50 protein-coding genes and 2 riboswitches are annotated in these 53613 nt (G+C 44.2%); of the genes, 7 read left to right on the top strand and 43 right to left on the bottom strand.

Going from position 1 to position 53613, the window contains the following annotated elements; genetic code table 11:
* On the top strand, positions 1-212 hold a 212-nt coding region (locus tag ACKA06_RS18885; protein WP_411160384.1), incomplete at its 5' end, for a hypothetical protein.
* A gap of 200 nt (positions 213-412) precedes the next feature.
* Here ACKA06_RS18885 and ptsG read toward each other — a convergent pair.
* The 11 genes from ptsG to ACKA06_RS18830 all read right to left on the bottom strand — a co-directional run bounded on the left by ptsG (position 413) and on the right by ACKA06_RS18830 (position 16782).
* Complete coding sequence (ptsG, locus tag ACKA06_RS18880; protein WP_032085377.1) at positions 413-2494, bottom strand: glucose-specific PTS transporter subunit IIBC; 2082 nt, start codon at positions 2492-2494, stop codon at positions 413-415.
* A 304-nt stretch (positions 2495-2798) separates the two neighbouring features.
* Complete coding sequence (glcT, locus tag ACKA06_RS18875) at positions 2799-3641, bottom strand: glucose PTS transporter transcription antiterminator GlcT (RefSeq protein WP_032085378.1); 843 nt, start codon at positions 3639-3641, stop codon at positions 2799-2801.
* Between the two features lie 184 nt (positions 3642-3825).
* The gene (locus ACKA06_RS18870) at positions 3826-5160 is read right to left on the bottom strand and encodes an NCS2 family permease (protein ID WP_032085379.1); all 1335 of its coding nucleotides are present in this window, start codon (positions 5158-5160) and stop codon (positions 3826-3828) included.
* Between the two features lie 117 nt (positions 5161-5277).
* A riboswitch (purine riboswitch) is annotated at positions 5278-5379 on the bottom strand.
* Between the two features lie 142 nt (positions 5380-5521).
* Complete coding sequence (gene guaA / locus ACKA06_RS18865; protein ID WP_411160383.1) at positions 5522-7075, bottom strand: glutamine-hydrolyzing GMP synthase; 1554 nt, start codon at positions 7073-7075, stop codon at positions 5522-5524.
* Positions 7076-7669: 594 nt separating this feature from the next.
* Entirely contained in the window at positions 7670-8953 is a 1284-nt protein-coding gene (locus ACKA06_RS18860) for an IS110 family RNA-guided transposase (RefSeq protein WP_411160382.1), read from the bottom strand.
* A gap of 509 nt (positions 8954-9462) precedes the next feature.
* Positions 9463-9564: riboswitch (purine riboswitch) on the bottom strand.
* Positions 9565-9604: 40 nt separating this feature from the next.
* Positions 9605-11812 (bottom strand): transglutaminase TgpA family protein, encoded by a 2208-nt coding sequence (locus ACKA06_RS18855; protein ID WP_411160381.1) that lies wholly within the window; start codon positions 11810-11812, stop codon positions 9605-9607.
* Positions 11809-13026: a DUF58 domain-containing protein gene (locus ACKA06_RS18850; protein WP_058300072.1), complete on the bottom strand. Its 1218-nt coding sequence runs from the start codon at positions 13024-13026 to the stop codon at positions 11809-11811. Before ACKA06_RS18850 ends, ACKA06_RS18855 begins: the two co-directional genes overlap by 4 nt.
* 1 nt (position 13027) lies before the next feature.
* Positions 13028-13984 (bottom strand): AAA family ATPase, encoded by a 957-nt coding sequence (locus ACKA06_RS18845; protein ID WP_058300071.1) that lies wholly within the window; start codon positions 13982-13984, stop codon positions 13028-13030.
* 38 nt (positions 13985-14022) lie between these two features.
* Positions 14023-14322: a hypothetical protein gene (locus ACKA06_RS18840; protein ID WP_197669957.1), complete on the bottom strand. Its 300-nt coding sequence runs from the start codon at positions 14320-14322 to the stop codon at positions 14023-14025.
* 96 nt (positions 14323-14418) lie between these two features.
* Positions 14419-15246, bottom strand: coding sequence for an ammonia-dependent NAD(+) synthetase (gene nadE / locus ACKA06_RS18835; RefSeq protein ID WP_197669956.1), 828 nt, complete (start codon positions 15244-15246; stop codon positions 14419-14421).
* Between the two features lie 66 nt (positions 15247-15312).
* Positions 15313-16782: a nicotinate phosphoribosyltransferase gene (locus ACKA06_RS18830; protein WP_064563595.1), complete on the bottom strand. Its 1470-nt coding sequence runs from the start codon at positions 16780-16782 to the stop codon at positions 15313-15315.
* A gap of 473 nt (positions 16783-17255) precedes the next feature.
* On the opposite strand from ACKA06_RS18830, the gene ACKA06_RS18825 reads away from it, so the two are divergent.
* Positions 17256-17942: a hypothetical protein gene (locus ACKA06_RS18825; RefSeq protein ID WP_058300068.1), complete on the top strand. Its 687-nt coding sequence runs from the start codon at positions 17256-17258 to the stop codon at positions 17940-17942.
* Positions 17943-18282: 340 nt separating this feature from the next.
* Here ACKA06_RS18825 and ACKA06_RS18820 read toward each other — a convergent pair whose 3' ends face one another.
* The 20 genes from ACKA06_RS18820 to ACKA06_RS18725 all read right to left on the bottom strand — a co-directional run bounded on the left by ACKA06_RS18820 (position 18283) and on the right by ACKA06_RS18725 (position 35966).
* Entirely contained in the window at positions 18283-19173 is an 891-nt protein-coding gene (locus ACKA06_RS18820) for a sporulation protein (RefSeq protein WP_411160380.1), read from the bottom strand.
* Between the two features lie 398 nt (positions 19174-19571).
* Positions 19572-20417 (bottom strand): hypothetical protein, encoded by an 846-nt coding sequence (locus tag ACKA06_RS18815; RefSeq protein WP_214872736.1) that lies wholly within the window; start codon positions 20415-20417, stop codon positions 19572-19574.
* Between the two features lie 75 nt (positions 20418-20492).
* Positions 20493-21296, bottom strand: coding sequence for a hypothetical protein (locus tag ACKA06_RS18810; RefSeq protein WP_411160379.1), 804 nt, complete (start codon positions 21294-21296; stop codon positions 20493-20495).
* Between the two features lie 670 nt (positions 21297-21966).
* Positions 21967-22092: a hypothetical protein gene (locus ACKA06_RS18805; RefSeq protein ID WP_318293622.1), complete on the bottom strand. Its 126-nt coding sequence runs from the start codon at positions 22090-22092 to the stop codon at positions 21967-21969.
* A gap of 437 nt (positions 22093-22529) precedes the next feature.
* A complete protein-coding gene (locus tag ACKA06_RS18800) occupies positions 22530-22730 on the bottom strand; it encodes a hypothetical protein (RefSeq protein ID WP_214872730.1) in 201 nt (66 codons plus the stop codon).
* A gap of 306 nt (positions 22731-23036) precedes the next feature.
* A complete protein-coding gene (locus ACKA06_RS18795; RefSeq protein ID WP_214872727.1) occupies positions 23037-23450 on the bottom strand; it encodes a hypothetical protein in 414 nt (137 codons plus the stop codon).
* A gap of 3 nt (positions 23451-23453) precedes the next feature.
* Positions 23454-23615: a hypothetical protein gene (locus ACKA06_RS18790; protein ID WP_411160378.1), complete on the bottom strand. Its 162-nt coding sequence runs from the start codon at positions 23613-23615 to the stop codon at positions 23454-23456.
* Positions 23616-23839: 224 nt separating this feature from the next.
* Positions 23840-25126 carry a hypothetical protein gene (locus ACKA06_RS18785; protein ID WP_411160377.1) on the bottom strand — a complete coding sequence of 429 codons (1287 nt, stop codon included), beginning with the start codon at positions 25124-25126 and terminating at the stop codon, positions 23840-23842.
* 253 nt (positions 25127-25379) lie between these two features.
* Positions 25380-25583 carry a hypothetical protein gene (locus tag ACKA06_RS18780; RefSeq protein ID WP_214872717.1) on the bottom strand — a complete coding sequence of 68 codons (204 nt, stop codon included), beginning with the start codon at positions 25581-25583 and terminating at the stop codon, positions 25380-25382.
* Positions 25584-25600: 17 nt separating this feature from the next.
* Positions 25601-26332, bottom strand: a complete 732-nt coding sequence (locus ACKA06_RS18775; RefSeq protein ID WP_411160376.1) for a pilus assembly protein TadG-related protein — start codon at positions 26330-26332, stop codon at positions 25601-25603.
* Complete coding sequence (locus ACKA06_RS18770) at positions 26325-26714, bottom strand: TadE/TadG family type IV pilus assembly protein (protein ID WP_411160375.1); 390 nt, start codon at positions 26712-26714, stop codon at positions 26325-26327. The genes ACKA06_RS18775 and ACKA06_RS18770 overlap by 8 nt, the downstream gene beginning before the upstream one ends.
* Positions 26715-26735: 21 nt before the next feature.
* Positions 26736-26957, bottom strand: a complete 222-nt coding sequence (locus tag ACKA06_RS18765) for a hypothetical protein (RefSeq protein ID WP_064563641.1) — start codon at positions 26955-26957, stop codon at positions 26736-26738.
* Positions 26958-26993: 36 nt separating this feature from the next.
* Positions 26994-27932, bottom strand: a complete 939-nt coding sequence (locus tag ACKA06_RS18760) for a type II secretion system F family protein (protein WP_411160374.1) — start codon at positions 27930-27932, stop codon at positions 26994-26996.
* Between the two features lie 3 nt (positions 27933-27935).
* The gene (locus ACKA06_RS18755) at positions 27936-28868 is read right to left on the bottom strand and encodes a type II secretion system F family protein (RefSeq protein ID WP_411160373.1); all 933 of its coding nucleotides are present in this window, start codon (positions 28866-28868) and stop codon (positions 27936-27938) included.
* Positions 28865-30193, bottom strand: coding sequence for a CpaF family protein (locus tag ACKA06_RS18750; protein ID WP_411160372.1), 1329 nt, complete (start codon positions 30191-30193; stop codon positions 28865-28867). The genes ACKA06_RS18755 and ACKA06_RS18750 overlap by 4 nt, the downstream gene beginning before the upstream one ends.
* 4 nt (positions 30194-30197) lie before the next feature.
* Positions 30198-31325 carry an AAA family ATPase gene (locus ACKA06_RS18745; RefSeq protein WP_411160371.1) on the bottom strand — a complete coding sequence of 376 codons (1128 nt, stop codon included), beginning with the start codon at positions 31323-31325 and terminating at the stop codon, positions 30198-30200.
* Positions 31326-31402: 77 nt separating this feature from the next.
* Complete coding sequence (locus tag ACKA06_RS18740) at positions 31403-32191, bottom strand: SAF domain-containing protein (protein WP_411160370.1); 789 nt, start codon at positions 32189-32191, stop codon at positions 31403-31405.
* 15 nt (positions 32192-32206) lie between these two features.
* The gene (locus ACKA06_RS18735; protein WP_411160369.1) at positions 32207-32902 is read right to left on the bottom strand and encodes a hypothetical protein; all 696 of its coding nucleotides are present in this window, start codon (positions 32900-32902) and stop codon (positions 32207-32209) included.
* Positions 32903-32920: 18 nt separating this feature from the next.
* Complete coding sequence (locus ACKA06_RS18730) at positions 32921-34240, bottom strand: VWA domain-containing protein (RefSeq protein WP_411160368.1); 1320 nt, start codon at positions 34238-34240, stop codon at positions 32921-32923.
* Positions 34241-34757: 517 nt separating this feature from the next.
* On the bottom strand, positions 34758-35966 hold the full coding sequence (locus ACKA06_RS18725; RefSeq protein WP_411160367.1) for an alanyl-tRNA editing protein: 1209 nt from the start codon (positions 35964-35966) through the stop codon (positions 34758-34760).
* Positions 35967-36114: 148 nt separating this feature from the next.
* Here ACKA06_RS18725 and ACKA06_RS18720 point away from each other — a divergent pair, with 148 nt between their 5' ends.
* A complete protein-coding gene (locus tag ACKA06_RS18720; RefSeq protein ID WP_411160366.1) occupies positions 36115-37299 on the top strand; it encodes a glycoside hydrolase domain-containing protein in 1185 nt (394 codons plus the stop codon).
* 43 nt (positions 37300-37342) lie between these two features.
* On the opposite strand, the gene ACKA06_RS18715 is transcribed toward ACKA06_RS18720, so the two are convergent.
* The 3 genes from ACKA06_RS18715 to ACKA06_RS18705 form a co-directional block, all read right to left on the bottom strand.
* On the bottom strand, positions 37343-38284 hold the full coding sequence (locus tag ACKA06_RS18715) for a nucleoside hydrolase (protein WP_411160365.1): 942 nt from the start codon (positions 38282-38284) through the stop codon (positions 37343-37345).
* A 17-nt stretch (positions 38285-38301) separates the two neighbouring features.
* Positions 38302-39999, bottom strand: a complete 1698-nt coding sequence (locus ACKA06_RS18710; RefSeq protein WP_411160364.1) for a transglutaminase domain-containing protein — start codon at positions 39997-39999, stop codon at positions 38302-38304.
* Between the two features lie 334 nt (positions 40000-40333).
* A complete protein-coding gene (locus ACKA06_RS18705) occupies positions 40334-41578 on the bottom strand; it encodes an MFS transporter (protein WP_411160363.1) in 1245 nt (414 codons plus the stop codon).
* Between the two features lie 161 nt (positions 41579-41739).
* Here ACKA06_RS18705 and ACKA06_RS18700 point away from each other — a divergent pair, with 161 nt between their 5' ends.
* Positions 41740-42165, top strand: coding sequence for a MarR family winged helix-turn-helix transcriptional regulator (locus ACKA06_RS18700; protein ID WP_058300045.1), 426 nt, complete (start codon positions 41740-41742; stop codon positions 42163-42165).
* Between the two features lie 469 nt (positions 42166-42634).
* On the opposite strand, the gene groL is transcribed toward ACKA06_RS18700, so the two are convergent.
* Together groL and groES are read right to left on the bottom strand one after the other, a co-directional pair.
* Positions 42635-44266, bottom strand: a complete 1632-nt coding sequence (groL, locus tag ACKA06_RS18695; RefSeq protein WP_032085421.1) for a chaperonin GroEL — start codon at positions 44264-44266, stop codon at positions 42635-42637.
* A gap of 54 nt (positions 44267-44320) precedes the next feature.
* Positions 44321-44608, bottom strand: a complete 288-nt coding sequence (gene groES, locus ACKA06_RS18690) for a co-chaperone GroES (RefSeq protein ID WP_032085422.1) — start codon at positions 44606-44608, stop codon at positions 44321-44323.
* 679 nt (positions 44609-45287) lie between these two features.
* Here groES and ACKA06_RS18685 point away from each other — a divergent pair.
* Both ACKA06_RS18685 and ACKA06_RS18680 read left to right on the top strand, forming a co-directional pair.
* Positions 45288-46031 carry a CPBP family intramembrane glutamic endopeptidase gene (locus tag ACKA06_RS18685; RefSeq protein ID WP_032085423.1) on the top strand — a complete coding sequence of 248 codons (744 nt, stop codon included), beginning with the start codon at positions 45288-45290 and terminating at the stop codon, positions 46029-46031.
* Entirely contained in the window at positions 46028-46234 is a 207-nt protein-coding gene (locus ACKA06_RS18680; protein ID WP_032085424.1) for a YdiK family protein, read from the top strand. Before ACKA06_RS18685 ends, ACKA06_RS18680 begins: the two co-directional genes overlap by 4 nt.
* A 19-nt stretch (positions 46235-46253) precedes the next feature.
* On the opposite strand, the gene tatC is transcribed toward ACKA06_RS18680, so the two are convergent.
* Genes tatC through ACKA06_RS18665 form a run of 3 tightly spaced genes read right to left on the bottom strand, consistent with a single transcriptional unit; the run spans position 46254 to position 47945 of the window.
* A complete protein-coding gene (tatC, locus tag ACKA06_RS18675) occupies positions 46254-47027 on the bottom strand; it encodes a twin-arginine translocase subunit TatC (protein WP_058300044.1) in 774 nt (257 codons plus the stop codon).
* 18 nt (positions 47028-47045) lie between these two features.
* Entirely contained in the window at positions 47046-47213 is a 168-nt protein-coding gene (locus ACKA06_RS18670; protein ID WP_032085426.1) for a twin-arginine translocase TatA/TatE family subunit, read from the bottom strand.
* 54 nt (positions 47214-47267) lie between these two features.
* On the bottom strand, positions 47268-47945 hold the full coding sequence (locus ACKA06_RS18665; RefSeq protein WP_032085427.1) for a redox-sensing transcriptional repressor Rex: 678 nt from the start codon (positions 47943-47945) through the stop codon (positions 47268-47270).
* 224 nt (positions 47946-48169) lie between these two features.
* Here ACKA06_RS18665 and ACKA06_RS18660 point away from each other — a divergent pair, with 224 nt between their 5' ends.
* The gene (locus ACKA06_RS18660; RefSeq protein ID WP_411160362.1) at positions 48170-50116 is read left to right on the top strand and encodes an ABC-F family ATP-binding cassette domain-containing protein; all 1947 of its coding nucleotides are present in this window, start codon (positions 48170-48172) and stop codon (positions 50114-50116) included.
* 285 nt (positions 50117-50401) lie between these two features.
* On the opposite strand, the gene tsaD is transcribed toward ACKA06_RS18660, so the two are convergent.
* From tsaD to tsaE, 4 genes are read right to left on the bottom strand one after another with little or no spacing between them, the layout of a single operon-like run.
* Entirely contained in the window at positions 50402-51418 is a 1017-nt protein-coding gene (tsaD, locus tag ACKA06_RS18655) for a tRNA (adenosine(37)-N6)-threonylcarbamoyltransferase complex transferase subunit TsaD (protein ID WP_064563669.1), read from the bottom strand.
* Positions 51415-51852 carry a ribosomal protein S18-alanine N-acetyltransferase gene (gene rimI, locus ACKA06_RS18650; RefSeq protein ID WP_232354014.1) on the bottom strand — a complete coding sequence of 146 codons (438 nt, stop codon included), beginning with the start codon at positions 51850-51852 and terminating at the stop codon, positions 51415-51417. The genes tsaD and rimI overlap by 4 nt, the downstream gene beginning before the upstream one ends.
* On the bottom strand, positions 51827-52558 hold the full coding sequence (tsaB, locus tag ACKA06_RS18645; protein ID WP_411160361.1) for a tRNA (adenosine(37)-N6)-threonylcarbamoyltransferase complex dimerization subunit type 1 TsaB: 732 nt from the start codon (positions 52556-52558) through the stop codon (positions 51827-51829). The genes rimI and tsaB overlap by 26 nt, the downstream gene beginning before the upstream one ends.
* On the bottom strand, positions 52555-53010 hold the full coding sequence (gene tsaE / locus ACKA06_RS18640) for a tRNA (adenosine(37)-N6)-threonylcarbamoyltransferase complex ATPase subunit type 1 TsaE (RefSeq protein ID WP_411160360.1): 456 nt from the start codon (positions 53008-53010) through the stop codon (positions 52555-52557). The genes tsaB and tsaE overlap by 4 nt, the downstream gene beginning before the upstream one ends.
* Positions 53011-53613 lie beyond the last annotated feature (603 nt).

Raw genomic sequence — 53613 nt, 5'->3', positions numbered from 1 at the left:
GATTAAATCGTTGCGGTAAATCTAGAATTAACGTTGACGTATTGTCTTGTTTTGTTCAGTTTTCAAGGTTCAATTTGTTGCTTGCTTCGTTTGAAGCGACTCAACCATCATACCAAGTTTCAAGCGGTTTTGTCAACAACTTTTTTAAAAAAGTTTTTTTGGCTTTTCTATTAAATGAAGTTGTTCCGCGTCTCACTTGCGACGGTTTTTAAAGTATATCAACCATTTCGAGTTGCGTCAACAGTTTTCGATAAATTAATTCAAAACTTTTTAATAGAGTTTCATACACCCTCTCAAATACGCTCCAACCAGGGGTTACAATGCCCTTCCCCACCTGTCCCGGCACCCTTTTCTTCTATATAAAATAAAAGCCCCTGCACCTTTCTAAGGCGGAGGGGCTTTTAATACAAAATCAATCGATCTTGATGATGTCCTCATCGTTGCGATTCACTTTGCCTGTCTTTTCAAGAGTCACTTGCTGACCCTCTTTCAGGTTCGTGAATACAATCGGAGTCATAATAGAAGGAGCGTTTTCTTTGATGAAGTCTAAGTCTACTTCAAGCAGCGGTTGACCTGCTTCTACTTGGTCTCCCTCTTTTACAAGTGCCTCAAAGCCTTTTCCTTCAAGTTTCACTGTATCGATACCAACGTGGATCAACACTTCGCGTCCGTTCTTGGATTCAAGGCCAAGGGCGTGTTTTGTCGGGAATACATTTACGACTTTACCGTCTACAGGAGAAACGATTGTTCCTTCTGTTGGAAGGATCGCAAAACCGTCTCCCATCATTTTGCCTGAGAATACTTGATCAGGCACTTCTGTGATATCTTTGATTTCACCTGTGATAGGCGCTACAAATCTTTCGTGCTTTTCTTCTTCAGTTGTTTGAAGAGCTTCTGGATTCACTTCTTCAATTTGCTGTTCTACTTCTTCACTTGCACTTGTTTTTGCTTTGCGTGGAGCTTTACCGCGCATAATATCCTGTATTTGTGATTTCAATGTATCAGATTTCGGACCAAAGATCGCTTGAATGCTGTTACCCACTTCAAGTACACCTGAGGCTCCCAATTTTTTAAGTCTTGGCTTATCAACGTTTTTCGCGTCATTAACGGATACACGGAGACGAGTGATACAAGCATCAAGATGAGCGATGTTTTCTTCGCCGCCAAGCGCTTCAAGAACATTATATGGAAGTTCGCCTGCTCCACCAGCTGCTGCTGTACCTTCTTCATCATCGTCTTCCACTTCTTCACGTCCAGGAGTCATAAGGTTCCACTTACGGATGGCGAAACGGAAACCGAAGTAGTAAATGACCGCAAAGACAAGACCTACAGGGATAACGATCCATGCATTAGTCTGCGGGTTGATCAGACCGAATAAGATGTAGTCGATCAGACCACCTGAGAATGTCATACCGATTTTTACGTCCAACAGGTGCATGGTCAAGAATGATAGACCTGCAAAGATTGTATGGATCCCGAATAATACAGGAGCTACGAATAAGAATGAGAATTCGATCGGCTCTGTGATACCAGTCAAGAATGATGTCAAGGCAGCAGATCCCATGATACCCGCTACTACCGCTTTACGCTCAGGGCGCGCTTCATGGTAGATCGCAAGGGCCGCAGCCGGAAGACCGAACATCATGAACGGGAATTTACCAGTCATGAAGGTACCGGCAGTAAGATCCTGCACACCATCTTGGATTTGTTTCATGAAGATTGCCTGGTCACCACGGATGATGTTGCCAGCTTCAGATGTATATGAACCAAATTCAAACCAGAATGGTGAGTAGAAAATGTGGTGAAGTCCGAATGGAATCAACGCACGTTCGATTACACCAAAGATGAATGCTGCAAATGCTCTGTTTTCACCAAGCATGAAGTTTGAGAATGAGTTCAAACCATTTTGGATCGGCGGCCAGATGACAAGCATCAATAGACCTAACACGACTGCAGATGCTGCAGTGGCAATTGGAACAAATCGTTTCCCAGCGAAGAAACCTAAATAAGATGGCAATTCAATCTGGAAGAATCGATTGTACATATACGCTGCCAGAATACCGACGATGATACCGCCGAACACACCGGTTTGAAGTGTCGGAATTCCGAGGACAAGTGCATATGCAGGGTCTACCCCTTCACCTGTAACATCAGGAATGCCGAGTCCTTCCACGGTTCCCATTGTTACGTTCATGATCAAGAAACCGACGATTGCTGCCAGCCCGGCAACACCTTCACCGCCGGCAAGTCCGATGGCTACACCGACTGCGAAGAGCAGCGCGAGGTTACCGAAGATGATTCCGCCGGCTTGTTCCATGACACTGGCAACCATTTCGACTCCACCGTTTGAAAGGAATGGAGCTATTTCTAATAGTGTTGGGTTCTGCAAAGCATTACCAAATGCAAGCAGCAGCCCGGCAGCCGGTAAGATCGCAACCGGAAGCATTAGTGCTTTACCGACTTTTTGTAAAACGCCAAAAGCCTTTTTAAACATATGAGTTTTCCTCCTTTTGATAATTGGTTTTATTCAGCAGATTGGATGATAGCAAACAAGAAAAGCGCAGGCGCCTCATTCAGCCCCGACCAACGCTCTTGGGCCGACCAGTGAAGTCGTTCTTTGACTTCATTGGGCGGTCCGAAACGTCTCGAGGGGCTAGGCGCCGGAGCTGGCCATGAAAAAAGGCATGAGAAAAGAGGATAATGAACGTATAGGGATAGACTGCCCCAATTTACACGTTTCAATTATCTTCTTTACTCATGCCTGATCGAATCAGTAACACGTAAGATAGATAAGTACATTATTTAACTTTAGTCTGTATGCGCTGCAGATGCATCGTCAGATACACCGCTTCTGCATCATAAACAGGTTTTCTTAATGTTTGCTGCATCATCTTGATCAGCTTCCAAGATAGATTATAGCAGAGAGGGTATTCCTCTTTCAACAGTTTTGCAATTTTTTCTGGTTCCTCCACCCGTTCTTCGCGGAGGACGCGTTCGATTGTGTATCGAATATGACGGACCAGCCTCATATAGTCTACACTCTCTTTGTTTATCTTCACGTCCAGCTGCTGTTCGATCATGGTCGTCAGCCTTGATATCAACTGGGAATGCTGGTTCACCTCGGAAAGATCTTTATTCATCATCGCACTATGAATATGGAGGGCGATGAACCCGACTTCCCCCTCGGGCAGATTCACGTCGGTCATATCGTTGATCATTTCCACTACTTCACGTGCGATTTCATATTCAAAAGGATAAAGAGTCCTTGTTTCCACCAGGAAAGGATTCCGGATTTCCATGCCCCTCATCAGCCTGTTGATGGCAAAGAGGATATGGTCGGTCAGGGCAATATGGATGTGTTCATTCAAGAACGAATTTGTCCTCTCCCTTATAAGTTCGATGGCAGAGATGGTTACATTGGACATGTTCTCATCAAGGAAAGGCAGAAGGTTTTTATACTGCTCCTGTTCTTTCTCTCCTTTAAGGACGAACATTTTTTCGGCTATATCGTTTTGAATCGGATCTCCTTTTTTCCGGTTAAACCCGATTCCCTTCCCGATCAGCACGACTTCTCCGTAACTCTCATGTTCGGCGATCAGAACATTGTTATTCAATGTTTTTTTAACACTCAAAGTAGACATATGAATTTCTCCCCATCATTTCGACCATTTTCGACAAGTATCCGATTTCATGATTTTAACGAAAATGAACACATTTATCAATAATATAACTTCCCTTTGAGTATTACATTCTCTCCGTTTCCGTCACATCCTCTTTTTAAATGAAAAAACTGACCTCAAAGAGAGATCAGTTTTAAAGAATATGTTAAGCAATAAAAATGAAATACAGTACAAAGATGACGAACAGTCCGTACATGATCGGGTGGATTTCTTTCGTGCGCCCTTTGATCATCATCGTGATCGGGTAGAAAATGAATCCGATTGCGATACCTGTGGCGATGCTGTAGGTAAGCGGCATAGCAACGATCGTCAGGAATGCAGGTACTGCGATTTCGAACTTCTTCCAGTCGATTTCACCAAGCGATGAAACCATCAGGACCCCTACGATGATCAATGCCGGTGCTGTGACCGGTGCAGTGATGACCGCTAGGAGCGGGAAGAAGAAGATTGACAGCAAGAATAGAATTCCGGTGACGACTGAAGCAAACCCTGTTCTTGCCCCTGCCGCAACCCCCGCGGAAGATTCGATGTATGACGTAGTGGTTGAAGTACCCAAAATAGCCCCTACCACTGTCGCACAAGAGTCCGCGAATAATGCTTTGCCGGCGCGCGGAAGTTTATTGTTTTTCATTAATCCTGCCTGGTTTGCAACGGCAACAAGTGTACCAGCCGTATCAAAGAAATCAACGAATAAGAATGTAAGAACGACAACGAGCATTTGGATGGTGAAAATGCTGCCCGCATCGTTGAACAGCGGATCAAGCGCAGCCCCGAATGTCGGCGACAGGCTCGGCGCCGCATCCACGATACCTTTCGGAGTATCGATGAGCCCGACGATCATCCCAACGATCGCAGTCGCGACCATCCCGATGAAAATCCCGCCTTTGACGCCTCTTGTCATCAGAATGACCGTAATGACAAGACCAAAAATCGCAAGCAGCGTGTTTCCGTGTGTCAGATCCCCGATCCCTACAAGAACAGCATCATTATTGACAATGATTCCTGCATTCTGAAAACCTACAAATGTAATGAACAGCCCGATTCCTGCTCCAACTGCAAACTTCAGTTCTGCAGGAATGGAATTGATGATTTTTTCACGTATTCCGGTAAGGGTCAAGGCAATGAAAATCAACCCTGAAATTAAAACGCCTGTTAGTGCGGATTGCCAGGAAACACCCATAGTCAGCACAACCGTGTAGGCGAAGAATGCGTTAAGGCCCATTCCCGGTGCAAGCGCAATTGGATACTTCGCGAGCAGCCCCATGATCAATGAACCGATTGCAGCCGCAAGCGCGGTTGCCACAAATACCGCTCCGGCATCCATACGCATGCTGTCCGGCAGGTCCGGTACTGATTGAAGGGTCAACGTTAACGGGTTGACCACCAAAATATAAGCCATCGAAAGGAATGTTGTCAGTCCCCCGATTATTTCTCTTTTGTAGTTGGTTCCAAGTTGTTCAAACTGAAAGAAATTCCTCATATCCTTACTCCTCCCTCGTGCCGTCGCAGATCTCAAAATAAAAAAGCTCTGAACTACCGAGAGTTCAGAGCTTTGACTGTAAGATAAAAAACAGAAGGGACTTGCAGTAATACGAAGTCCATCTATCAATTACCTCGTAGTCAAGCCATTTACGGTAGCTTGGTAGAAACGCTCGGGCCCTATTCCCGAAATTATACGACGTAACAATTACTATTAAGATTTATTAAGACATGACTATTGTACCAACGAACACAGCCGCGGTCAATAGAAAAACCGAACATTTTATAAAAATAATTCATAAAATGTTCGGTTTGAGACACAGCAACCTTCCGATGGAGCTGATTTTATTTAGTTAAGAAGCTTATTCCCACTCGATCGTAGCAGGCGGCTTGCTTGTTACATCATACACGACGCGGTTGATGTGATCGACTTCGTTTACGATACGGGTCGAGATTTTTTCAAGAACATCCCAAGGGATGCGTGCCCAGTCGGATGTCATGCCGTCAATCGACGTGACGGCGCGGATGCCGATTGTGTAATCATATGTTCTCGCATCACCCATGACACCGACACTGCGGATATTAGGAAGAACGGTGAAATACTGCCAGATATCGCGGTCAAGACCGGCCTTCTTGATCTCTTCACGAAGGATATAGTCGGATTCACGCACGATTTCAAGCTTCTCTTCAGAAATCGCTCCGAGTACGCGGATTCCAAGACCAGGACCAGGGAACGGCTGCCTCCAGACGATATCATCCGGAATGCCAAGCTCTGAGCCCAATGCGCGGACCTCATCTTTGAACAATGTATTTAAAGGTTCGATCAGTGTGAACTGCATATCTTCAGGCAGCCCGCCAACGTTGTGGTGGGACTTGATTGTCTGTGCAGTCGCTGTTCCACTTTCAATGATATCCGTATACAGGGTACCTTGAGCAAGATAATCGATACCTTCCAATTTTGTTGCCTCGTCATCAAAGACATAGATGAATTCGTTACCGATGATTTTACGCTTCTGTTCCGGATCGGATACACCTTTGAGCTTGTCCAGGAATCTGTCCTGAGCATCCACTTTGATCACGTTCATATTGAAGCCGTCAGCGAAAGTTTTCATGACACTGTCCGCTTCCCCTTTGCGAAGAAGGCCGTGATCCACGAAGATACAAGTCAATTGATCGCCGATCGCTTTATGAATCAGGACTGCTACGACAGAAGAATCCACTCCGCCGCTCAATGCGCACAGAACTTTTTTGTCTCCGACGACCTGGCGGATTTTATCCATTTCCATGTCGATGAAGCTTTCCATCGTCCAGTCGCCTTCACAGCCGCACACTTCGAATACGAAGTTCTTGAGCATTTCATTCCCGTGTACAGAATGGCGGACTTCCGGATGGAATTGTACAGCATACAGCCCCTGCTCTTCGTTACTCATTGAAGCAATCGGGCATGACGGGTTTGTTGCGTTCACTTCAAAACCTTCAGGGGCTTCTACAACAAGATCCCCGTGACTCATCCAGACAACCTGCTCATCTTCAAGGCCGGAGAAAAGCTTCGATGTTTTCTCGATATTGATGGCAGCCTTCCCGTATTCACGGTGCTTGGCGCGTTCTACTTTACCGCCGAAATGCATCGTCATCAGCTGCATGCCGTAGCAAATGCCGAGGATCGGGACATCAAGGTCGAAGATACGTTCATCACAACGGAACGAGTTTTCACCGTATACACTGTTCGGACCACCGGAGAAGATGATCCCTGTCGGATTCATTTCCTTGATTTCTTCAAGGGTGATGGTGTGCGGGTGCAGCTCGCTGTACACCCCGAATTCACGGATTCTTCGTGTGATCAACTGATTATATTGACTTCCAAAGTCTAAAACGACGATCATTTCCTGATTATGCAATTCCTCTTTACCTAGCATTCAGTTCACCTCATCCATTTATTTATCTCTCTTTTGTGTATGATTCCCTTACCATCCACAAATACATCCTTTTTGTTAGCAATTCCATAAAAAATTGTGTTCTGTGTCCAGCCCTAACCGAGACCGTTCCATTCCGCTGCAGGCACTTGCTTTCCGCGGGGAGGAAGTCGAGCCTCCCTCACGATAATGGTAGGTTACTTAAAATATCTTTGTTTTTCTCCGGATTTCTTAAGTGTTCAACAGAAGAGACACGGCATGGCCAAACAGATACATCCAAATTTAAATATATCTGGAAACACACGCGGCACTTTAATAAACCGGAAAGGATAATTTCCAATAATAGGTACTAAAATATGATTGCACCTTTGGATCTCCACAAGCGACATGGTGGTGGACCCTCCCATTTCTCTCGGCGTCTATGCGCGTAAATTCCTTCGTTCGACCTGACCATGTGTGGATGCCGGATATGCTCCTCGGGTGGGTCTATGCCCTAATGCTCGGAATGGTGACCGGCTTATCCGTGCTTCGTTTGACTTACTAAGAAAACGTTAAAAAAGACTAAAGTAGAATGTGTAACCAATAACCTATTACCTGTTAAGCAGCCTGCACTTCCGTAATGTGCGGGATATCCCGAAGCATGCGTTCTTCACTAAAGGCACACTTCCGTGTCCCCATCACAAATAGAATTTTAATCAGTTTACGACCTAAAGCGACATAAGACTGTTTCCCCTTTAGAGGATTGTTTCTTCGATGTTTGTAGTAATTGTGTAAGGCCTTGAACCCTTTATTATGAAAAGCTAGTGGGCGAGCGACTTGATATAAAATGGTGCGTAATCTCCGCCGCCCGCGTTTTGTGATGGTCGTTTGTCCTTTATGTTTGCCTGATTGGTTCATCATCAAGTTGAGTCCTGCTAATTTAATAATTTGTCGTGGATCTCTATAGTTTGAAAGGTCACCAATTTCGGCAAAAAAGCCAACGACTGTCATAGGCCCGACACCCTTTATAGCCATCATACTATCGGCGCCAGGAACCATTCGAACAAGCTCTTCGAGTTCTTCTTTAAGGGCTTCTAGACGAGAGTTTAGTAATTCATACTGATCCACAAGATAGCGAAGTTCTTCACGAGCCATCCGAAGACCAACGGTCAGTCCAATACTGGAGGCAGCTGCCTTTTTCAGTTGGCGCATACGCTCTATGCCAACATTTTTTGTTACTGATGTTTTCACTTCTTTCAGAAGTTCATCTTCTGCCTTATGTTGAAGATCTTGTGGGAGATATCCACACTTCAATAAATATAAAGCTGTTTTCCCATCCCACTTTTTAAAGACAGTTAAGAATTCAGGAAAATAGCGATCCAGTGCATTATGAATTTGAGCCTTTATGGATGACAAATCTTCTTGGATGATGTCAAAAAGTTTGACTCCTTCACGTAAATCGGCATACAACCCCTCAGGTAAGGTAGGCTCATGATAACGACCCGCTCGCATGACTTGAGCGATGACTTTCGCATCCTTTGTGTCATTTTTGGTGGGCGAATCATCATCCAGTTCTTTTGATTTTTTCACCTTCATCGGGTTTACCACAACGGGGCTTTCACCATGAGTTTTTAGAAAGTAGGCTAGATTCATCCAATAATGACCTGTAGGCTCCATACCGATCAACAAGTTGGGCCGGGATGTTTGTACGCTTAAATCCTTCGCCCACTCGAGTAACAGTTTGAATCCTTCTTTTGAGTTAGGGAATATCAGGCGCTTGGATAAATCAATTCCCCGATCATCAATCGCCCTGGCAACATGCTTATGTTTGGCGATATCAATTCCTATAATCAGCGTTTGTTCATTAATTTGCTTAAGTCGTTCATTTTGTGTAAAATCCATAATTGAAGTCTCCCTTCGGTACTTAATTCGAGGTCATGCATGACACTCTCTATCGTACCAGGGGGGCTTTTTTTATGCACATCGCAAAAACTTCGATATAAACGCAATTTACTTTATAACAGGAATGCTCCTCGGCGTTCCGCCTGTGGGGTCTCGACTTTTCCTCAATCTTCCGTCGGAGTCAAGTGCCTTCCGCTCCAATCCACTCTGAGGTAATATTTAGAGAATTTCTTCCAAAAACCTCCACATAGCTTGCTTGTTTTAATTGGAAGCCAACAGTTGTTATATCTTGTTCCAGCTGTTGATTGGAGTGCAAGACGAAGACTCCTGCGGGAGAAGTGACCAACGTGAGACCCCGGAGGCGATAGCCGAGGAGGCTCACGGGTCACCCGCGGAAAGCAAAGTCTTGCACGGAAATCAACAGCGGCAATTAATGGCCAAAAAAGCAAAAAAACTAGACTCCGCCTGTATAAAGGCAGGATTCTAGTTTTTGGGCATACGTTGATGTCTAAATAGAACACTGCCTTCATAGTCCAGTCATTTACGGTGACCGGGTAGAAACTTTCGAACCATATTATCGAGGATATACGAAGGATGCTAACGAACTCTATTATTAAGTTGACATCATTTTAAACCTTGTTGATGAAGCGGTCAACCAGTTGTCTTTTTAATTAAATTTTCCCATAATTCTCTCATCTTCATCCAATCTTCTTGATCTGGCTTATGACCATACAGCGTACGCTCATAACGGTTGGTCAGGCTCGTCATCTCATAGGTTCCGAAGAACGTATCAATGTAACGGGAATACCCGCGCAGGGTCTGGCCGTCCTGCATTTTTAATCCATATCTGCCTAATTGTTTCACAAGGGAGATATATGCTTCAGAATAGATATCTTCAGACTTTCTCCTTCTGTAATAAACAATCAGGTAATACGGGAGCCAGCGCCTTCTGAAAATATAGGCCAACACCGCTGCAAGCACCAGCAGTAAAAATCCGACCAGTATTTTACCCCAGTTCTCGGCGAAGAAGGTTTTGATCGTTTCCCAAAGATCCTTGAAAGAAAAACCTCCGCCTGCCGCTTCATCTTCAGTTTGCTCCAGCGGCTTTTTAGGTGTTTCTTCTTTTTCAGGAATCGGGGCCTGATCTTCATCTGTATCCGGTACATCGAGGTCATACTCATAGGCAATGTTATTGCTGAAGCCGACGGTCGGCTCAAACGGTACCCAGCCCACTTCGGGGAAGAATACTTCCACCCATGAATGGGCGTTGTTATTCGACACCTCGTAAAGCTTGTACTGAGAATCGATCTGCCGTCTGTATTCCCCTTCTGTATACCCCTTTACCCAGCGGGCCGGGATACCGAGGGACCTGACCATGACAACCATCGAAGTCGAGAAGTTGTCGCAATACCCCCTTTGAGTTTCAAACAGGAATTGATCGACATAGTCCTGATCTTCCTCAGGTACCGGGACGTCGAATTGATCGTACACAAATGCCTCTTTTTCAAAATACCCTTCAATGGCACGCACCTTGTCATACCAGTCTTTTTTATCCTGCGTGATCTCCGCAGCCAAGTCCTTTACACGCTGCGGAGTGGAAGCAGGGATTTGCGTATAGCGCTCGACAAATTCAGGAACCTGCATCGCTTCCTGTCCTTCGTTTGCCGCTCTCATCCCTTTTTGGGAATAAGACGGCTGGCGGTAAGTGAGTGCATATTCACTTAAGTTTACAGGTTCACCCTTTTCATCGAGACTTCTTATTTTCTCTTTTACCGGCAGGAATTCAAAATTGCCCTTTTCGTTGCCGATCACATTTTCAACCCCGTATGGATAAACCACATGAGAGTACCCTTTCTCGATTTTCACGTTTTCGGTTTCGAGGTCGCGCTCCTCATCTTCAGCCGTGAATGAGAACGGAAGCTCTTCACCAGAAGCGAACGGGACACCATCCTCTTCATCCAAGGATTGCTCCCATCCTTTTCCGGTATACATATCTTTGGTCTCGATCCTCCAATAATGTTCCCTGGTCACTTCGGACGTGAAGACAACGGTCGGATCGCCGATGAACGGTCCCCCGAGCTGGGAATCGTCAGTATCGTACCCGAGCCTGTTTACACCGCTCAAGCCTCCGGATCCTTCCGCAAATGATTGAATATAAGGTACCGGATCCGGCCACAGCGGATCGGCTTTAGGTGCGGCAAACGCCACAATCGAGCTGACCCCGAGCATCACGGTAAGCGGCACGATCCAGCGGTGCCTGTTCATATTCGCTGCCAGCCCATTCAGTTTCTCACCCTGGATCAACCGTTCAAGGGCGAGGAGCCCCATCAGCAGGAATCCAAATACAACGACCCGTATGATCGCGCTGTCCCCTTCATACTCCGTGAACGTATCGATGACGCTGATATAGGTGACCGTCATGATATAAAAAAGCAGGATCGCTTTCCTGACCGACAGCCAGTAATGAATCAGATACGTCATCAGCCATAGGAGAATGAAGAACAGCAGGCTGCGATACACAAATGATAAACCGGACCAGTCCCTGCCCAGCGTCAGGCCGAGGTTCCGCCACACATCCTTTACAAACTCACCCAGCCAGGCAAGTTCCAGCAAGGAACCTTGAAAATAAAGGGCATGCAGGGCGACCAGGATGAACACGGCTTTTACCGTACCCGACAGCAAGAAGTGGACGCGGAAATAAGAAAGTGTCAGAGCAAGCAGAATGAACATGATAAAGTACGATAAATCACCGGTATCGGTGACCACCTTTAGCGGTTTCAGCCATTCCCATAAAAGCAGGAATCCGAATAGATAGATCAATATGGAATAAAATCGATTGCTTGATGCTTTTCCCTTCATGCCCGCTTCACCTCCGCAAAGGCTGATGAGAAGTCCCCGTCATAGCAGGCCTTCAGCCAGATTCCTCGTGAGGCCGCATAAGCTTTCAACGCTTTTTCCTCATCAGTATAGGACTCGCCCTTTGCCTTCACCAGGAAAATGACGACTGAACTGCTGCGCTTTGTATAATTGTTCACACTCATGATCATTTTTTTCGAAACTTCAGCCGTTACGAAAAACACGGCCGCGGACTGCGAGTAATTCAATCCTTCGCCCTGGAGCACTTTCCCCAGCGCAAACCGGCTGTCAGGCTGAACCTTCGCCAGATGATAGAAGAGCTGCCCCTGGTGTTCTTCTCCGCCCCTGATCGGGAATGATTGATGATCCTCACCGATCGACACCAGACCGACCTGCGCTCCTTTTTTGATAATGGAGCGAATGACGGATGCCGTGAAGGTGACCATCGGTTCAAAGGCCGCGGAATACTCACGGTCGAGCACGATGAGCACATCATGGGACTGCCTTTCTTCAAATTCCTTAGTCATCAATTCATTTGTCCGGGCGAACGACTTCCAGTGAATCCATGAAAAACGGTCACCAGGCTGATACGAACGAACACCCGTCGCCATCGTCGTATCCTTCTGTATTTTCACATTCGATGAGGTCATCCCCTGATCGTAGCGGTTCTCAAGCGGCCTGTATTGAACCTCTACAAATGAAGGATAAACTAGGAGCTGATCCTTGCACTCAATGACCGCTTCTTTTTCAAATACCCCGAAAAAGTCACCGGTTTTAAGGCGTACCGCGGAATAAAGATGTTCACCGCGTGGGAGTTCATCTATGAAGTAGGACAGCTTCACTTCCCTCCTGAAACCGGGGTAGATCATCGATTTCGCTTTTTGAAATGCTGACTGCCTGAATAAAGATTCCGTCACGACATCTTCAAGCACCATATAAAATAACGGAAAAGGAACCTTCCTTCTCAGCGTCAGCGTCACCTTCAATTCATCCCCCGCTTTGTATTCAAGCGACTCGAACCTTCTCTCCACATAAAAATCGGAAAGCGGATAAAAGAACACAAACAGTGAATACAGAGCGAAAGGAATGAAGCTGTAAAAAAGGAACCAGCTCACAAATCCCCCTTGAAACATTGCGTACGTAAACGTGATGGCAATCAATAGAAGAAGAAGCAAAAGCTTGCCGATCGGCTTTAGTATCTGAAGTTTGTTCTTCATGCTATCTCACTAGCCTTTGAACCGGTACCGGGATGCGCGCCATCACCCGCTCCACCACTTCTTCCGGTGTGATCCCCTCATAACGGGCTTCCGACTTCATGATGATCCGGTGGGCGAACACAAATGGTGCGAGGAATTGCACATCATCCGGAATCACGAAATCCCTTCCCCTTAAGAACGCATAGGCCTGACACGCCTTCATCAGCGCAATCGATCCACGCGGACTGGCTCCAAGATAAACATTCGCATGGATCCTCGTGCGGCCCGCTATATCCACGATATATTTCTTAATGGTGTCATCCACCAGTACTTCCTTCACTTCTTCCTGAAGATAACGGAGCTCTTCAAGGGTCATCACAGCCTCCAGCTCATCAATCGGAGGGTTCTTCTGTGCGCGGTGAAGAACTTCCATCTCTTCAGCCGGCTCTGGATATCCCATTTTCATTTTTAAAAGAAAACGGTCTAGCTGGGCTTCCGGAAGCGGATAGGTCCCTTCATACTCGATCGGATTCTGTGTGGCCATAACGAAAAACGGCTTATCCAGCCTGCGCGTGTTCCCGTCGATCGTCACACTTCCCTCTTCCATCCCTTCAAGAAGCGCCGACTGCGTCTTCGGGGAGGTACGGTTGATTTCATCCGCCAATATGATATTTCCCATGATCGGTCCCGGCCTGAAGCTGAACTCCATCTCCTTCGGATTATAGATCGATACCCCGATCACATCCGACGGAAGAAGATCCGGCGTGAACTGGATCCGCTTGAAGCTTGCCCCCACTGATTTCGCTAGCGCCCTGACCATCATCGTCTTCCCGACTCCCGGGACATCCTCAAGCAGCACGTGACCGCCGGCGAGTAACGCCACCACGCTCAACTCTGCCACCTTTCTCTTTCCTATCATGACTTTCTCTATATTTTCAACGACGTTCTGCAATTTCGGATTTACTACTTCCTGTGTCATGCGACCCCTCCTGAATCCCTTTTATATGTTTTTTCTCTCTAACTATTAATACTTTCGTTTCGTTTTCCAAAAATCCTCCATTCCGGGTGAAAAATAATACGAATTTTTAGGAAATTTGTCATACGGATGTGCTTGGCATCATTTTTTTCAGCGGAGCAGGTGAAGTTGGTGGTGATTGTTTCGTGGATTTGGGCTGCGGCGGCACGGAATCTTTGAATTTTGAACGATAACCTTTTAATTTCACTGATTATTCTTCGAATTCGGCTGGAAAATCTTTTAATTTTGACCAAAAATCTTTCGAAAACAGGCAATAATCTTCCAAATGACGTTTCGACCACGATTTGACACTCCACTCACCGTACGTACCTGCCCCAGCCGTGCCAAAACAAAAAAAGCCAACTCTCAATCATATGAGAATCGGCTTTTCATTAGTCTCATTTCCAAAAATCATCAAACACCGTAATCGGCAGATGACGCTTATGCTGTGATTTCAGGTAGTGTTTCTCGATTGTTTCCCTGGCTTCCTGCGGCACTTCTTTCCCTTCCAGGAAGTCATCGATCTGATCATAAGTGACACCGAGTGCTTCTTCATCAGGAACAAGCGGCTTGTCCTCTTCCAGGTCGGCCGTCGGCTTCTTATTGTAAAGATGCTCAGGGCAACCAAGCTCTATCAAGAGTGATCTCCCCTGCCGTTTGTTAAGACGGAAAAGGGGTACAAGGTCAGCCGCTCCGTCACCGAACTTCGTATAGAATCCTGTGACAGCTTCCGCTGAATGATCGGTTCCAAGCACGACGCCATTTTTCATTGCAGCAACCGCAAACTGAACCTTCATTCGTTCACGCGCTTTTTCGTTTCCTTTGACAAAGTCGGACATCTCCATGCCTTCCTTTTTCAAGGAAGAAAAGCTTGCATCCACGGCCGGCTTGACGTTGACGGTCATGGACACGGATGGCTTGATGAATTCCACGGCGTCGATCGCATCCTGGGCATCACCCTGCTCGCCGTATGGAAGGCGTATTCCGTAAAATGCATACTCATCCGATCCCGCTTCCTCGTTCAGTTCATCAACGGCCATCTGGGCAAGCTTCCCTAATAAGGTAGAGTCCTGTCCGCCGGAAATGCCGAGCACCATACTTTTTAAAAATGAATGCTTTTTCAAATAGTCTTTCATGAAATCGATGCTTCGTCGTATCTCTTTCTTTGGATCGATTTCAGGCGACACCATCATTTCATCAACGATTTGTTTCTGAAGAGAATCCATAGTTTCACACTCCATGTTAGGTTTTATCACATTATATCCGTTTATGTTACCCAATCACAAATCTAATTACCTGGCTGAGTGAAATCTTTCCTTCACTTCAGCCTTTACTTTCTGAATGAGGCTCATCTTATTCGTCCAGCACTCATCGCTTAAGTCCACCGGATATTCTTCCGGATTCATGGAACGCTTGTACTCATCCCATAACAAATCAAGATTTTCATTGACGAATTCCCTCATCACTTGAAGCGAAGGTGTTTCATATACGAGCTCACCATTTTTGAATACGTCAACATGAAGCTCCCTTGCTTCAAAATTCGTCACGAACTTGCTGATGTATGTGTGAACCGGGTGGAACATCTTGAGCCGGTCTTCATGCTGGGGATCTTCATGCTCAAGCGTGATATAATCCCCCTCTGATTTATGATTAACCTTATTGATGATCCGATAAACCTTTTTCAATCCTGGAGTGGATACTTTTTCCGCGTTACTTGAAATCTTGATGGAATCTTCCATCTCACCTTTTTCATTCTCGATCGAAGCAAGCTTGTACACCGCACCAAGCGCCGGCTGATCGTATGCCGTGATGAGCTTCGTGCCGACACCCCATACATCGATCTGGGCTCCCTGCGCTTTCAAGTTCAATATGGTGTACTCATCCAGGTCATTGGATGCAATGATCTTCGTTTCGGTAAAACCGGCTTCATCCAGCATCTTGCGGGCTTTTTTGGATAAGTAAGCCATATCCCCGCTGTCGAGGCGGATCCCCTTGAAATTGATTTTGTCCCCAAGCTCTTTCGCAACCTTGATCGCAGCCGGCACTCCTGATTTCAGGGTGTCATACGTATCAACGAGGAACACGCAGTCCGTATGGCTTTCAGCATATTTATGGAAGGCCGTGTAATCATCCTGATACGCCTGTACCAGTGAATGGGCATGAGTACCCGAAACAGGCATTCCGAAAATCTTCCCTGCTCGCACGTTGCTGGTCGCATCAAATCCACCGATGAACGCAGCACGCGTACCCCAGATCGCCGCATCCAATTCATGTGCACGGCGGGTACCGAACTCCATCACCACTTCATCATGGACAACCTGCTTGATCCGGTTCGCCTTCGTCGCAATCAATGTTTGATAGTTAACGATATTGAGAATCGCCGTCTCTAGAAGCTGGGCCTGTGCAAGGGGCGCTTCGATCCGCAAAAGAGGCTCATTGGCAAAAGCAAGCTCCCCTTCCTGCATAGAACGGATTGTCCCGGTGAAGCGGAGGTCACGTAAGTAATTGAGGAATTCCTCCTCATACCCCAGTTCACTCAAATACTCAATATCACTCTTACTGAAATGAAAATTCTTCACAAACTCAATCACACGTTCCAATCCGGCAAACACCGCATATCCATTACCAAAAGGCAGCTTTCGAAAGAATACCTCAAAAACAGCCTTTCGATTATGGAAATCATCATCCCAATAGGCCTTGGTCATATTTATCTGATATAAATCTGTATGCAAAGCTATGCTGTCATCTGTAAAATGTGTCATGATTTCTCTCCTTCTGCATTCCAACCGTTAGTCAATAACACCATTGTTTCTATTCTACCCAATTATAGCGGTTTTTCCGAATGTTTTGGCTGTGGAAGTGCTTCTATGCAGAATACAAATTGTTTTGAATTATGAAAAATCTTGAAGACAGACTTCAAGATTTTAAACAAACGTTTGATTAAAAACAATAATTACAGACAGTGTACCCTTTCAGCTTTCTGCAAACTTCCCTTGAAAGAGAGTTTTGTATTATTTCCAATTGAAAGCACCCCATTATTTTGACCTTTATTTTCGAATCATTTTAATAGACACTTTTTGATAGTTTTTATCCCCTCTAACTATTGGTTTCATTTTCCATTTATTGAAGCTTGTTGTCCAGATTTATAAAGTTATAATTTTATATAGAAGTAATTGTATGATTTTTCATACTTTTACAATAAAACGAAAAAATCTTTGCTGTTTAGGAGGTTGAAATGAGAGAAATTACGCCAGGATCGATAGTATCATCTACTCAGTATGGATATTTAAAAGTACCAAAAAAGGTCCGGACACAGTGCCCGGGTTGTCGTAAACAAGGAGAGTTTTCATTAAAAGCCAACTTTTATCAGATTAAGACCGGTGTTTTTTCAGAGGGAATTTGTTCTGTGTGCAAAAAACCCTCTACTTTTATTCTAATGATCAAGGAAGACTCATCGAAACAAACGAAAGAAGTCACCATCCACGTCTATGATCCAACTGCAACAAATGGCCCTCTTGATAAAATTCAAGACAACAAGCGGATTTCACAAGATCTTGTAAGGTCCTATCGTTCAGCATTAAATGTAAATCAGTCGAATGATCACTCAGCCACAGCCGTCATGACCAAGCGGGTTCTTGAAAGTTTAGTGAAAAACCTGAATACGGATAAAGCAAAAAGCCAGACATTATCCGAACAGTTTGAGCAGCTGCCAAAGAATGTTGATTTATCATCGCCCATTCAAACATTAAGCCAACTCACCCGTCCGGACACTCCATTTTTCCAAATGCTCGAGCTGGAAAAAGAGGTAGATGACAAAACAGCAGAACTGCTGATCGAGCTGTTAGAAGGTTTGATTGACTATTTGTATGTAGTTCCTGAAAAAATCGAGACTATAAAGCAAAAGATTGAAAAGAAATATTAGTACTTGAGGAACCTAAGACAAACTGAATTCCATCCCCTTAAAACGCATAACTTAAGAGAGGGCTCTAAATACCGCTATTGATTTCCGTGCAAGACTTCGCTTTCCGCGGGCGGTTGGTGAGCCTCCTCGGCTATGCCTGCGGGGTCTCATCTAACTCGCTTTTCCCGCAGGAGTCTTCGTCTAGCACTCCAATCAACCGCTGACATAAACAAAAAATCCGAACTACTTTGAATGATGAAATTCAAAATGTTGGTTCGGATTTTCTTCGACTTATAAGCTTTTGTCCCAGCCATTATGTCCATCTGTTATTAGGCTTCAGTATTTTTAAACAAACGTTTGATTAAACTCTTAATTCTTCCGGTATTTCAGTATTTTCCAGGAGTTCCATCAGCTTCTTTTTAATGATCTCAGGGTTCTCAATTTCTTCATTAGTGAAAGACAGCTTGTGGATTCTTTCATCCCGGTCGCTTTCACTTATGGCAGCACGCTTGAAGTAACCGCCAATCTCTTTCGGAATGATAAATTGGAGTTCTACATACAAATCCATGCCGTTTTCGCTAATATCGTATATAAACTCGATCTCCCGATATTTAGTCCTGAACTCTTCCGGAGGGAAATATTCGATTTCGTGAGCCACCGGCACCTGTCTGCTTGATAGCATCGGATAAAGGGGATGGTTCAGGATTTTTTTATCAATGACCCATTTCGGTTTGAACCCCGGATAGTGAATAACTTCTTCTCTATTTGTCTTCACAAACCCCAGCTCTTCCGTCACGATTTTATTTACGTATGGAAGAAGTGGATGTTCATTTACCTCGATAAAATCCATATCCCTCGGATCCAGCTTATAAGGAAGATCAATGTCCGTCTGGATCCAGCATTTTCTGTTTACTGCACTCTTCGGCGTAAAATAAGGAACTTTCAATTCGAAAGGCAATACCAACTCATTAAGCTCCTTCTGCTCCCCTGACAATCTCATTTCAGCAGTGATCAAAGAAAGATTAGCCACCGTATCATCAGAAAATGGGAACTGCTGCATAAGTGAAACACTTACCTTCTCTATTTCTTTAAACCCTTTCTTACTCGACAGCTGAATTTCACCAACAAGCGTACCACCGGGCGTCACCCGCTCTTCAGTCAGCACAGTGTCCACCTTGACGTGTCCGATTGTCCTAGTGATCAGCTTTTTAAATTTAGCGTTGCGCATGACTTTTTTGTGTTTGTTGAACATGGGGATCTCTCCTTTTAATCAATTAGCAGATTCATATATTTTGATTTCTTCTGGTCTTTTAAGAAAAGCCGGGAGTGTTACAAGGAGGAGAATAGACAGGACATAAAGCACGATTCCATACCCTATGCTGATGTTCAGGGCTTTAAATTTAATAATGGTAATGATCACAGGAACCAAAAGCAAAAAGCTAAATACAGCCAGATGATAGTCAATTAAAAATCGTAATAGAAATCTGCCCTAGCAGAGGTAAATTCATTAATAACAAATAGATATACCACGTTTAACACAAACCAGTTTATTAACAGTAAAGGAAAAAGAATTGAAAGAGAGAGTAATAATACCCACCTCAAATTTTCTTGTATCTATCCTCCAACTATTCTGCAATGACTCAAGCATATTTAACTTCTCTCCCTGACAGACGGGTTCCTAACCCTTCTTTTTATAAAATCTTCGTCTAATGCTTTATAGAAGTCTTTTTCATATACTTTAATGAGTTTTCTTACCAGATCCTCATACCTCAGATTGATATTAGCTTCATAATCACCAAACTTCTTTAATGAGTGCTTTAAGGTTGCTTCAGAATTTGGATCAATTAAAACTTTAGTCTTTTTATAAAATTCTTCGAAATCCTTAATTTTATAGATTTTTTCTTTATCAATATGATTTTTTAAGAGTTTAGCTGAATTTAGAATATCTTCTTGTTGAACTGACTGCAGAAACTGGATAGCGTGTGCTTCTCCGTATATCCATTGTATTTCAGACAATTGTTCACTAGTAAATTCACCATTTATCTTTATATTATCGCTGAGCTGTTTGAATTGTTTATACTTTGACTTAATACGTTCCAAAGAATTTTCAAAATAGTTGATTGCATCGATTATTAATTGAATTTCTGAATTTGCATCTTTAAAAAGTTCATTTTGAAGGATTACATTTGTTAAATATTCTCTATAACCCAAATAACTCGCTGTATAATCGGTTGAAGCATACCTGTTTAACTTAGCTATTTTGTTCTTCAAATACTCTTCTAAGAGTATAAATTTATAGAAAACTACTTTCACTTCTTCAAAAGATAAATTATACGGAGTATATAAGAAGCTTCCATATAATTTTGACGTAAGTCTATAAAAATGAGCCATTTTATACGTTTTACCATTCAACTTAAGGGAATAAGGAAACACATTAACCTTTTCCCATAACTTCTTATGTTGTTGTGCTAATGTTTCTATCTCATTGGTGTTCATTATTCCAACATCCTCCTACTTAAGAAAACCACCCTTTGACAGTAGACCAGGTTTTCTTATTCATGGTTTCTCACCTCATGGTTTTGGGTAGCGCAGGTCTTTTTTATAACGTGGCATCTTTTTATTTCCCGCCTTCTCGAATTCTTTTACTAAAATCTTAGTTTGTTCATTTACTGTTAAGTGTTCTATTTCTTTTTCTACATCTAACTGTTTTAAAGTCCCCTCAGTTTCCTTTTTACTTCTTAATAACTCTGTTAAAAATTTTTGATTGTCTGTTGGAATAGTGGAAAAGATTTTAGTTTTTTTCATTTCTTTTTCTAACATTTTAAGTTCATTATATGATTCAATAAATCTTTTCCCTTGCAAGTATTGAATCCTATTTAAATTAGAAAGTATTAACAGAAGTTTATCAATGTCGTAATCATTAATTTCATTACTACTTAAAATAGTAGTGTCATAATATTTGGTGTATTCATTTGCAAAATTCTTAAATTCTTTTTGTAATTTCCCATACTCATTTAAGATTTTTTTTCCTTTTTCTAAAGCCTCATTTATTCCATTGGTTTGAAGGTATTGGTCAATCTGTATTGCAGGAATTAAAAAATAGTCTTCACTAATTCGAGCTCTTTCTTCTCCTATAGAGAAGAAATTATTAACGAAAACTGTGTATAACATTAACTTTTCAAAAGCTTTCAAAGCGTCACCGCTATGAAATTGTTCAGCAGTAATTACTGAGTATCCTGTTGTTTTTTCATTTCTTTTATATAATGTTAAAAAATACTTACTGCCATTAACTTCGTAGCCATAAGGGTTAATGAATACTTTCTCGAACCACTTTTTATGCTTTTTTGCTTTTTGAGGTAGTACTTGAGTATTCAAATCGGTTAGCCACCTTTCTATATGACTTAATAATAATCCCAAAAGGAACTGGTCTCTTTTGGAAATGTACAATTAATTAACTAAACCAATCTTTGATTTTACTATTCCCCTCCATATTACTTTAGCGTTATTTTTAACAGGATTCTTAGCAAACTTTTTAATATTGCCCCAATTATCTGCTGCTAGTTTAGTTAATTTAGCAGCACCCTAAAAGACTGCTCCTCCGGCTATCATAACAGCTCCTTCCGCCTGTCCTTCATGAAGTATGGGGACGGCTCTAATGATTTCACTAAATGTAATACTTGAAAAAAGTAAACCTTCCCGTTACTTCCAAATTTACTATTGTAGTTTCAAAAACCTTGTTTGTATTGAAGGTATCAAACTTAGTAAGCAATTTGCTCTGGATCCTTTTGTGAACGTTCCTGCTTTTTCAAACGATGATAAACGAAAGTTCCCTGCACGCCACGCCCATAAATGGTTAAGATTATGGCCATCATTGTCAACCTTCCGATCCAGAATCCCAATGTTGTATTCTGAACAGTAAACAACATCATGATTTGAGCAATTATATACAAAACTAGCAGACCTACTGCGGCTGTCCGGCTTTTTTTAACCAGCAGCCAAATAACCAAGGTACATCCGATAAAAATGTCTACTATACTCCAAAGGTCTAACCAAGTATATTCGACTGTCCCAGGGTAACCATAGCCAACAATATGAACAGCTGAATTCCTAATATGACTGCAGCGACAACTCCCATTGTATTCACTCTTTTTCTCGCCTCAATCAAATTCACAAGATATTACTCCCCTCTATTAAATCCATAAAAATGGAATGTGTTGTTAGAAAAAAAAGCTTGAAATAGCTTTTCAAGCTTTTTAAGTTTATTAGATTCTCAGACAGTCCCCTCGCTCAGTCTTCCTATACTTACACGGTTAATCTCCATAAACCGAATAGAACAACTAATATTATTATGATTTAAATTTCTTCCAAGAAAATTCTCCTCCACTTTACTTAGAGCGGTCGGCAATCATAAAAATCAAAGAAGTGAATAATACAACCAACATTATTGACATATATGTTCTATCTTGAGAATTCAAAGTAGTTCTTCCATCCATTACAAAAATTCCGTATACAAAAACTGATCCCATCGCTAAAAACAGGCAATGTAACTAATTTTTGTAATAAGACTCATCTTGTGCTGTTTCATAAGAGTGTTATCCTCCAAATTATTTAATGGGATTTCATTTGTTTGGGGATTTGGCTTCGGAACTTTTTCTGTATTTTAATTTCATTTTTTAACCATCTCTTATATGGCTCTTCAAACCCTTTATTAAGAATTTCTTCGCTTACTTGGTCCACAATTTGATCAACTTCAGCATCGCTAGGAGTTGAACCAGATTTTACAATATAGCTACTAGCCTTGCCAAACATAGTATACATTCCTGGGTAAAATGGGGACCGTTCCCACTCAACCAAGATTTAAAGTTGTGAAAAAAAGCCTGAGTATTCTATTAAAGCTCCTTCATTCTGCCTCATTCTGGTTTGTTATTAAGGTAACGCAATTCCCACTACGAGCGCTGTAAGAGGAATTCCTCCATTTCCTTCCAACCACTCAATTACTGTTACCGGTACATAAATAACATAGATAAAATCATTAGGAACAAATAAAGCCTTCTCACCGTTTCTCTTTTTTTGACATATCCATATCTCCAATCCTTGTTTTAAACATGTTTACAACTAGTAAGCAACATGTTCCGAACCCTTTTCTTCAATATCCTTCTTTTTTAATCTGTGATAGGCAAAAGCTCCCTGAACGCCGCGGATGTAAATGGTTAAGATAATTGCCACCATGGTCAAACGCCCGATCCAGAAACCTAATGTTGGATTCTGAACCGCAAATAACATCATAACTTGAGCAATTATATACAAAACGAGCAGACCCACTGCGGCTGTCCGGCTTTTCTTAACCAGCAGCCAAATAACCAAGGCACCTCCGATAACAATGTCCATCAAGCTCCAAAGATCCAGACCAAGAAAGTTCGACTGCCCCAGCGTAACCAAGGCCAACAATATGAGCAGCTGAATCCCTAATATGACCGCAGCCACAACCCCCATTGTCTTTACTCTTTTTCTTGCTTCTATTAAATTCATAAGCTAATACTCCTCTCTGGAAAATCCTAAAAAATGGAATTTGCTATGTGTAAAAAAAGCTTGAAATGAGCTTTCAAGCTTTTTTATATTGTATGGTTTTATACCGTTATTCTCCATAAGCCAAAGAGAATAACTATCAACAGGATGATTCCAAACTTCTTCCACGAAAAATGTCCACCTTGTGTCTTTGCTCTTTCAACTAGGGTAATAATCATAAATATACTCGAGACTAATACCACAATTATTAGAAACTGTGTGTCTTGTGCATTTAACCTTGTTCGTCCGTCCATAATAAAATACATATATAGCATTCCTATTATTAAAGTACCCAGCGATAGGACTAGACTAATTTTCCCTCTCTTACTTAAGTCTTTTTTCATTTTATCCTCCTAATTATTTAATGGTTTTATTTCAGGTGGTTTAGTATTTTTAGGCGTTGTTTCTTTTGGTGGTTCAATACTGTCTTCTAAGAAACCTTTATATGGTTCTTCAAAACTTTTATTTAATATCTCTTCACTTATTTGATCCATGAGCTGATCTGATTCAGAAGTACTTGGAGCTGTTCCATATTTAATTAAGTACTTACTCACGTTACCAAAAATACTATACATTCCTGCACCAGCTGCCATGCCTATTAAAATATTTGTTGAATCCCATGAACCTTTAATGCCTTCCACTACAAAATTATCAAGACCTGCATAGCCACTTGTAATAACACCATATTTTACTATTTCATAAACATTTTTTGATTTCCACGAATTAGCAATAGGGCCACCAAGCGGTCCTAAAATTCCAGCAGCTAATCCACCAAAAGCTGTATCAATTGCAACATCAACTAAAGTACCCTCTCCAGTTAAAATCATTTTAGTGAAGGAAAATATCCCGGATACACCAGAACCGACTCCCATATTCATTAATAATCCCGATCCACTAAAATACCTAACCGCAGCCCCAGGAAACGCCCTCGCACTACTGCCTGCAAGTCTTAGTAAAAACGGTAAAGTTCCTGTGCCTTGCGCAATTCCACCTGCGATCCCGCCAGCAAAGGCCCAGCTTAAAGCACCCCAGAAACTATATTCAGCACCTGCGTTCGATGCAGCAGATTGATACAGGAAACCACCTGCAAGTGCACCTGCACCTATTACTGCCATCATAATCCAACCAGGCGGGGTTGCCACAAGAGCAATTGCTCCTATTATAGCCCCTGTTGCTACGACTGCAGCGATCACAGTTTGTGCCCATTCATTTTCTGCAAACCAGTCACCCACAGCTCCAAAGAAGTCGCCTACGTCATCAGCCCGGTCACTGAACCAGTCAGAGGTCGCATCCCATGCGTCTTCGAATCCACCCTTGATTGAATCCCACCGTTCCGGCCAATCTTCCTTGAATTGATTCCATTCGTTTGATGCCCAGTCACCGAAATCACTGATACCATCCCCAACATCATCGATGACATCCTCACCAAATTCCAATGCTTTTTTCCACCAGGGCAGGTCTGTTTCCCCATCGATTGTTTCTCCGCTTTCACTATCTCCTTCTTCGGTTTTACTTACACTGTTCTGATCCATATCTACTTCTCCAACATCTGCGAAAGCCGGTTGAACAAATAAGAACGATATAAAAGAGATTAGTAGAAATAAAAGAAGGTTCTTTCTCATTTTTTCTTTGTATTGCACATTACTCCCTCCACTTCATATTTATTTCTTTTATTTACTCCAAAGATTTTTCCCATTTCTCATAAGAACTTCCTTATATGAATGATGGTTTCCGCGGACCAATTAAAGGCCATACCATTTTTGGGAACTACTATACGTTCCTTACAGAGAAAGGGATTCTGATACTTTAGACAGATTTTCTTTTTTGTGTATATTCTCCTATATTTTCCTGTACTAGTGTAAAAGCGATGGAAAGATCACCATCGCTTTTACACTAGTACCCCTTTTTCTGCTTTCTCGGGGTGTTAAATAGTTTATATATGCTAATCCCTGCTATCACCATCACGATGCCGAGTAGCACCCTTCTGATCCATATCATGACAACCAAATAGGGCTGCAGTGATTCGTGACCGGCAAAAAAGCTTAAACCAAAGATGACAAGTAATAACATGAACATAACGATACTTAGTACTCTCATAATCTCATTCCTACTTTTTAGTCACATGTAACCGTGAATCCTTTCGGACTGCCGATGCGTGCAGAAGCTTCAGACTGAATAGGGCTTAACAGTTTATCTGACACTGTCACATATTGGCCTTTTCGATCCGTTTCCACATATATACGGAAGTCCTCCGGTATGAACCGGATATCGACAAGACGGTCATTCTGGTTCTCTTTTGCATATCTTTCGGCTGCTTCCCTTGCCCCGCTCAGGTTATCTCTTACAGATTTACAAGCAATCTCACTTACTTCATCCTCTTCAAAGAAAAACTTCAAGGCAGAATTGGCATCCACTTCTACGTCTGAGTCCTTTAACCATTCTTTTATATCAGAAGGCATCCTTCTACCGAGCTCGGCCTCAACCTGATTGATAAAGTCTTCCAGTAATTCATCAGGAGTTGGCAGTTCTTCCGGTTCCCCATCATCACCGGAACCTTCTTTACTTTCTCCTTCGTCTTCAAGAAAATCCTCAAAATCTTCCCTTAAGTCATCTAGCTTTTCTTGAGTTTCGTCTCGAAGATCCTCTCCCAAAGATTTCCCGGACTCCTTAACGGCTGCAAGTGCCGCTGCATCCGCTCCGGTTTGGGTGACACGCTTATTGATGAATACACTTGAAAAATCAAAGAAAATAAAAGCGATGAAAATGGCGGCAATCAGCATACCGATAATCAATACCAGCATGCCGCTGCCTCTTTCATTATTTAAATACTTTTTTATTTTATTCATCTGAATCAGCCTTTTCTTCCATGGGCATGACGGCATCAGCTGTAAAGTCAAATTCCATCTCATGAATCAGCGGTAAAGAAATCACAGGAGCCTTAACTTGCACTTCCACTCTCGCTTCTTCATTCCCGGGACCTCCGGTAATACCAGCTACATGAATTCCAAATGCAGAGTTACGGGCGACCTGTTCCCAATTTTCATCGTGAATCGCTGCGGCTCTGGCTCCATCCCTTGCAGCACTTTCAGCTACTACAATGGAATATGCTATTAAAGCCACCTGCCAAATGATCAACATACCGAGGATCACCAGCGGAAACATCGCTAGGAACTCGATGGCTTGTGATCCTTTTTCATTTTGAACATGTTTCTTAAAAAGCTTTTTCACGATAGTTCACTCCAATTTCAATTAGCTTCCGCCACCGCCGCCAATTTTATTGATCATTTGCTCAAGCTTACTTACAATTGTTTTACCAATGGATGTGTTATCTCCTACACCTGAAGCAATGGCTCCCATTACCGCCAATACTACTAGCCCTAGTGCTACCCACTCCAGTGCCTGTGCCCCTCTTTCATTGTTTACATAGCGAGAATAAGTTGCGTTTGCTTTTAACCACATTTTCGTTAACATGTTATTTCCTCCTAATTTTTTGTAATAGTAATCCTTCTATCGAAGGAAAGATTCCAAACCAAAAGCTTCCGGATTGTAGATAATATTCAATACCAGCAGCCCAATGATCAACCCGAATACTGCCGGGGCGACAAAGAATGTAGTGACGAGGGTGATCTGAGGACTTGCCTTTGCAGCTTTCTCCTTGGCAATGAACCCTCTGTTCGCCCTTAAATCATCCGCCTGCAGCTTGAAAGTCCTTGAAACAGGGACTCCTAAGGCGGACCCCTGAATCAGAGCATTCACCAATGTGTGCAGTTCTTTAGATGAATTTCGCTCTGTAATATTCTCATAAGCGGAGAGACGGGGAACACCCAGTTCGACTTCTTTATTGAATCGATCGATCTCTTCGCTCAAAGGACCCTCAAACTGTTTCGTAACCTGCTTTAGTGCTCCGTCCAGACTGACTCCGGCGTGAAGTGTCACACTCACGGTATCGAGAAAATCCGGCATCATCACACTGATGGTCTCCTGCCTGTTTTTAGCTTTGAAATAAAGCCAGGCACTCGGTCCCGCGAACCCACCCAGAATGGAGATGAGCAAGACCTGGAGGGCAAAAGGCATTCCAAGGAAGCTGTAGATACTCCCAAACCCCAACCCGATAAGAGCCAATACAAACCGAACTCCATAAAATGATTGAAGATCCATCCCCAGGGGATTTCCAGCTTCTTTCAGCATCTTGTCATGCTTCTCCACATTGGCGAAGAATGGATATTTAATCCCGACAGGACCCGCTTTGATTCCCCATTTAATGATCGGTACCATGATACGCTGTCTTAAAGAGACTTTCTTTCTTTTCTTTTTAGGATTATACCCTTGTGCCAGCAGGAGGTTCTCCCTTTTGGCGATATAGAGGAACAGGTAGACAAATCCTGTGAAAAGCATAATTAATATCAATGCAATCATGACGATTGAAAAAAATCCTACTAGTTTCATACTCTACACCCTTATATGCGTCAGACGCTTGATTAATATGAAGGCGAACATGACAATCATGGTAAAGACAGCAAAGAGCAGTAAGCCAAATGGTGTGAAGAGAACATTCAGGAACCCTTTAATGAACAGGTTCATCATCAATGCCATCAGGAACGGCATGACGACGAGGATATAGGCGACCGATTTACTCTCCGCTGTAACAGTTGCGATTTCTTTATGCACCCTGCTTCTTTCTTCAAGTGTCTCTGCCATCGTTGAAAGCACCTCTGCCAAGTTCCCGCCGACTTTCTGCTGAATCAGAATGGTACTCACAAAGATATTAATGTCATTACTTGCTATCCGCTCACGGAATTCATTCATGACCAGCTCAAGACTGTCCCCCAGCTTTAATTGATGATCCATTTTGCGGAACTCTTCAGCACTTGGTTCTTTAATGTCCTTGCTCACCATTTCAATCGCCTGAGGAATGGTCTGACCTGCCTTTATCCCGTTACTCATCATCCGGCAAATTTCCGGCAGCTGCTTGTTAAAAGTCTCTGTTCTCTTATTTTTTCTGGAGTTAAGGAGAAGCTTGGACCCGAGCAGAACAATAAGGTAAGCGAATAACAGGGACATCAGCCAATATAGACCAAACAGAAAGCGATTCAACAGTGTCAATGCAGCAATCGCCAACAGATAAAGGCTCATATACTCGGAAGGCTTCAAGGGAATACTCCCTTGGAGGAGCTTTTTCTCCAGTTCTTCAGATAACTCAGAACCATCGAATTTATCCCCGATCAGGAAGACGAAACTCCGCCTCTCATTAAGCTCTTCACTCTCAAACCATGAATCTACTCTTTTCTTGGTATCTTTCATACTTCTATAAGAAATGAAATAAAAGACGGATACGGCAAAGGTAAACATGCTTGCGGTCAAGATGATCCATGCCGTGTTCATGTTAGAACACCTTCAGTTAAGATTGATTTATCAAAATTGATTCCATAAGAAACAAATCGTTTATAGACATTGGGAATATATCCAGTTGGGACAAACTCTCCTTCAATTGTCCCGTCCGCTTTTGTGGCGGTACGATTGAATTTGAAAATGTCCTTTGCAAATATTTCACCATCTTCCTCCACTAGCTCTGCGATATTTACTATCCTTCTTTTCCCATCTGAGAATCGGGACGTCTGGACAATCAAGTCCAACGCTCCTACAAAATAGCCGCGGACGACGTCTACCGTTAAGGGAAGACCGGACATGATGACCATCGCTTCCAAACGCCCCAAGGCATCTTTAGGGCTATTGGCGTGAACCGTGGTCAAAGATCCTTCATGGCCGGTATTCATCGCTTGAAGCATATCGATGGCTTCCGAACCACGGACCTCACCGACGATGATTCTGTCCGGTCTCATCCGTAAGGCGTTTTTCACTAAATGCCTGATGGTGATTTCACCTTTCCCCTCCATGTTCGGCGGTCTGGCTTCCAGCCGGACCAAGTTATCATAGGAGAAACGAAGTTCTGCCATATCCTCTATGGTGACGATTCTTTCCCCGTAAGGGATAGAGTCTGACAGTACATTCAATAGAGTTGTCTTACCGCTTCCCGTCCCCCCTGATACAAGGATATTGGTTTTGGCCTTCACGGCAGCCTGGAGGAATTCACCCATATCGCTGGAGAAACTTCCGAATGATTGGAGATCCTGCAGCTTGAATGGGTCTTTCTTGAATTTCCTGACGGAAATGGATGCCCCATCTAAACTGATAGGCGGAATGACGGCATTTACACGGCTTCCATCCTGCAGACGCGCATCCACCATGGGGGAGCTTTCATCAATCCTTCTCCCCAGCGGTGCAATGATCCGGTCAATAATGTGACGGACATGTTCATCATCCTTGAACTTTACATTCGTTTCCTCAAGTTTACCGCTTCTTTCAATAAACACTTCGTGCGGACCATTCACCATGATCTCGGTGATGGATTCGTCACGCAGCAACTCCTCGAGCGGCCCGTAACCCACTGATTCATTGATGATTTGCTGAACGATTTCCTCTGTTTGATCATTCGGAATGATGACTTTTTCTTCATTTATCATTTGCTTTACAAGCCGTTCGATGGTCTTTTTACGTTCAACAGGATTCATGGTCGTGATGTTTTCTAAGTTCGCTTCTTTGATCAACCTGTTTTTATAGTGCCTCACCCATACGTCGACTTGACTTTGGCCCACATTCCATTGAGTTTTTGTCGGCCGTTGTGACGCAGCTTTTTCAACCCAGGACATGCTATCACCTCATTTCCTGATTTATGGTCTCTTCCACATATTTTTTCATGTCTTTTGAGGTTTTAGAGCTTCCTTTATCCTTCTTCTTTTTGAAGAAGCTTACCCCCATGTTCATATAGGGCTGAATTCCAAAGAAATCGGAGGAAATCGTTCCATCTATGTTCTTTGCGATGATTTTCTCGATATCTTTCTTATGCAGCTCCGACTTGGGATGCGTGCGATTTAACACGATGGAAAGGGTTCCGTTAACCCCCAGCTGAAAACGCTCAAATAATTCATTTGCATATTTAAAGCATCTCATCCCCAGGCTGTCGGGGGTTAAGACATAATGAATTCTGGTGGCTTCACTCAAGCCAGTAAACGTAATCGAATTAATGGTGGATGGCAAATCGAGAATGATATAGTCATAGTGAGACCTTGCCACTCTGATCAGCTTTGAAATTAATTCGTCCGATACTTCCTCGGCCCTTGCCGGGTTGGAAGGACCGGTAATAATTGTGACGCCATTTTCCTCATCATCTATGGCGATGTTTTGCAAGTGCCTCATTTCCATTTCATCCATAACCGGTATAAGGTCATAATATGAACGGGGGGGCTGTAGACCGAACAAGCTGTCTATTGCACCAAACTGAGCATTCAAGTCCACTATCAGCACCTTTTTTCCATGGTGGACACTAAGTGACTGCCCCATCATGGCAGCCAGGAGAGTTTTTCCGCTCCCCCCTTTGGCACTGTAAAAGGCATGTACTTCCCCGCTCCCATATCCGATTTCCGTTTCTCTATGAAATTGAATTTGCTGCTTACTCTCACGGATCAAATCTTCCAATCTATTTTGTTCTTTCGGAAAAATAACAAGATCCTTCGCTCCAGCTGTCAACCACTCCCTTGTTTGGTCAAAGTCTGCAGTTCGTGAAAGACCAATTACATAGCTCGAGCTTGTAAATTGAAGTTGATTTGGATATTCAACAGAGTCCACATCTACGAAATAATAATGGTAATGATGCTGGTTTCCTATGGTTTTCTTCCACTCAGGAGTGACGGTCAAATCTAATTGATGCTTTCCTTCAAGATCTTTAAACCGTTCACTCCATTCTTGATCTTTGGTTATTAGTATGGCATTAAATTTACTCACAATGTCGCATCCTTCCAGATCCACATATTTTGCTTATGTTGTTGTTCAGCCACAGAACCCATTAGATTTCAGGTGGATTATTGCCCTGCTGGCTTTTTTTGTTCAGCAGGCTGGGCTGGCTTTTTAGATTCATCCTTTTTCGCGTCTTGTGTCTGTGTTTCTTTAGGCTGCTGCTTCGGCTTCTCTTCCTTCTTTACCTCAGCTTCCTTTTTCTCCTCAGGCTTTGCTTCCACTGTTTCATCCGCTACCTGGTTGACACGAAGAACCCTGATTTGTTTAGCGAAGTTCTGGTAGTGTATCAGCTGTTCAGCTTCTTCTACAGATAATGAAATTTTTATTCTCTGTGCCGGGCCGTCTTCCGGTTTTTCATCCGGGGTTTCGATTTGAACAACCGGTATATTACTTAATAACCGCTTTGTTTCGAGTTTCTTATCTATCTCTCTTGAAACAATGATATCTACCTGATCCCCTTCCACTACGTCCTGATCAATCAGGACAATTTCTGTGGCATTTAACCAGACAACTCGCTCATCGGCAGGTATGTTGACTTTCTCCCTTACCAAGGTCCCTGTCAGGATATCACCCTCACTTATATCAACTAGTGAAATAACATTTTTTAATTCTTTTTTATCTGTAATGAAAGATTCATATGCACTGCTTTTCGGAAGTTCTATCCACGTTATATCTTCTTTCAGATTAATTTCATGATAGGATTTAATATTCTCAGCAGCAGCAGCTACTTTCACTGTTTCTCCAAGTCGTTCCTGTGCCTGGCTGATTTGCACAAGAATGACTCCTGCTGCCACTACCGCTAATATAAAGGATAGGGACAAAAATATGATGGCTTTCCTTTTCGAGTCGATCATCGACTGTTCACTCCATTATTCAAAATTTTCTTGTTGAAGCGGATATAAATAAATATTATGGCTGTTCATCGGAAGCGCACTTTCTTCAAGTTTGAAGTGCTCTCCATTTATCTCTTTAGCTTGAAAATCATCATTAGAGGTTACCACCCATCTTTCCCCAGGGTGTTTCCGCATGACTTCCTCCACCAGTTCATCGATGGAAGAAGCACTGTTTTCCATTACTCTATTTTTAATCAAGTAATATTTTTTCGGCTTCTTTATTCCCATTTTCAAATAGGACCTTTCCTCCAAATACTTTGAATTGGAAGTGATGATATATCCCATTTGCCCTTTTTCTAACAGAGCAGGAATCCGGCTTCTGTTAGAGAGTAAATGGAGGGACAGGCTTCTATGGACAGTCCCATTTACCAGGTAGAGCTGCTGGTTTGGATAGAACCAATTCTGAAATCTCTTTACCCAATCGGCGTTGATCGTGTGTTCATCATAAATATAAAGAACTTCGCGATCCTTCATTGCCCACCCATGTACTTCCTCAAGAAGCTCTTCAGTCGATCCGTAAGTTATTGGAAGCTTTTTCAGCCCCCAGCTCTTCTTCCCCTTCGCTACGGCATCAGACAATGAAGCATCTTTCTTTAAAGACGTGGGGCGGATTTGAAGATCTGATAATAGATTTTTAGGTAATCCTAGCGATTCGTCCACTACAATATGCATTCTTCACCTCTCCCCTCATCATTCCATCGCCTCAAACAAATTCTCCCTCTCACTCTTCACTTTCTCCCTGGCTTCAGTTTCAAGTTTTTCAGTGAAATCCTCCAGGGTTTCGAGTCTTTCTTTTGCCAGGTCATCGACTGCCATTCCTGTATCCCGGTCGATTTTTTCCTGCTTTTGCAGGGACAGGATCGCTTTGTTAAAGATGCTTCTTTCTGCTGAGGACAGTTCATCGAATTGTCTGCCAAGGTCATCCACCTGCTGTTGAAGGGCTACGGATCTGTTATTGATATCGATTCCGCTGGATGCTTTATCAAAGTTCCTTTCGATTTGTTCCACTGCGTTGTCAAGCAGTTCCTGGAGTGAATTCTCGAGTTCAACTTTGCTGTTGACGGTGAAGTACTTACCGTTTCCGGCTTCAGCCGCAGCTTTTAGCTGCTCCTGGCCTTTATCGTCGACATCGAACCCTATGATGTTGACCGCAGCCTTTAAATCTGAGTCTGCTAGTTTACCAGCTTCTTCGACAGGATTACCGTCGCAGGTTTCTACGCCGTCACTGACGACATACACGATGTTCTCGGTGTCCTCACCTGCTTTTTGTTTAAGGTCTTCGTAAGCTGACTTCAGTGACGATCCAAGCGGGGTCCATCCGCTTGGTTTAAACTGGGTCAGTGCTTTATCAAAAGATGACTGATCATATGTATCCGGTTCGTATATAAGCTCGTCGCTTGAACAGGAGAGCTTTTTATCTGCGTCAGAACCCGTTCCCTTATGTCCATATACTCTTAGGGAGATGGTGGCGTCGTCAGGAAAGCCTGCAGCAAATTTGCTGACTGCTTCTTTGGCAAGATCCATCCTCTGCCCGCCGCTCACTTCTGCAGCCATGCTCCCGCTTGAATCGATCAGGATGGCCACATTCTTTTTCTTTTCTTCTTTAGCGGCGATATCATATTCCCCGAAGTCGGGGTCATAATTTTTCAAAGCGTCGTATGGTTCGGAATAATCGAGTGCAAACCAATTCACTAGTCCATTGAAGATCTCTTCTTCACTCAGCCCTTCCGCCGGGAAATCATTCATGATATCTTCCATCTTATCGATATCTGTCTCGGTCCCGTTTTCTACCTTTTTGACAACTTCCTGCATTTTTTCCCCGTAAGGCTGTTTTACGATTTCTTCTGCTTCAGACGGGGCTTCCGGGAAGTCTGCCGCAGCTTTTTCTTCTGTCTTTTTTGTTTCTTCGGATGCTGGTTCTTTTTTGTCTTTATTTGCAGTTTCTTCCCCGGAACAACCCGCCAGGCCGATCAGGGAACAGCTGATCAAGAGTGCTGCCAATTTCCTCATATGCTTCTCTCTCCTTTGGTCTGGATGATATTTATGTATTCCTTTTCATTAGACCTATATACGAATGGCAAATGAACAAGATGTCAATCCCACCCATAAATGATACAAATGTAACAGTCTTCAATATTTTGGAATTAAATCAACTCTTATTTACCACCAATTTCAGGTTTAAAAACCTGAATGTCATATTTTGTTCATAATTTTTTCCTATATATTAATTATCATCGGATGCTTCTAACGTCAATGAGGCCCATGGAATGTCGAATCTTGTCTGTTAGTTTAGGACTAGCAGGGACATTACAAATATGCAGAAACATAGGCATTAAGTGCTGAATCTAAAGTTTTAACAGTGAAAAATCAACTGTTGAAGAAGTTGCCGGTGTGGTAATTTTTAGGTGATTTATTACAATTGTTAAATTTAGTAGGTATTTGTAATTATTTGTTGATGCTGTTTCACAAAAATACCCCACCCCATAAAGAAAGCTCCCCGCTTGTCAGCGGAGAGCTTTCTTATTGTTCATTCTTCGTTGAGGAGATGTTCGATTTTATCCAATAAATCTTTTGGGGAGAGGACTGGTTCCCCGCCGCCCTGGATGAAGTCTTCTTTTCCTCCGCCTTTGCCGTTGATGAGGGCAAAGATCTTTGGAGCGAGTTCTTTTAAGTTTGTGTCCGCATGCTTCCCTTTTGCACCTACAATTTGCAGTTTAGCGTCATTTTGGACGGCCAGGAATACAATTGCCTCTTCCCTTGCAGCAATCAATTGGCGTGCAAGCTGCTGCAGCTCCTGGATGGGACGGTCCTGGTAGGCCCCTTTGATGAAGGCTGCACCACCGGTAAGCTTCACTGCTTCGCCTGCAAGATCCTTCGCTTCGTATTTCAGGAGTTCCTGCTTCACTTCTTCGAGCTGTTTTTCCTGAACCTTGATTTTATCAAGAAGCTGGCCTGCTGCCTCTATCATATTGTCCTGCGGGGATTGAAGAACAGCGGTCAGATCTTTTAGCACGTCATTCTTTCGGTGAAGCTGTTTGAGCACCCGGTCTCCGCATACGAATTGAAGGCGGATATGCCCCCTGTGTTTTTCCCAATCCAGTATCTTGATGGCTCCTACTTCTGAAGTGGAGCGCGGGTGGGTGCCTCCGCAGCCGTTGTAGTCAAAGTCCGGAATGATGACCAAGCGTACATCATCGGATACAGCAAGCGCCTTACGCAGTGGATATGCGGCTGCTTCTTCCGACGTCATCCATTTTATCTCAATTGGCCTTGCCTCCCGGATCACCGCATTTGCCAAAGCTTCTGCCTTGCCGGCGTCTTCCTCTGTCATGTTTTCAACAGCCAAATCGATTGTCAGGGTTTCTTTCCCCAAATGGAAGCTGACCGTTTCATATCCGAGGGCTTCTGCGAACGCTGCGGATAAAATATGCTGGCCGGCATGCTGCTGCATATGGTCAAACCGCCTCTTCCAATCAATCTCCCCCGTGATTGTTTCAGGGAGTTCCTTAAACGATTTTTCCACGTAATGCCTGATTTCCCCGTCCTTCTCTTCAACATCTAACACCGTTATGCCGTCGAGTATCCCTTCATCAAACGGCTGGCCCCCGCCTGTCGGGTAGAACGCTGTCTGTTCCAAAACGACAAAATGGCGGCCGTCTTCATCCTGCCCCTGCCTGTTAACGGCCGTCTCGAATCTGGTTATGTATGCATCATCATAAAATAGCTTCTTTGTCATAAAAATCCCTTTCCTTTCTTTTTTATTACTTTATCACATACGGCTCCGACACCTCACATATCTACACTTCCACTCATAAACTAACAGGGAAAATCCATTGCCTCATAATGGAACAGGCCTTTTAAAACTAATACGAAAAGGTGAGAATATGAAACTGGGCAAAAACATGATAACCCTCGTCACCTCTATTTTCATCCTCCTTTATTTAGGGACGCTGATCTTTTTCCTCAGGGATGGAAACCATCAAACAGGTAACGAAGCAGGGAAATTTCCTGGCAATGGCCAGTCAAATGCGAACATTACCATCCATACCAATGTACAAAATAATATCTACGGGAATTCCGACGTTGAAACCACGATTACAAATAACCTGACCAGTGACACGGATTATGATATTCAAAATGAAATCGACAATTTGGCAGAAGGCAGCGGGGATTCGTCTTTCTCCAATACGATTGACAACCGGTTTGACGGAAAGGCTGAAGGCACTCTGTCCAACTCCCTTAAACATTATCTGAACGGAAGCGGCAGCTACGGGCTGGATAATAACGTCCTGAACAATCTCGGGGTCGATGTGGATGTAAAGGTGAGGAATGATTTAGGGAATGAAACGAACGGCCGGAAAGGTAACGAAGGGCAGGGTGGAGACAACGGCGGGGATGGAAAGCCGGATGGAAAGCCTGAACTCCTTTGGGGAATCGACTCTGCCAGTGAAACGACCGAAGAACTCTATGCTTGCGTGCGGGAAAACTTCGGTGATCCTGCCGTATTCGGCCGCTACCTCAAAACCAGGGACGGGGTCTCGATCGGTTTGTCCCCCGAACAGGTGGAGCTGATCCATTCCAAGGGGGATTCCATCCTCCCCATCTACAACAACTTCAGTGATGCAACCGGATTCGAAAACGGAGTGAAGCAGGCAAAGGCTGCGATCCAGGCGGCCGGAGACTTGGGAGTACCTGAAGGCACCGCCTTATTCGCAGATATCGAACCGACGTACCCCGTAGATTCAGAGTTTATCAGAGGCTGGTTTGAGACGATTTCAGCTTCAAACTATGAGTCTGGCATTTATGGAATATTCGATCAGGACAGAGCCCTTTTCAAAGCCTACACTCAAGCAGCGGAGGGCAACCCGGATATTTTAAAAGAAAACTATGTCTGGACGTCTTCACCAAGTGTCGGCATCACTACCCAGAAGGAAGCGCCGGAATATGCACCTCAAGCCCCTGATAATTCTCTTGCCCTTGGTTGGCAATACGGTATCGACGCGATGGCATGCAACATTGATACAAATTTATTCGACAGCGACTTGCTCGAGGTTCTTTGGAGGCCTTGATAAAACAAAAATGCAGCTGACCTTGGAGGCCGGCTGCATTTTTTCATTTATATTGTTTCAGTGTTTCAATCAGCATATTCCAAAACTTCTCATGATCCAGCTTCAATGCCACATTCACATTCGGCTCCCTGCCGGTCACACCGTGCAGATCCACAAGCGTCATCCCGTAGGTGAGTTCGCCTTTCGTCTCGATGTCGACCCTCAGCTTCTTCGTTTCAACCACGGTCGGATCGATGCAGTAAGCCACGCTGCACACATCATGGACAGGCGGATGCTCAAAGCCGAAGAACTCCAGGTATGTTTTCCTGAAATAGGTCAGTAATTCACTGACGAAGCCAGCTGCCGGATTGCCGATTTCTGCTATGCGGCTGCAGACGTGCCGGTCCGCGAGAGCCTGGTGAGTGAGATCCAGCCCCATCATCGTGATCGGGACACCGCTCTCGAATACCACCTTGGCAGCATCTGCGTCGACATAGATGTTGAATTCAGCCGCCGGGGTCCAGTTTCCGAACGTCCCGCCGCCCATGATGACGATTTCCTGTATCTTCGATAGGATCGCCGGCTCACGCCTCATAGCCATCGCAATATTGGTCAAGGGACCGACCGGTACAAGCGTAATATCACCGTCTGATTCCATCACTGTACGGATGATGAAATCGACCGCATGCTCCTCCCCCGCCTGCTTCAAAGGGTATGGGAGGACAGGGCCGTCCATCCCGGAGTCCCCGTGTATGTCAGCCGCTGTTTCCCGTTTCCGGATAAGGGGCTGACTGTTCCCCTTCAGAACCGGAACATCGTCGATCCCAGCAATTTCGCATACCTTCAACGCATTCAGTGTCGTTTTCTCCAACTCTGCATTCCCCGCCACGGTCGTTATGCCGATAAGATCGATGGCTTCATGCCCTGCCGCAAGCAGGATCGCGATGGCATCATCATGTCCGGGATCGCAGTCAAGAATGATTTTTCGTTTTGTATGTGTCTGCATAGAAGATACCGCCTTTTCTAATATTCTACTCCATAGCGCGTATGGGTCTTTTCAAATTCAGCCGGATCAGGATCGAAATATTTCTCATTGAAATCCGCTACAAACTTATCATCCTTGATGTAGCCCGATCCCCATGTCGGATCCAGCGTCAGCCACTTTCCGTCCACTTTCGCTTCGACCCACGCATGACGCTGCGGCCACCATCCGCCGCGTGCCATTCCCTCAATGAATCTCGCTTCGATATCGCTCGCCCTTAAGAGAGCGACGGCAAGATAGGCATAATCCTGGCACACACCTGTCTTTTCATCGAGCGTCTTGAGCGCACTGTCATCCCACTCAAATTCCGAGTTATCAAGCTTTTGCACGTCATAGCTTACGTTTTTGGCTGTATAGTCATAAATCGCCTTCACTTTATCACGTTCGCTCTTTTTTCCATTCGTCAGCTTCTGTGCCAGCTCCTTAATCTCCGGTGCTTCGGATTCCACACCCCTCGATGGCAGAAGATCCCGCTTATCCTCGCCGGTCGACTCCACCTCAAACTTTGCAAAGCCGTAGAACCTGAACGAATCACTGAATTCTTCCTTGATTTCCGGCACGCTCAGCGTCACTTCATACGTACCCGGACCGAAACGGAGATAGAAGGAGTCATCAAACGTAAAATCCTCGACCGGAATGACGTCCAGCGCCTCGTCCTCCCCTTTCTTCGTCGTCACATAAATGTGGTCGGTTTCAGGTCCGAACTCCGCTTCCGGATCGATCGTCCCTTTCACCGTGTACTTGCCGTCCGATTCACCCCCGCCGTATTGCGGGGATTCCAGTGTAACGCCGCGCTCCATGTACGCATTGGAGAATTCAATCGGGCTCATCGTCCGGTCGGATTCATTGTCGAGCAGAAGGCTCGTTGCAGTCTGGTAATAGTTCTCGCGCTCCTCATCCGGGACGAGCACTTCCAGTTCATGAACCCCTTTTCCATAAAATAAAGGCACATCATATGAAAACTTCCCGTCCTCAACCGGGATGACATGGGTCCATGTCTCGCTGTCTTTTTTCAGCTTAAGCATGACGGTGTCGCCGTCTTTCAACTCATCCGCTTTTCCCTTAAGGGCAAACACTTCATCTTCCTTCGTATAGCTGGAATCGGCATTTACTTCCATACCGGCGTCGCGGCCGAACGGAGTATACGTCACATCCCGCTTCTGGTCAGGATTCACATTATGGACAGTGAAAGATGCCGTATCATAAAAATAGTTCTCCTGATCCTTACTCGGGAGCTGCACCCTCACGCTGTATTCGCCTTCACCGTTGAAGAAATGGATGGCCTGCTTAAACTTCCCGTCCTCGATGGGAGTGTAATATTCAAGCTGATCTCCTGCAGGGCCTTCCTCCTTTGAGCGGACCTTGATCCAGGCGTAGTCCGATTTTAATCCCGAAGCCTTCTCGATAGCCCCTTTTATCACCACTTCCCCGTTCGCAGCAAATTCCTTATGAGAAGGTTCATCCAGGGTGGCACCGATTTCCTCGCTGTAAGAGGTCAGCTCGAGCGGTTCGAGCTCAAGTTCCTTGTTTTTCTCTTTCACAAGCTTTTCATATTTATCTTCTTCTTTTTTCTCTTCTTTTTTTGCTTCCGAGTCAGCCGAACTGCTGCAGGCCGAAAGGAACATCATACTCGCCATGAAGCAAAGCATCATGACGACGATGGGATTCTTTCTTTTCATCACATTCTCCTCCATTGATCTCCGTTTTACCTCTTCTCTTTTATGTACGTTTTAGACAAATTTTGGTTTCTGATGCTTTTTTACCATTCTGGATGTCTTTGTAAACCTGTTCAAGTGGAATTTTTTGGAGACTCTAAATAAAAAAGCCTCTCTAGAATAAAGAGAGACTTTTCAAGCCGCAATTGATTTCCGTGGAAGACTTCGCTTTCCGCGGGTGACCCGTGAGCCTCCTCGTCGCTGGCGCTCCTGCGGGGTCTCACATTAGTCACTTCTCCCGCAGGAGTCTTCGCCTTCCACTCCAATCATTTGCTGGAAAGTATATTAACTTTTTGTTTTAATGCCCGGCTCCGGCAATATCCACATGCTTTAGGTGGTTTTTGTTAGATAGGATAAAGACTACCGATAGCATAACAAATCCTGCTCCTACTATGAATGGGAGGCTTGGGTTGTAGATTTCTGCAAGTTTTCCTGCTGTGAATGGTGCAATGGCTCCTCCGATGAAGCGAAGGAAGCTGTAGGCTGCCGATGCTGTCGAGCGTTCGACCGGTGCCGCGTTCATGACTGCGGTTGTGATCAATGTGTTGTTGTTTCCGAGGAACGCTCCAGCCAGTATGACGGATACAATGACGACCCATTGTGTAGATGTCCAGAGTCCCATCGCAAGCAGCAATAATGCAAACAGTGTAAGCATTGCACACATGGACTTGATGGTCCCGAACCAGTGCTGCAGTTTCGGTGCCATGAAGACGGAAGTGACGGCAAGCAGCATCCCCCAGCCAAGGAATACGTATCCAAGTCCGTGTTCATCCAGCCCCATGACGAATGGTGCGTAAGCGAGCAGTGTAAAGAAACCAAAGTTGTACAATGCCGCAGCGATTCCGAACACGAATAACGAGCGGTGCTTCAACGCACGGAACGGATCGGCAAGCGTTGTTTTTGTTTGAGGCTTTTTGGCTGGATCTGCCTTTGGCATCAAGATTGTCAGACCGATGAACGCGATGACCATCAGTGACGCAACACCAAGGAATGGCCCCCTCCAGGATATGGCGCCAAGCCAGCCCCCGAGCAGCGGACCTACTGAAATACCAAGTCCGATTGCCGCTTCATACAGAATGATGGCTTTAGCGGCTCCGCTGTTTGAAAGCGACACAATCGCAGCCAATGCAGTGGCAACGAAAAGCGCATTTCCGAGACCCCAGCCTCCGCGGAGTCCGACCAGCGTCCAGATATCGTTAGAAAAACCTCCGAGTGCAGAGAATATGGCTATAATCACGATTCCCGAAAGCAGCGTCCCCTTGATTCCAATTCTTGAAGAAAGCATCCCGGTAATGAGCATTGCCACCGCCATCACCGCATTATAACTTGTGAAAAGCAGAGTGACCTGACTTTGGGATGCATCCAGCTGACTCGCGATCGCCGGCAGGATCGGGTCAACGAGCCCTAGTCCCATGAACGCAATGATACATGCAAAAAAAACAGCCCAGACCGCTTTCGGCTGTGCCAAAATCCCTTTCTTCTCCACATCGGCCGGATCCAATACAGGCGGCTGTGAAGGTACGGATGGTTGAGTAGATGACATTCGTATTCTCCTTTTCTTAATAAAATATATTTAAACCCACAAATTAGTTGTATGATGAAAGTTTATAATTGTATTATACAACTAAATTCCAGCACGTCAACAGCCTTTATCCATTTTATGTGGTATCATAATAGATATAACTTGTATTGCGGGGTTATTATATGAATGAAAAACATTTAGAAATGATTGAATTGGAGCTCGCCATCCTCATCCGCCGGGCCACCAATCTCTCTTCCCATAAAAAACTCGGTACCCTCGACCGCTCCGCCTATCTGTTACTAAGAAGGATTGCCAATAAAGGCGCAGCCGGAGTGAAGGTGCTTGCAGAGGAATTCATGCTCGACATATCCACGATCAGCAGACAGGCAGGCGCCCTTGAACAAAAAGGCTACCTGTACCGGATACCAGACCCTTTGGACGGCAGATCCTATAAACTCGACATCACCGAGCTTGGGACCACTGTCTTCAAGGAGCATAAACAGGCCCGCCTGGAACGGATATCCGAGAAAATCGAGGACTGGCCCGAGGACGAACGCGAATCATTTGGGAAATTATTGAAGAAGTTTAATGAGTCGTTGATATTGTGAGGAGTTTGAGGGGAGTCTGGTTGACTCCCTATTTTATTTGAATATTTTTAGTTAAAACCAATAAATTTTCTAAAATCACTATAGTAAATAGATTTATTTACTTCTCCCGTTATTTCAAAACAAGCTTTTTTAGGTGAATTGATTGTTTTTTCGAATTTACGCATCCTGCTTGAACGGGAGAATGGATTTATTATCGAAAATGAAAATTTTATTATCGATAATTCAATTGAAAACCAACATTTTATTATCAAATCTCAAAATGCCATTTTTAAAAACATTCTCTTATTATTGATTCAAATTACTTATCATCACCTTTTCCCGATTTATTATCGAAACTCATAAGTTGTTATCGGTGTTGTCCAATTAATTTTTCCCCAATAAAAAAACTCCCATCAGTTCTAAACTGATGGGAGTTTTTCATGATTAGCAGCTTGTTTAAGACAGCTAATCAAAGGGTTGAGGGGGCAGATTACATCATGCCGCCCATTCCACCCATGCCGCCCATATCAGGCATACCGCCGCCAGCATTTTCTTCAGGAATGTCTGCAACTACTGCTTCAGTAGTCAAGAACATTGCTGCAACGGATGCTGCGTTTTGAAGTGCGGAACGAGTAACTTTTGTTGGGTCAACGATACCTTTTTCGATCATGTTCACCCATTCGCCAGTCGCTGCGTTGAATCCTACACCCACTTCTTCTTTCTTCAGGCGTTCTACGATGATAGAACCTTCAAGTCCTGCGTTGTGAGCGATTTGACGGATTGGCTCTTCAAGTGCGCGAAGCACGATGTTGATACCAGTTGCAACGTCTGCGTCAGCTTCGATTGAAGCGACTTTGTTGTATACGTTCACAAGGGCAGTACCACCACCGGAAACGATACCTTCTTCCACTGCTGCGCGAGTAGAGTTCAATGCGTCTTCGATGCGTAGTTTACGCTCTTTAAGCTCAGTTTCAGTTGCAGCACCGACTTTAACGACTGCAACACCGCCTGCAAGCTTAGCAAGGCGCTCTTGTAATTTTTCTTTATCGAATTCAGAAGTAGACTCTTCGTGTTGAGCACGGATTTGGTTCACGCGTGCTGCAATCTTTTCTGGATCTCCAGAACCTTCTACTACTGTTGTGTTTTCTTTTGTTACGACAACTTTAGCAGCACGGCCCAATTGAGTCACATTTGCAGATTTAAGGTCAAGACCTAAATCTTCAGTAATGACTTCACCGCCAGTAAGGATGGCAAGGTCTTCAAGCATTGCTTTACGACGGTCACCGAATCCAGGAGCTTTAACAGCCACTGCATTGAATGTTCCGCGAAGTTTGTTTACTACTAGTGTTGCAAGTGCTTCACCTTCAACATCCTCAGCAACGATCAACAATGGCTTGCCTTGTTGAACCACTTGCTCAAGAACAGGAAGTACTTCCTGGATGTTGCCGATTTTCTTATCCGTGATCAAGATGTATGGATTCTCAAGAACCGCTTCCATCTTGTCAGAGTCAGTTACCATGTATGGAGATGCATATCCGCGGTCGAATTGCATACCTTCCACTACATCAAGCTCAGTTGTGAACCCTTTGGATTCTTCGATCGTGATGACACCATCGTTACCAACGCGCTCCATTGCTTCAGCGATCAATTGACCGACTTCTTCGTCAGCAGCTGAAATCGCAGCAACCTGAGCGATTGAATCTTTGCCTTCGATCGGTTTTGAAATAGCTTTTAATTCTTCAACTGCAGTTTGAACCGCTTTTTCGATCCCTTTACGTACGCCTACAGGGTTAGCTCCCGCCGTTACGTTCTTAAGACCTTCACGGATCATTGCCTGTGCAAGAACCGTTGCAGTTGTTGTACCGTCACCGGCAATTTCGTTTGTTTTGCTAGCTACTTCAGCAACAAGTTTAGCACCCATGTTTTCGAATGCATCTTCAAGTTCGATTTCTTTAGCAATTGTTACACCGTCATTTGTGATAAGCGGTGAACCGTATTTCTTCTCAAGTACCACGTTGCGTCCTTTTGGTCCAAGAGTTACTTTTACTGCGTTTGCTAATTGATCTACCCCGCGAAGCATGGAACGGCGTGCTTCTTCGCTAAATTTAATATCCTTAGCCATATTCAAAGTCCTCCTCTTATTGTTTAAAGTATTGTTTTATTATCAGTTAGTTAATTATTCGCCAACAACAGCCAGAATGTCACTGTCACGAAGGATCAGATATTCTGTGCCTTGGTATTTCACTTCTGTACCAGCATATTTACTGAAGATGATTCGATCGCCGACAGACACTTCAAGAGCAACGCGCTCACCGCTGTCAAGAACGCGACCTGTACCTACAGCAACAACTTTACCTTCCTGCGGCTTTTCCTTTGCGGAGTCCGGAAGAACGATACCGCTTGCTGTTTTTTCTTCTGATTCGACTAGCTCGATAACGACGCGATCACCTAGTGGTTTTAACAAGTGAAACAACCTCCTTGAAATTATGTAAATAGTTTATTTATTAGCACTCGTTCGTCGCGAGTGCTAACACAATTATTATAATAATTAATTCGTTTTCATTTTGCAAGAGTCCTGCTTAAAATTTTTTTCGTCATTTTCCTCCTTTTTTCACACCTCTCTATACTATGTTGGGGTTTGTCTTTCTATTCCTGTCTCTTTTTTAAAACTGATCCTTTGAGTTATCCTCAAGCAATGTATGAAAGGTTAAATAGACCGTTCCTTTCCGCTGCAGGCACAAGATTCCCCGGGGAGGAAGTCGAGCCTCTAGCCGCCGGAGCTGGAAAAGTCTCGACTTTTCCTCTATATCCCGTCGGAGTCAAGTGCCTTCCGCTCCAATCCACTCTGTTTTTTACCTTATTCCAACTTGACTGCTTCTAAATACATATCAAAAGCTTATTCTTAACTAATATCAGCTGTTGGTTGGAGTGCAAGACGAAGACTCCTGCGGGAAAAGCGAGTTAGGTGAGACCCCGCAGGAGCTTTAGCGACGAGGAGGCTCACCAACCGCCCGCGGAAAGCGAAGTTTTGCACGGAAACCAACAGCGTGTTAAAGCAACTAACAACAAATAACCCTACCATTTGAACAGTCGAGCAATTATTAGTAGAATTGAACAAGATGACGATTAAAGGAGACGTAACGTTGAAAAAACATTTTGGATATATATTGATCGCGTATATTGTGATGCAGCTTTCGAGTATTGTCGGGGTCCCGCTCCTTTATAAGATCGGGACGGATGTGATGGGCGAGCCTGCAGACCAGGTGAAGCAGCTTGTACCGGGTTACTGGCTAGTGATCAGCTTTACACTGACCTTGATTGTCGTTTGGAGCATCCTGCGGAAGAGTGAAACAAGCACCCGGCTTGAAAGAAGTGCTCCCCTCAATGCCGGCAGTTCGATCGGCTGGGCGATTGCAGGGATATTCATCGCTTTCTTCGCACAGTCCATTGCGATTCAGATTGAGTATGCACTCGGCATTAAGATGGGCTCGGAAAATACGCAGATGATTATCGGGATCATTGAAAAGGTTCCCGTTTCGATGCTTGTTGCCGCCGTGATTGGACCGATCCTTGAGGAGATCGTGTTCAGGAAAATCATTTTCGGCGTCCTGTATGAAAAGATGCATTTCTTCTTTGCAGCATTGATCAGTTCCGTCATTTTTGCCCTTGCGCATTTTGAACCGGAACATGTCATCCTGTATTCGGCCATGGGATTCACTTTTGCGTTTCTATATGTAAGGACAAAGAGAATACTCGTGCCAATTTTTGCTCATGTCGCGATGAATACATCTGTCGTGCTGATACAATCTATCTATAAGGACGATATTCAGAAGATCATGAAAGAAGCAGAACAAATTCAAGGATTTATTGGAGGATTATTTTCATGAGAAGATCACCGCTTTTCTCTGGAGTGATCTATCTCCTGCTCGGAATACTTTTCACATACTTTGCAGTACAGAATGTAAGAGATGATGGTTGGGGATTTTTCACTTATATGCTGGTCTTTCTGGCCACCCTTGATTTCGGGTCTGGACTCAGGATGATCATGATTCATTTCAAGATCAAGAAACAAATCAATAATAAAAAATAAGGATTGATCCCCGCGGGGATCAATCCTTATTTATATCTTCATATTGTTCGATTTCAAGCTTCTGTTCCGCTTCCAGTACCTTTTTATATCCGATCTTTGAAATCCAGATGCTGATTTCATAAAGGATGAATAAAGGCACGGTCACCATCAAGTGAGAGATGATGTCCGGCGGCGTGATGAAGGCTGCAATGATGAAAAGCGCAAAGTAAGCGACCTTCCTTGCTTTTGCCATCACCATAGGGGTGATGATCCCAAGCCTTGTCAAAAACAGCATCACGACCGGCAGCTGAAATAAAAAGCCGAATGGAATCGTTATTTGAAATAAGAAATGAAAGTACTCATTGATACCGATGACCTGCTGAATCTCGAGATTCTCAGATAGTCCCATCATGAACTTCACCACATAAGGAAACAGGATGAAGTACGAAAAGGACAACCCTGCAAGAAATAGAAGGACCGACACCGGTATGTAGCTGAGCGTTACCTTTCTTTCCCGTTCATAAAGACCGGGTGAAACAAATGACCATACCTGATAAAGGATGACCGGCGACGTGATGAGCACGGCGATGAAGATGATCATCTCCATGTAAATTTTAAGCGGATCTGTCACCCTGAATGCATTCATGGTCATCTCTTTTGCTTCATCGGCATGCTGTAAATATGTGATCAGCGGACCTGCAAGGAAGAAGCCTGCGATGACCGCCAACAAGAAGAAAACGACTACAATCATGAGTCGTTTTTGCAATTCTCCTATATGCTCATACAATGTCATTTCTTTCTGACTTTGACTCATGGCGTTCATCCTACTCTATTACTTAGCATCTTTTGATTTATCGTCATCATCTGCTAAGCCTTTTGTTGCATTTTTGAACTCACGTAAAGTATTTCCGAATGCTTTTCCGAGTTCCGGCAATTTCTTAGGGCCAAAAATCAGTAAAGCAACAATAGCGATTAATACGAGGCTACCTGGACCTGGCATAATGAGACACCTCCTCTTTTACATCTCTATCATATCGTAAATCATATGAAATGGCTATTCCGATATGATTCCATCTTGTGACATTTCCGTGTCATCCTCTGAATAATGTTTCAAAAAGTATACCAGTGACTGCAGTTCCACTGCCAAATCAATATGATGGATGCGGATATGATCCGGCACCGTCAGCCTTGCCGGTGTAAAGTTCAGGATCCCCTTGATCTTTGAGGATACCAGCCGGTCTGTGATGTTCTGAGCAGAAGAAGCCGGCACTGTCAGGATCGCCACTTCAATATTCTGATCTTCGAGCTTCTCTTCAAGGTCATCCAGGTGATAGACCGGAACATCGCCGACCTGTGTCCCAACTTTGGACTCATCCACTTCGAACGCCATCTCGATCTTCGTATTATTGTTTTTTATAAAATTATAATTGAGAAAGGCGGTACCCAGATTCCCGACCCCGATCAGCACAACCTTTGTCAGTGCATCCTGATCAAGCGTCTTTCTGAAAAAAGAGAGAAGATAGTTTACATTATATCCATAACCCTTTTTCCCTAATGCACCGAAATAGGAAAAGTCCCTGCGGATCGTGGCAGAATCAACCTTCACTGCTTCACTCAATTCCTTGGAAGACACCCTCTGCTTACCCGATGAGTATAAATTCTTGATGAAACGGTAATAAAGCGGCAGCCGCTTCGCCGTTGCCTGTGGAATTTTCGTTGTATCCTGATTCATTTCGTATTCCCCCACATCTATTCAAAACCTCGTTACGTTGGACACCCGCCAGTCTGTGAACGCTTCCAAAATAACAATTAATCTTTTTCTCACGCTCTCCTACCCATCATACACTATATTCTATCCTATATGTGTGAAGATTAATAGTCATTCCTGGACATGTATCATTGCCGTTCTCCTCACAAATACGGTACACTAGCACTATGAAACAGAGGTGAAACGTCATGATTCTACTACAAGTGAATCAACTTAGCAAAAACTTTGGTGCAGATAATATCTTATCGAACATCAAACTTGAAATACAGACAAGGGACAGGGTTGCACTCGTCGGCCGCAACGGCGCCGGGAAGTCCACTCTTTTAAAAATAATCGCCGGCCAGCTTTCATATGATGACGGTGAAATCACCAAGCCAAAAGGCGTATCGATCGGTTATCTCGCCCAGAATACGGGCCTTGAATCCGAGCTTTCGATCTGGGAGGAAATGCTGACTGTCTTCGAAGATCTGCGAGCTCAGGAAAAACAGCTCCGTGTTCTTGAAACAAAAATGGCAGATCCGTCCGTTTATGAAAACGAGGAGCTGTATCAGCGGGTTCTGAAAGAATACGATGAGCTTCAGGTCAGCTTCAAAGAATCAGGGGGCTACCAATATGAAGCGGATATCAGATCCGTCCTTCACGGATTGAACTTTGCCGACTTCGACTATGATACTAAAATCTCCACGCTGAGCGGAGGACAGAAAACCCGTCTAGCACTAGGGAAGCTGCTCCTGACAAAGCCGGATATCCTGATCCTCGATGAGCCGACCAACCATCTGGATATCGAAACCCTCTCCTGGCTGGAGACTTACCTTCAGAGCTATGAAGGGGCTGTCCTGATCGTTTCCCATGACCGTTATTTCCTGGACAGCGTCGTCAACCAGGTCTACGAAATCTCGCGCAGGCGGAGCAGGAAGTACATCGGGAACTACAGCAAGTATCTTCAGCAGAAAGCGGAAGAATACGAAAAAGATGTCAAACTCTATGAGCGCCAGCAGCAGGAAGTCGCAAAGCTCGAAGACTTCATCCAGCGCAACATCGCCCGTGCCTCCACGACCAAGATGGCTCAGAGCCGCCGAAAGAAACTCGAGCGCATGGATTTGATGGACAAGCCGCTCGGTGATGAGAAATCTGCCACCTTCTCATTCGATATCGATCGCCAAAGCGGAAACGATGTGCTCAAAGTGAATGACCTGTCGATTGGATACGAAGCTCAGGACATCATCTCGAGCCACATCGACTTCTCCGTAAAAAAAGGAGACAGCATCGCTCTCGTGGGACCGAATGGAATCGGTAAATCCACCCTGCTGAAGACACTTGTGGATAAACTCAAGCCGTTAGCGGGAGACTTCAAGTTCGGATCGAACGTCTCAATTAGCTACTACGATCAGGAGCAGGCCGACCTTTCATCGAATAAAACTGTTCTCAATGAACTTTGGGATGAATATCCGATGAAAAACGAGAAGGAAATCCGGACTGTACTCGGAAACTTCCTGTTTTCAGGGGAAGATGTGCTGAAACCTGTCTCGACTTTGAGCGGAGGCGAAAAAGCAAGATTAGCACTTTCAAAACTGATGATGGAAAAAGGCAATGTCCTCATCCTTGATGAGCCGACGAACCACCTGGATCTCGACAGCAAAGAAGTACTTGAAAATGCCCTGATCGGTTATCCCGGAACGATTCTTTTTGTTTCACATGACCGTTACTTCATCAACCGGATCGCCACCAAAGTGCTTGAACTCTCGAAAAATGGTTCCACCGAGTACCTCGGCGATTATAACTATTATGTAGAGAAGCTCCAGGAACAGGAAGAACTTGCGGCTCTGGAACAAATAGAAAAAGGGCAGCCTGCACCTGGTGCGGCCACCCAGCAAAAGCAAAATCATAAAATTGACAAAGAGGCTAAGAAACTCGAACGTCAGCGCCGTAGAAGAGTCGAGGAAATCGAGACACGGATGGAAGAACTTGAAACAGTCATTGCAGAACAAGAAGAATTGCTGTGTGACCCCGTCATCTTCCAGGACCACGAAAAAGTCCAGGAGATCAACGACAAGTTGAACTCTTCCAAGGAGGAACTCGATGAGCTCCTTGAAGAATGGACTGAACTCGAGGAACTTCTCCAAGAAGAACAGTAATCCACAGGTTTGAGTGAATTCACATCACTCAAACCTTCTTTATTCCACATGGATATCCACATGTCGAATGTTGACGAAACGTTGTTCTTAGAAGTTTTCCACATTATCCACAGATAAATCCACAGTTATACACAATTCTACATTGAATTACCCATATCTTTTTCACAAGGTGTTCACATCTTATCCCAAGTTATTAACAAATTATCCACAGACTGTTGATAAAACGTATGTTCCCTAAAAAAAAGCCCCGACAAGGTGGATGCACCCCATCGAAGCTTTACCAAATCAAAAATCCTCAATATCCAAACCAGGATTGGCGTTCATCGCCATATCCCCTCTTTTGCCTTGCTCAAACAATACAGTACCTGCGGCAGCAATCATCGCGGCATTATCTGTACACAGGGATAACGGTGGAATGACAAGCTCTGGATCCAGTTCCTTGAACGCTTCTTCCAAAGCAGCCCTCAGCCCTTTATTGGCAGCCACTCCTCCTGCCAGCAGCAGTTGTTCCACTTTATACTCATTCACAGCCCTTACCGTTTTTGTAACCAGTACATCGATTACACTGGCCTGGAAGCTTGCGGCAAGATCTTGTGGATAAATGGTCTTGCCTTTTTGCTTTGCATTATGAAGCGTATTGATAACGGCAGATTTCAACCCGCTGAAACTGAAATCATATGACCCTTCTTCGAGCCATGCACGCGGAAGGTCAAGCACCGGCTCCCCTTCATGGGCCAGACGGTCGATATGAGGACCTCCCGGATATGGAAGGCTCAACGTTCTTGCCACCTTATCGTAAGCCTCTCCTGCCGCATCATCGCGCGTTTCGCCGATGACCTCGAAAGAACCGTGCTCCTTCATCAGCACGAGCTCTGTATGTCCCCCTGAAACGACAAGCGACAACAGTGGGAACTTCATTTCTTCCACCAAACGGTTTGCGTAGATATGCCCCGCGATATGATGGACGCCGACCAGCGGCTTGTTATGAGCAAATGCAAGAGCCTTTGCAGCATTCACCCCGATGAGCAATGCCCCCACTAAACCGGGTCCTTCCGTGACAGCAATGCAATCGATCTCTTCCATTGTCATTTCTGACTGTTCCAGTGCCTCTTCCAGCACCAGAGTCACCTGCTCCACATGGTGACGTGAAGCGATTTCAGGCACCACACCGCCGAATCGCTTATGGCTTTCTATTTGGGACGAAACGATATTCGCCACGATCTCCGTACCATTTTTTATGATGGCCACGGCTGTTTCATCACAACTTGTCTCTATTCCTAACACATACGTATCTTTTTTCATAGATTCACCCACATCACTAAAGCATCTTCTTGATTATCTGAATAATACCGTTTCCGGATACCGCCGTCTTGAAAACCCATCTTTCGATATAACCCCTTCGCTGCCTCGTTGCTCACCCTGACTTCAAGTGTCATCACTCGGGCTCCGACCTGTTTGGCAATCTCCATGATCCTCTTCATGAGCGCTTCACCAAGTCCTTTCCCCCTGTAATCAGGCAGGACCGCGACATTCGTGATATGCGCCTCATCCACAACAAGCCAGACTCCGCAGTAACCGGCTATACACTCCCCGTCCTCCACGACGAGATATGTAGACAGGTGATTTTGTTCTATTTCGTTGTAAAAGGCCTCACGGGTCCACGGAATACTGAACGAACGATGCTCGATTTCCATCACTGCATCCAAATCATCAACCGTCATAAATCGAATTTCCATATCCTGAACGATCCTTTTTCTTTTGTGCCTCTAACCATTTCACTTCAGCCTCAGCCAGACGGATATAATTAGGAACGACTTCATGAGCCGTCTTTTCTTCCATTTGCGCACCTATAAAAGCAAGCTCTGAAGGACGTGGATTATGGCTCACGAAAGGAGCGATCCTCGCCTGATCTCCCAGCACTTCTTTTATAACAGCCTCATGAATGCCGACATCGTTTCCGACAAATAAAATCTCCCCGTCATACTCTTTCAGCTTTTCCACCCAGTCAGCGAGCAAGAGATTCCGGTCTTCTTCAATCTGCTGGATCGTATCTCCTTCAAACTTATACAACCCTGTATATACCTGCCCTCTTCTTGCGTCAAAGATAGGTGAAATATACCCATTAAAATGGCGGCCGGAAGAAGCGAGCACCGCCAGACTGGATACTGGGACCAGCGGTATATTCAGCGACCAGGCAAGTGTCTTTGCCATCGTGACCCCTATTCGGACCCCAGTATACGAACCGGGTCCATTCGCCACCACAATCTTCGTCAGCTCTTTCGGTTCCGTCTCACACTCTTTCAAAAGCTGCTCAACGGCAGGCATGGCCCTTACAGAATGATTTCTCTTAAAATTGGTGATATACTCACCAATCACTTTTTCTTCATCAATTAACGCAACCCCAAGAGGATAGTTCGAGGTATCGATCGACAATATCTTCATGAAACAATCTCCTTACATAACTCATAATACCTTTGCCCGTAAGGCTTTAACACAATTCTCCTGGTCGTGTCGCCTTCCCTGTAAATCGACAGGTTCAACAATTCACCCGGCAGCTGGTCTTTAATCAAATGAGCCCATTCGACGACCGTCACTCCCTCACCTTCAAAATACTCATCAAACCCCAAGTCTTCAAAGGAATCATCCAGGCGGTACACATCCATATGATAAAAAGGCAGACGCCCCTTATATTCTTTAATAATGGTAAACGTAGGGCTGTTCACCGTCCTTTTCACTCCAAGCCCTTTCGCAAGCCCCTTCGTGAAAGTCGTCTTCCCGGCACCAAGATCACCTTCCAATGTTATCACATCTCCAGGCTGAAGGTATTGTGCCAGTCTCTCTGCAAATGCCCCCGTCTCCTCGGGATTCTCCGTCATCATTTCATACTGGTCCATATCTATCTCCTCAACTTAAGTAGAGTATAAAAAAACCTTAGGACAGCACCTAAGGGATAATGTATATATGTAGTTTACCCTTTTTGGGGTATTTGAGTAAAGTGTATGAGAATGGTTGTCCATATTTAAGGGAAGAAAAAGGCTTTTTGAAGTTTTTGCAGCACTCTTAGTGGTATTTTTTAAATAATTCATACAAAATCGGCAGCTAGTCCCGTAAAGTTCCTTTTCACGGCTGTAATTAAGTGGCCAGAAGCACCCCGTGATGCTTTGTTTGGGGATTTATGATCCGTTTTCCAGATTTATGATCCATTCCAGAGATTTATGATCCTAATTCAGGATTTATGATCCATTCTGAAAATATATGATCCGTTTTACAATTTTATGATCTTTTAATAATGATTCTAAATAAAATTCAAAAGATAGAAATCCCTTCATCATACCACGGACACTCTTCCATTCCAGTGATCAATATAAAGAATAAAGAAAAATAAAAAAACGAAACAAAAGTTTCGTTTACGTGTAAAGTAATGGCGGTCTGGACGGGACTCGAACCCGCGACCTCCTGCGTGACAGGCAGGCATTCTAACCAACTGAACTACCAGA

Source organism: Rossellomorea oryzaecorticis (genome assembly GCF_045897515.1).
In the GTDB taxonomy this organism is placed as follows: Bacteria; Bacillota; Bacilli; order Bacillales; family Bacillaceae_B; genus Rossellomorea; species Rossellomorea enclensis.
This window is presented reverse-complemented; position numbering and strand designations above follow the sequence as displayed.

What these genes read in the sequence shown, in the direction of transcription:
- ACKA06_RS18665 (WP_032085427.1), bottom strand. Translation starts at nt 47,945, where the DNA reads ATGAATCAGGATACAACGAAAATTCCACAGGCAACGGCGAAGCGGCTG.
- tsaE (WP_411160360.1), bottom strand. Translation starts at nt 53,010, where the DNA reads ATGGACCAGTATGAAATGATGACGGAGAATCCCGAGGAGACGGGGGCA.
- groL (WP_032085421.1), bottom strand. Translation starts at nt 44,266, where the DNA reads ATGGCTAAGGATATTAAATTTAGCGAAGAAGCACGCCGTTCCATGCTT.
- ACKA06_RS18775 (WP_411160376.1), bottom strand. Translation starts at nt 26,332, where the DNA reads ATGAATAAAATAAAAAAGTATTTAAATAATGAAAGAGGCAGCGGCATG.
- tsaB (WP_411160361.1), bottom strand. Translation starts at nt 52,558, where the DNA reads ATGAAGATATTGTCGATCGATACCTCGAACTATCCTCTTGGGGTTGCG.
- rimI (WP_232354014.1), bottom strand. Translation starts at nt 51,852, where the DNA reads ATGGAAATTCGATTTATGACGGTTGATGATTTGGATGCAGTGATGGAA.
- ACKA06_RS18780 (WP_214872717.1), bottom strand. Translation starts at nt 25,583, where the DNA reads ATGAGAGTACTAAGTATCGTTATGTTCATGTTATTACTTGTCATCTTT.
- ACKA06_RS18795 (WP_214872727.1), bottom strand. Translation starts at nt 23,450, where the DNA reads ATGAATTTAATAGAAGCAAGAAAAAGAGTAAAGACAATGGGGGTTGTG.
- ACKA06_RS18750 (WP_411160372.1), bottom strand. Translation starts at nt 30,193, where the DNA reads ATGTCCTGGGTTGAAAAAGCTGCGTCACAACGGCCGACAAAAACTCAA.
- ACKA06_RS18830 (WP_064563595.1), bottom strand. Translation starts at nt 16,782, where the DNA reads ATGACACATTTTACAGATGACAGCATAGCTTTGCATACAGATTTATAT.
- ACKA06_RS18800 (WP_214872730.1), bottom strand. Translation starts at nt 22,730, where the DNA reads ATGTTTGGCAAGGCTAGTAGCTATATTGTAAAATCTGGTTCAACTCCT.
- ACKA06_RS18725 (WP_411160367.1), bottom strand. Translation starts at nt 35,966, where the DNA reads ATGACAAAGAAGCTATTTTATGATGATGCATACATAACCAGATTCGAG.
- tatC (WP_058300044.1), bottom strand. Translation starts at nt 47,027, where the DNA reads ATGAGTCAAAGTCAGAAAGAAATGACATTGTATGAGCATATAGGAGAA.
- glcT (WP_032085378.1), bottom strand. Translation starts at nt 3,641, where the DNA reads ATGTCTACTTTGAGTGTTAAAAAAACATTGAATAACAATGTTCTGATC.
- ACKA06_RS18670 (WP_032085426.1), bottom strand. Translation starts at nt 47,213, where the DNA reads ATGCCAGGTCCAGGTAGCCTCGTATTAATCGCTATTGTTGCTTTACTG.
- ACKA06_RS18845 (WP_058300071.1), bottom strand. Translation starts at nt 13,984, where the DNA reads ATGACACAGGAAGTAGTAAATCCGAAATTGCAGAACGTCGTTGAAAAT.
- ACKA06_RS18850 (WP_058300072.1), bottom strand. Translation starts at nt 13,026, where the DNA reads ATGAAGAACAAACTTCAGATACTAAAGCCGATCGGCAAGCTTTTGCTT.
- ACKA06_RS18730 (WP_411160368.1), bottom strand. Translation starts at nt 34,240, where the DNA reads ATGAGGAAATTGGCAGCACTCTTGATCAGCTGTTCCCTGATCGGCCTG.
- ACKA06_RS18815 (WP_214872736.1), bottom strand. Translation starts at nt 20,417, where the DNA reads ATGAACACCAATGAGATAGAAACATTAGCACAACAACATAAGAAGTTA.
- ACKA06_RS18825 (WP_058300068.1), top strand. Translation starts at nt 17,256, where the DNA reads ATGAGAGAAATTACGCCAGGATCGATAGTATCATCTACTCAGTATGGA.
- ACKA06_RS18680 (WP_032085424.1), top strand. Translation starts at nt 46,028, where the DNA reads ATGAGAAGATCACCGCTTTTCTCTGGAGTGATCTATCTCCTGCTCGGA.
- ACKA06_RS18760 (WP_411160374.1), bottom strand. Translation starts at nt 27,932, where the DNA reads ATGAAACTAGTAGGATTTTTTTCAATCGTCATGATTGCATTGATATTA.
- ACKA06_RS18710 (WP_411160364.1), bottom strand. Translation starts at nt 39,999, where the DNA reads ATGAAAAGAAAGAATCCCATCGTCGTCATGATGCTTTGCTTCATGGCG.
- ACKA06_RS18720 (WP_411160366.1), top strand. Translation starts at nt 36,115, where the DNA reads ATGAAACTGGGCAAAAACATGATAACCCTCGTCACCTCTATTTTCATC.
- ACKA06_RS18700 (WP_058300045.1), top strand. Translation starts at nt 41,740, where the DNA reads ATGAATGAAAAACATTTAGAAATGATTGAATTGGAGCTCGCCATCCTC.
- ACKA06_RS18765 (WP_064563641.1), bottom strand. Translation starts at nt 26,957, where the DNA reads ATGTTAACGAAAATGTGGTTAAAAGCAAACGCAACTTATTCTCGCTAT.
- ACKA06_RS18870 (WP_032085379.1), bottom strand. Translation starts at nt 5,160, where the DNA reads ATGAGGAATTTCTTTCAGTTTGAACAACTTGGAACCAACTACAAAAGA.
- ACKA06_RS18705 (WP_411160363.1), bottom strand. Translation starts at nt 41,578, where the DNA reads ATGTCATCTACTCAACCATCCGTACCTTCACAGCCGCCTGTATTGGAT.
- ACKA06_RS18860 (WP_411160382.1), bottom strand. Translation starts at nt 8,953, where the DNA reads ATGGATTTTACACAAAATGAACGACTTAAGCAAATTAATGAACAAACG.
- ptsG (WP_032085377.1), bottom strand. Translation starts at nt 2,494, where the DNA reads ATGTTTAAAAAGGCTTTTGGCGTTTTACAAAAAGTCGGTAAAGCACTA.
- guaA (WP_411160383.1), bottom strand. Translation starts at nt 7,075, where the DNA reads ATGCTAGGTAAAGAGGAATTGCATAATCAGGAAATGATCGTCGTTTTA.
- tsaD (WP_064563669.1), bottom strand. Translation starts at nt 51,418, where the DNA reads ATGAAAAAAGATACGTATGTGTTAGGAATAGAGACAAGTTGTGATGAA.
- ACKA06_RS18755 (WP_411160373.1), bottom strand. Translation starts at nt 28,868, where the DNA reads ATGAACACGGCATGGATCATCTTGACCGCAAGCATGTTTACCTTTGCC.
- nadE (WP_197669956.1), bottom strand. Translation starts at nt 15,246, where the DNA reads ATGGATTCTCTTCAGAAACAAATCGTTGATGAAATGATGGTGTCGCCT.
- ACKA06_RS18855 (WP_411160381.1), bottom strand. Translation starts at nt 11,812, where the DNA reads ATGAAGGGAAAAGCATCAAGCAATCGATTTTATTCCATATTGATCTAT.
- ACKA06_RS18660 (WP_411160362.1), top strand. Translation starts at nt 48,170, where the DNA reads ATGATTCTACTACAAGTGAATCAACTTAGCAAAAACTTTGGTGCAGAT.
- ACKA06_RS18735 (WP_411160369.1), bottom strand. Translation starts at nt 32,902, where the DNA reads ATGCATATTGTAGTGGACGAATCGCTAGGATTACCTAAAAATCTATTA.
- ACKA06_RS18715 (WP_411160365.1), bottom strand. Translation starts at nt 38,284, where the DNA reads ATGCAGACACATACAAAACGAAAAATCATTCTTGACTGCGATCCCGGA.
- ACKA06_RS18740 (WP_411160370.1), bottom strand. Translation starts at nt 32,191, where the DNA reads ATGATCGACTCGAAAAGGAAAGCCATCATATTTTTGTCCCTATCCTTT.
- ACKA06_RS18820 (WP_411160380.1), bottom strand. Translation starts at nt 19,173, where the DNA reads ATGTTCAACAAACACAAAAAAGTCATGCGCAACGCTAAATTTAAAAAG.